The 56784-nt window shown below is 56.2% G+C and carries 54 protein-coding genes and 1 pseudogene (1 of these 55 only partly in view); 30 read left to right on the top strand and 25 right to left on the bottom strand.

The window, feature by feature from the left end; translation table 11 throughout:
* Nucleotides 1-435, bottom strand: partial view of a malate dehydrogenase gene (locus HWX34_RS03060; RefSeq protein WP_178970934.1) — the beginning only. 546 nt of this gene lie to the left of the window's left edge; only the first 435 of its 981 coding nucleotides appear in the window; its start codon is at nt 433-435; its stop codon lies off the left edge, out of view.
* Nucleotides 436-639: 204 nt separating this feature from the next.
* Between HWX34_RS03060 and HWX34_RS03055 the strand changes: the two genes are divergently transcribed.
* The 14 genes from HWX34_RS03055 to HWX34_RS02990 all read left to right on the top strand — a co-directional run bounded on the left by HWX34_RS03055 (nt 640) and on the right by HWX34_RS02990 (nt 15353).
* Nucleotides 640-1374 (top strand): GntR family transcriptional regulator, encoded by a 735-nt coding sequence (locus HWX34_RS03055; RefSeq protein ID WP_178970933.1) that lies wholly within the window; start codon nt 640-642, stop codon nt 1372-1374.
* Between the two features lie 224 nt (nt 1375-1598).
* Nucleotides 1599-1973: a succinate dehydrogenase, cytochrome b556 subunit gene (gene sdhC / locus HWX34_RS03050; RefSeq protein WP_178970932.1), complete on the top strand. Its 375-nt coding sequence runs from the start codon at nt 1599-1601 to the stop codon at nt 1971-1973.
* On the top strand, nt 1967-2311 hold the full coding sequence (gene sdhD / locus HWX34_RS03045; RefSeq protein ID WP_045845608.1) for a succinate dehydrogenase, hydrophobic membrane anchor protein: 345 nt from the start codon (nt 1967-1969) through the stop codon (nt 2309-2311). The genes sdhC and sdhD overlap by 7 nt, the downstream gene beginning before the upstream one ends.
* A complete protein-coding gene (sdhA, locus tag HWX34_RS03040; protein ID WP_178970931.1) occupies nt 2311-4083 on the top strand; it encodes a succinate dehydrogenase flavoprotein subunit in 1773 nt (590 codons plus the stop codon). The genes sdhD and sdhA overlap by 1 nt, the downstream gene beginning before the upstream one ends.
* A 13-nt stretch (nt 4084-4096) precedes the next feature.
* A complete protein-coding gene (locus tag HWX34_RS03035; RefSeq protein ID WP_045845610.1) occupies nt 4097-4807 on the top strand; it encodes a succinate dehydrogenase iron-sulfur subunit in 711 nt (236 codons plus the stop codon).
* Nucleotides 4804-5052, top strand: coding sequence for a succinate dehydrogenase assembly factor 2 (locus HWX34_RS03030; RefSeq protein ID WP_089085068.1), 249 nt, complete (start codon nt 4804-4806; stop codon nt 5050-5052). Before HWX34_RS03035 ends, HWX34_RS03030 begins: the two co-directional genes overlap by 4 nt.
* 61 nt (nt 5053-5113) lie before the next feature.
* Entirely contained in the window at nt 5114-6403 is a 1290-nt protein-coding gene (gene gltA / locus HWX34_RS03025; RefSeq protein WP_062790705.1) for a citrate synthase, read from the top strand.
* A 223-nt stretch (nt 6404-6626) separates the two neighbouring features.
* Complete coding sequence (locus HWX34_RS03020; RefSeq protein ID WP_178970930.1) at nt 6627-9455, top strand: 2-oxoglutarate dehydrogenase E1 component; 2829 nt, start codon at nt 6627-6629, stop codon at nt 9453-9455.
* A 67-nt stretch (nt 9456-9522) separates the two neighbouring features.
* Nucleotides 9523-10764, top strand: a complete 1242-nt coding sequence (gene odhB / locus HWX34_RS03015; protein WP_178970929.1) for a 2-oxoglutarate dehydrogenase complex dihydrolipoyllysine-residue succinyltransferase — start codon at nt 9523-9525, stop codon at nt 10762-10764.
* 68 nt (nt 10765-10832) lie between these two features.
* Nucleotides 10833-11021 (top strand): hypothetical protein, encoded by a 189-nt coding sequence (locus HWX34_RS03010; RefSeq protein ID WP_178970928.1) that lies wholly within the window; start codon nt 10833-10835, stop codon nt 11019-11021.
* A gap of 13 nt (nt 11022-11034) precedes the next feature.
* Nucleotides 11035-12468 carry a dihydrolipoyl dehydrogenase gene (lpdA, locus tag HWX34_RS03005; protein WP_131355454.1) on the top strand — a complete coding sequence of 478 codons (1434 nt, stop codon included), beginning with the start codon at nt 11035-11037 and terminating at the stop codon, nt 12466-12468.
* Nucleotides 12469-12668: 200 nt separating this feature from the next.
* Nucleotides 12669-13838 (top strand): ADP-forming succinate--CoA ligase subunit beta, encoded by a 1170-nt coding sequence (gene sucC, locus HWX34_RS03000; RefSeq protein WP_178970927.1) that lies wholly within the window; start codon nt 12669-12671, stop codon nt 13836-13838.
* A 27-nt stretch (nt 13839-13865) separates the two neighbouring features.
* Nucleotides 13866-14750 (top strand): succinate--CoA ligase subunit alpha, encoded by an 885-nt coding sequence (gene sucD / locus HWX34_RS02995; protein WP_103524282.1) that lies wholly within the window; start codon nt 13866-13868, stop codon nt 14748-14750.
* Between the two features lie 168 nt (nt 14751-14918).
* Complete coding sequence (locus HWX34_RS02990; protein ID WP_178970926.1) at nt 14919-15353, top strand: hypothetical protein; 435 nt, start codon at nt 14919-14921, stop codon at nt 15351-15353.
* A gap of 5 nt (nt 15354-15358) precedes the next feature.
* Here the strand turns inward: HWX34_RS02990 and HWX34_RS02985 are convergent, their stop codons facing one another.
* Together HWX34_RS02985 and HWX34_RS02980 are read right to left on the bottom strand one after the other, a co-directional pair.
* Nucleotides 15359-15811 carry an LEA type 2 family protein gene (locus HWX34_RS02985; RefSeq protein ID WP_255496554.1) on the bottom strand — a complete coding sequence of 151 codons (453 nt, stop codon included), beginning with the start codon at nt 15809-15811 and terminating at the stop codon, nt 15359-15361.
* The gene (locus HWX34_RS02980; protein ID WP_178970925.1) at nt 15808-16698 is read right to left on the bottom strand and encodes a LysR family transcriptional regulator; all 891 of its coding nucleotides are present in this window, start codon (nt 16696-16698) and stop codon (nt 15808-15810) included. The genes HWX34_RS02985 and HWX34_RS02980 overlap by 4 nt, the downstream gene beginning before the upstream one ends.
* A 105-nt stretch (nt 16699-16803) precedes the next feature.
* Between HWX34_RS02980 and HWX34_RS02975 the strand changes: the two genes are divergently transcribed.
* Nucleotides 16804-17223, top strand: a complete 420-nt coding sequence (locus tag HWX34_RS02975) for a CidA/LrgA family protein (protein ID WP_178970924.1) — start codon at nt 16804-16806, stop codon at nt 17221-17223.
* 1 nt (nt 17224) lies between these two features.
* Nucleotides 17225-17908, top strand: a complete 684-nt coding sequence (locus HWX34_RS02970) for an LrgB family protein (protein WP_233160536.1) — start codon at nt 17225-17227, stop codon at nt 17906-17908.
* Between the two features lie 153 nt (nt 17909-18061).
* Here the strand turns inward: HWX34_RS02970 and HWX34_RS02965 are convergent, their stop codons facing one another.
* Nucleotides 18062-18691, bottom strand: a complete 630-nt coding sequence (locus HWX34_RS02965) for a putative metalloprotease CJM1_0395 family protein (RefSeq protein ID WP_178970922.1) — start codon at nt 18689-18691, stop codon at nt 18062-18064.
* 281 nt (nt 18692-18972) lie between these two features.
* Here HWX34_RS02965 and HWX34_RS02960 point away from each other — a divergent pair, with 281 nt between their 5' ends.
* Nucleotides 18973-19458 (top strand): acyl-CoA thioesterase, encoded by a 486-nt coding sequence (locus HWX34_RS02960; protein ID WP_218645034.1) that lies wholly within the window; start codon nt 18973-18975, stop codon nt 19456-19458.
* A gap of 44 nt (nt 19459-19502) precedes the next feature.
* Nucleotides 19503-20180 (top strand): TIGR01621 family pseudouridine synthase, encoded by a 678-nt coding sequence (locus HWX34_RS02955; protein ID WP_178970921.1) that lies wholly within the window; start codon nt 19503-19505, stop codon nt 20178-20180.
* Here HWX34_RS02955 and HWX34_RS02950 read toward each other — a convergent pair.
* From HWX34_RS02950 to HWX34_RS02930, 5 genes are all read right to left on the bottom strand, one after another.
* Entirely contained in the window at nt 20177-20983 is an 807-nt protein-coding gene (locus HWX34_RS02950; RefSeq protein ID WP_178970920.1) for a ChbG/HpnK family deacetylase, read from the bottom strand. The genes HWX34_RS02955 and HWX34_RS02950 overlap by 4 nt on opposite strands.
* Entirely contained in the window at nt 20980-21369 is a 390-nt protein-coding gene (locus tag HWX34_RS02945; protein ID WP_178970919.1) for a GtrA family protein, read from the bottom strand. The genes HWX34_RS02950 and HWX34_RS02945 overlap by 4 nt, the downstream gene beginning before the upstream one ends.
* Complete coding sequence (locus HWX34_RS02940) at nt 21366-22376, bottom strand: glycosyltransferase family 2 protein (protein WP_178970918.1); 1011 nt, start codon at nt 22374-22376, stop codon at nt 21366-21368. Before HWX34_RS02940 ends, HWX34_RS02945 begins: the two co-directional genes overlap by 4 nt.
* A 17-nt stretch (nt 22377-22393) precedes the next feature.
* On the bottom strand, nt 22394-23866 hold the full coding sequence (locus HWX34_RS02935; protein ID WP_178970917.1) for a glycosyltransferase family 39 protein: 1473 nt from the start codon (nt 23864-23866) through the stop codon (nt 22394-22396).
* A 165-nt stretch (nt 23867-24031) separates the two neighbouring features.
* Nucleotides 24032-25408, bottom strand: a complete 1377-nt coding sequence (locus HWX34_RS02930) for a peptide MFS transporter (RefSeq protein WP_178970916.1) — start codon at nt 25406-25408, stop codon at nt 24032-24034.
* Nucleotides 25409-26175: 767 nt separating this feature from the next.
* Here HWX34_RS02930 and HWX34_RS02925 point away from each other — a divergent pair.
* Nucleotides 26176-27567, top strand: a complete 1392-nt coding sequence (locus tag HWX34_RS02925; RefSeq protein WP_178970915.1) for a tryptophanase — start codon at nt 26176-26178, stop codon at nt 27565-27567.
* Between the two features lie 71 nt (nt 27568-27638).
* Here the strand turns inward: HWX34_RS02925 and HWX34_RS02920 are convergent, their stop codons facing one another.
* From HWX34_RS02920 to ccoN, 7 genes are all read right to left on the bottom strand, one after another.
* Nucleotides 27639-28040, bottom strand: a complete 402-nt coding sequence (locus HWX34_RS02920) for a YbaY family lipoprotein (RefSeq protein WP_178970914.1) — start codon at nt 28038-28040, stop codon at nt 27639-27641.
* Nucleotides 28040-28567 carry a FixH family protein gene (locus tag HWX34_RS02915; protein WP_178970913.1) on the bottom strand — a complete coding sequence of 176 codons (528 nt, stop codon included), beginning with the start codon at nt 28565-28567 and terminating at the stop codon, nt 28040-28042. The genes HWX34_RS02920 and HWX34_RS02915 overlap by 1 nt, the downstream gene beginning before the upstream one ends.
* 3 nt (nt 28568-28570) lie before the next feature.
* Nucleotides 28571-30016, bottom strand: a complete 1446-nt coding sequence (ccoG, locus tag HWX34_RS02910; RefSeq protein WP_178970912.1) for a cytochrome c oxidase accessory protein CcoG — start codon at nt 30014-30016, stop codon at nt 28571-28573.
* A 147-nt stretch (nt 30017-30163) separates the two neighbouring features.
* Complete coding sequence (gene ccoP, locus HWX34_RS02905) at nt 30164-31090, bottom strand: cytochrome-c oxidase, cbb3-type subunit III (RefSeq protein ID WP_178970911.1); 927 nt, start codon at nt 31088-31090, stop codon at nt 30164-30166.
* Nucleotides 31087-31281, bottom strand: coding sequence for a CcoQ/FixQ family Cbb3-type cytochrome c oxidase assembly chaperone (locus tag HWX34_RS02900; protein ID WP_045845631.1), 195 nt, complete (start codon nt 31279-31281; stop codon nt 31087-31089). The genes ccoP and HWX34_RS02900 overlap by 4 nt, the downstream gene beginning before the upstream one ends.
* Before the next feature lie 3 nt (nt 31282-31284).
* A complete protein-coding gene (gene ccoO / locus HWX34_RS02895; RefSeq protein WP_045845632.1) occupies nt 31285-31899 on the bottom strand; it encodes a cytochrome-c oxidase, cbb3-type subunit II in 615 nt (204 codons plus the stop codon).
* Nucleotides 31900-31919: 20 nt separating this feature from the next.
* The gene (gene ccoN, locus HWX34_RS02890) at nt 31920-33347 is read right to left on the bottom strand and encodes a cytochrome-c oxidase, cbb3-type subunit I (RefSeq protein WP_045845633.1); all 1428 of its coding nucleotides are present in this window, start codon (nt 33345-33347) and stop codon (nt 31920-31922) included.
* Nucleotides 33348-33802: 455 nt separating this feature from the next.
* Between ccoN and HWX34_RS02885 the strand changes: the two genes are divergently transcribed.
* The 8 genes from HWX34_RS02885 to HWX34_RS02850 all read left to right on the top strand — a co-directional run bounded on the left by HWX34_RS02885 (nt 33803) and on the right by HWX34_RS02850 (nt 44460).
* Entirely contained in the window at nt 33803-35584 is a 1782-nt protein-coding gene (locus HWX34_RS02885; protein ID WP_178970910.1) for a M61 family metallopeptidase, read from the top strand.
* Nucleotides 35585-35705: 121 nt separating this feature from the next.
* On the top strand, nt 35706-38330 hold the full coding sequence (pepN, locus tag HWX34_RS02880) for an aminopeptidase N (RefSeq protein WP_178970909.1): 2625 nt from the start codon (nt 35706-35708) through the stop codon (nt 38328-38330).
* Between the two features lie 143 nt (nt 38331-38473).
* Entirely contained in the window at nt 38474-39397 is a 924-nt protein-coding gene (locus tag HWX34_RS02875; protein WP_178970908.1) for an alpha/beta fold hydrolase, read from the top strand.
* Nucleotides 39398-39461: 64 nt separating this feature from the next.
* Nucleotides 39462-40094: a 2OG-Fe(II) oxygenase gene (locus HWX34_RS02870; RefSeq protein WP_178970907.1), complete on the top strand. Its 633-nt coding sequence runs from the start codon at nt 39462-39464 to the stop codon at nt 40092-40094.
* 75 nt (nt 40095-40169) lie between these two features.
* Complete coding sequence (gene aroC, locus HWX34_RS02865) at nt 40170-41270, top strand: chorismate synthase (RefSeq protein ID WP_178970906.1); 1101 nt, start codon at nt 40170-40172, stop codon at nt 41268-41270.
* Nucleotides 41271-41318: 48 nt separating this feature from the next.
* Complete coding sequence (locus HWX34_RS02860; protein WP_178970905.1) at nt 41319-42743, top strand: EAL and HDOD domain-containing protein; 1425 nt, start codon at nt 41319-41321, stop codon at nt 42741-42743.
* Nucleotides 42744-42931: 188 nt separating this feature from the next.
* Nucleotides 42932-43237, top strand: coding sequence for an acyl carrier protein (locus HWX34_RS02855; RefSeq protein WP_178970904.1), 306 nt, complete (start codon nt 42932-42934; stop codon nt 43235-43237).
* Nucleotides 43234-44460, top strand: a complete 1227-nt coding sequence (locus HWX34_RS02850; protein WP_178970903.1) for a beta-ketoacyl synthase — start codon at nt 43234-43236, stop codon at nt 44458-44460. The genes HWX34_RS02855 and HWX34_RS02850 overlap by 4 nt, the downstream gene beginning before the upstream one ends.
* A gap of 57 nt (nt 44461-44517) precedes the next feature.
* On the opposite strand, the gene alkB is transcribed toward HWX34_RS02850, so the two are convergent.
* The 3 genes from alkB to HWX34_RS02835 all read right to left on the bottom strand — a co-directional run bounded on the left by alkB (nt 44518) and on the right by HWX34_RS02835 (nt 47437).
* Nucleotides 44518-45165 carry a DNA oxidative demethylase AlkB gene (gene alkB, locus HWX34_RS02845; protein WP_178970902.1) on the bottom strand — a complete coding sequence of 216 codons (648 nt, stop codon included), beginning with the start codon at nt 45163-45165 and terminating at the stop codon, nt 44518-44520.
* The gene (gene ada, locus HWX34_RS02840) at nt 45155-46258 is read right to left on the bottom strand and encodes a bifunctional DNA-binding transcriptional regulator/O6-methylguanine-DNA methyltransferase Ada (RefSeq protein WP_178970901.1); all 1104 of its coding nucleotides are present in this window, start codon (nt 46256-46258) and stop codon (nt 45155-45157) included. The genes alkB and ada overlap by 11 nt, the downstream gene beginning before the upstream one ends.
* A gap of 159 nt (nt 46259-46417) precedes the next feature.
* On the bottom strand, nt 46418-47437 hold the full coding sequence (locus HWX34_RS02835; RefSeq protein ID WP_178970900.1) for a porin: 1020 nt from the start codon (nt 47435-47437) through the stop codon (nt 46418-46420).
* A gap of 404 nt (nt 47438-47841) precedes the next feature.
* Here HWX34_RS02835 and HWX34_RS02830 point away from each other — a divergent pair, with 404 nt between their 5' ends.
* Nucleotides 47842-48042 (top strand): hypothetical protein, encoded by a 201-nt coding sequence (locus HWX34_RS02830; RefSeq protein WP_178970899.1) that lies wholly within the window; start codon nt 47842-47844, stop codon nt 48040-48042.
* A gap of 97 nt (nt 48043-48139) precedes the next feature.
* On the opposite strand, the gene maiA is transcribed toward HWX34_RS02830, so the two are convergent.
* The 4 genes from maiA to HWX34_RS02810 all read right to left on the bottom strand — a co-directional run bounded on the left by maiA (nt 48140) and on the right by HWX34_RS02810 (nt 51918).
* Nucleotides 48140-48790: a maleylacetoacetate isomerase gene (maiA, locus tag HWX34_RS02825; protein ID WP_370459662.1), complete on the bottom strand. Its 651-nt coding sequence runs from the start codon at nt 48788-48790 to the stop codon at nt 48140-48142.
* Nucleotides 48791-48849: 59 nt separating this feature from the next.
* Nucleotides 48850-49866, bottom strand: coding sequence for a fumarylacetoacetate hydrolase family protein (locus HWX34_RS02820; protein WP_178970898.1), 1017 nt, complete (start codon nt 49864-49866; stop codon nt 48850-48852).
* 43 nt (nt 49867-49909) lie between these two features.
* The gene (locus HWX34_RS02815) at nt 49910-51259 is read right to left on the bottom strand and encodes an aromatic acid/H+ symport family MFS transporter (protein WP_255496553.1); all 1350 of its coding nucleotides are present in this window, start codon (nt 51257-51259) and stop codon (nt 49910-49912) included.
* 119 nt (nt 51260-51378) lie between these two features.
* Nucleotides 51379-51918, bottom strand: coding sequence for a VOC family protein (locus tag HWX34_RS02810; RefSeq protein WP_178970897.1), 540 nt, complete (start codon nt 51916-51918; stop codon nt 51379-51381).
* 133 nt (nt 51919-52051) lie between these two features.
* Between HWX34_RS02810 and HWX34_RS21205 the strand changes: the two are divergent.
* Nucleotides 52052-52858, top strand: a pseudogene (locus HWX34_RS21205) (LysR family transcriptional regulator).
* 319 nt (nt 52859-53177) lie between these two features.
* Here HWX34_RS21205 and HWX34_RS21540 read toward each other — a convergent pair.
* A complete protein-coding gene (locus HWX34_RS21540) occupies nt 53178-53345 on the bottom strand; it encodes a DUF6538 domain-containing protein (protein ID WP_370459661.1) in 168 nt (55 codons plus the stop codon).
* Between the two features lie 763 nt (nt 53346-54108).
* On the opposite strand from HWX34_RS21540, the gene HWX34_RS02800 reads away from it, so the two are divergent.
* Nucleotides 54109-55038 carry a DUF6602 domain-containing protein gene (locus HWX34_RS02800; protein ID WP_178970896.1) on the top strand — a complete coding sequence of 310 codons (930 nt, stop codon included), beginning with the start codon at nt 54109-54111 and terminating at the stop codon, nt 55036-55038.
* Between the two features lie 184 nt (nt 55039-55222).
* On the opposite strand, the gene HWX34_RS02795 is transcribed toward HWX34_RS02800, so the two are convergent.
* Nucleotides 55223-56263, bottom strand: coding sequence for a two pore domain potassium channel family protein (locus HWX34_RS02795; protein WP_178970895.1), 1041 nt, complete (start codon nt 56261-56263; stop codon nt 55223-55225).
* Between the last annotated feature and the right edge of the window lie 521 nt (nt 56264-56784).

Genomic DNA, 56784 nt, shown 5'->3' with positions numbered 1-56784 from the left:
CGGAGCGCTCTTCATGGCGATCCAGGCATTGGTGTTGGCCGGGTTGCCAACCACCAGTACGCGTACATTGCGGTCTGCGTGGTCGTTCAGAGCTTTGCCCTGAACGGTGAAGATGGCACCGTTGGCTTCCAGCAGGTCCTTGCGTTCCATGCCTTTGCTACGCGGACGAGCACCCACCAGCAGGGCTACTTGAGCGTCCTTGAAAGCGACGTTCGGATCGTCGGTGGCAACCATGCCGGCCAGCAGCGGGAAGGCACAGTCTTCCAGTTCCATCATTACGCCTTTAACGGCGGTCTGGGCTTGCGGCAGGTCGAGCAGTTGCAGGATGACCGGCTGGTCTTTGCCCAGCATTTCACCACTGGCGATACGGAACAGCAGGCTGTAGCCAATCTGGCCAGCAGCGCCGGTAACGGCAACGCGAACGGGAGCTTTCATTGGTGGACTCTCCTTTAGATATCCGAGACTGTCTCAAATAGCAGATGTTGCTCTGCACTATAAGTGTGAAGCGAGTGTATCACGGAGTGTAGACCATGTGGGGCTGGAATCCCCATCAGAAATTCTGATATGCTGCTTTTGCTCTTGTGTCTTATATAAGACATCTCTTTACGCTTGATTTGTTTGATGATACAAAGCCACTACATGATTGCAAATGCCCCACGTCGACAGCCGCTGTATGTGCAGATCAAGCAGTATTTACTGCGTCGTATCGCCGAAGGTGAATGGCTGGAGCATGATGCCCTGCCCAGTGAGTGGGACCTGGCCGGTGAAATGTCGGTTAGCCAGGGAACAGTTCGCAAGGCGCTGAGCGAACTGGTGGCAGATGGCCTGCTTTACCGCCAGCAAGGCAAGGGAACGTTTGTTGCGCCGGTGTTGAGTGATTGGGGTAATGCCTTGTTGCAATCGCCCGGTGTGTTTGACGAGGTGCCGGATCGGCTCAGTTGCGAGTTTCTGGCGATTTCCCGGATGAATGCCAGCGACGACATGGCAGTAGCCCTGCAGTTGCGTCGTCATGCGCCAATGTTTCGAGTGCGCCAGTTGTGGCGCGGTCAGGGCAGGCCGGTGGCGCTGGATGAGGCTTATCTGCCTGCGGAGCGCTTCGATGGCATGGAGGCGCGCTGGTTTCGCTCGGGTGTGGGTGTGTATGCCACCTTGCAGCAGCGCTTCGGGGTGAGGGTGGTGGAAAGTCGTGAGCAATACCGTGCAGTGATGCTGCCGCGAGAGGATGCCAACTTGCTTGGCCTGTCCGGGGCGGCACTGGAAGAGCCGGTGTTGAGTATGCTTCGACTAACCTTTTCGTCAGTTGGAGAGCGGGTTGAATGGCGGCAGCGCTATTGTCTGAGTCGAGACCTGGCGCTACTGCAAAAGGGCTGCTGATGTCGCCTGGCAGCATGCAAATGTCGCTTGTCCGGCAAAAAACGGGCAGTAGCCGGGTGATTTTTGCTAGAATTTCGAGATCATATTGCCCTGCAGCATCGGGCGGTATGATGTTAAGTATTGAAGGGGACCTCCCGGTTTCTACAAGGGCGGACCTTTCAGGCGGGCTTCCAGACAGGGGCCCGGAGATAACCACTTGGTTCAAATACATCCAAGGAAGCCATATGCAGAAGCAACGACCGAAGCACCTGGATCTGGCCACGATCAGACTGCCCATCCCGGGCATCGTCTCGATCTTGCACCGGGTCAGTGGTGTGGCGCTCTTCTTTTCCCTCCCGCTGTTGATCTACCTCCTACATGGTTCGCTCAGTTCAGCAGAGTCCTTTGAAACCTACCGTGCCGTAGTCGCGCACCCGCTGATGAAGATTGTCCTCATCGGCTTGCTGTGGGCCTACATGCATCACTTCTGTGCCGGTATCCGTTTCCTGTTCCTGGATATCCATAAGGGTCTGGAACTGCAAACCGCTCGCGCTACCGCCAAGACTGTTGTGGTGGTGAGCCTGGCTCTGACTCTGATTCTGGGGGTAGCACTATGGTAAACCGCTCTGTCATCGGCGCTCACTACGGTTTGCGCGACTGGGTCATGCAGCGCGTGACGGCCACCATCATGGTGATCTATACCGTAGCTCTGGCACTGTTCCTGCTGACCATGCCGTCCAGCTATGCCGGCTGGAAAGACTTCTTCGCGCAAACCTGGGTGCAGGTACTGACCCAGACCACCTTGCTGGCAGTATTCCTGCACGTATGGGTTGGTATCCGCGATGTGTGGATGGACTACATCAAGCCGACCGGCCTGCGCCTGGCGCTGCATGCCTTCACCATCGTGTGGCTGGTGTCCTGTTTCATCTATTCCGTTAAAGTTGTCTGGGGGCTGTAATGGGCGTACCTGTTCGTCATTTTGATGCAGTAATCGTTGGCGCAGGTGGTGCCGGCATGCGTGCCGCCCTGCAGCTGTCCGAAGCTGGCCTGAAGACTGCCGTTCTGTCCAAGGTATTTCCCACCCGCTCGCATACCGTAGCGGCGCAGGGCGGTGTGTCCGCCTCGCTGGGTAACTCCGAGGAAGATCACTGGACCTGGCACATGTACGACACCGTAAAGGGTTCGGACTGGCTGGGCGACCAGGATGCCATCGAATTCATGTGCCGCGAGGCACCGAAGGTGGTGACCGAGCTGGAACACTACGGCATGCCGTTCGACCGTAACGCTGATGGCACCATCTACCAGCGTCCGTTTGGTGGCCACATGTCCAACTTCGGTGAAAAACCGGTGCGTCGCGCCTGTGCTGCCGCCGACCGTACCGGTCATGCCATGCTGCACGCGCTGTACCAGCGCAATGTGCGTGCCAATACCCACTTCTTTGTCGAGTGGATGGCACTGGACCTGATTCGCGATGCCGACGGCAATGTACAAGGCGTGATTGCCATGGAAATGGAAACCTCGGAAATCGTGGTATTCCAGGCCAAAGCCACCCTGTTTGCCACTGGTGGTGCCGGTCGTATCTATGCTTCTTCCACCAATGCCTTCATCAACACTGGCGATGGCCTGGGCATGGCTGCACGTGCCGGCATCCCGCTGGAAGACATGGAATTCTGGCAATTCCACCCCACTGGCGTTGCCGGTGCCGGTGTACTGATTACCGAAGGTGTCCGTGGTGAAGGCGGCATCCTGCGTAACAGCGCGGGTGAACGCTTCATGGAACGCTATGCACCGAATGCCAAGGATCTGGCTTCGCGTGACGTGGTATCCCGTGCCATGGTGACCGAGATCAACGAAGGCCGTGGTTGCGGCCCGAACAAGGATCACGTGCTGCTGGACATCACTCACCTCGACCCCGATGTGATCATGTCCAAGCTGCCGGGCATCCGTGAAATTTCCATCAAGTTTGCCGGTGTGGACCCGATCAAGGCGCCGATTCCGGTGGTGCCGACCTGTCACTACCAGATGGGTGGCATTCCCACCAACTACCACGGTGAAGTGGTGGTTGACGGCAAACCGGTACACGGCTTCTACGCCGCCGGCGAATGCGCTTGCGCCTCGGTGCACGGTGCCAACCGCCTGGGTACCAACTCCCTGCTCGACCTGCTGGTCTTCGGCAAGAGCTCGGCCAACTCGATGATCGACTTCATCAAGCAACAGCCGCTGGAACTGCCGCAACTGGCTACTGCCGACGTAGAACGTTCGGTAGCCCGCGTGGAACGCCTGAACAAGCAAACCAATGGCGTTGCCGTCAACGATGCCCGTACCGCCATGCAGCGCACCATGCAGGCGCACTGCGGCGTGTTCCGCTTCAAGGACATGCTGGCTGAGGGTGTCGAGAAGATTCTGGAAGTGGAAAAGATGGTTCAAAAGACCGAAATTTCCGACAAATCCAGCGTGTTCAACATGGCGCGCATCGAGGCTCTGGAGCTGGAAAACCTGATCGAAGTGGCCAAGGCCACCATGATCTCGGCCAATGCCCGTACCGAATCGCGCGGCGCACACGTGCGTGACGATGCACCGGATACACCGGAAACTCCGAACGGCCGTGACGATGCCAACTGGCTCAAGCACACCCTGTGGAGCCGCGAAGGCAACCGTCTGGAATACAAGCCGGTGAACCTGCAGCCGTTGACAGTCGACACCATTGCTCTGAAGACACGTTCCTACTAAGGGCTTGAACAAGATGACTACAGAAACCGTCAAATTCCGCATCTACCGTTACGATCCGGACAAGGATGCCAAGCCCTACATGCAGGACATCAGCGTCGAGCTGGATTCCACTGACCGCAAGTTGCTGGATGCGCTGACCAAGCTGAAGGTGAAGGACGACACCATCACCTTCCGTCGTTCCTGCCGCGAGGGTGTGTGTGGCTCTGACGCCATGAACATCAACGGCAAGAACGGTCTGGCCTGTCTGACCGACTTCCGCGATCTGAAACAGCCGATCGAGCTGCGTCCGTTGCCGGGCCTGCCGGTGGTACGCGACCTGATCGTCGACATGACTCAGTTCTTCAAGCAATACCACTCGATCAAGCCGTACGTGATCAACGACACGCCGCCGCCGGAACGCGAGCGCCTGCAAAGCCCGGAAGACCGTGAAGAACTCAACGGCTTGTACGAGTGCATTCTGTGCGCCTGCTGCTCCACGTCCTGCCCGTCGTTCTGGTGGAATCCGGACAAATTCGTTGGCCCGGCCGGCCTGCTCGCAGCCTATCGCTTCATTGCCGATACCCGCGACACCGCCATCAACGAGCGTCTGGACAATCTGGAAGATCCGTACCGTCTGTTCCGTTGCCACACCATCATGAACTGTGTCGATGTCTGCCCCAAGGGCCTGAACCCCACCAAGGCAATCGGCAAGATCAAAGACCTGATGGTCAAGCGTGCAGTATGACCGCTTACGATCCGATTGAACTCAAGCGGATCCGTTGGCGGTCCCGCCGGGGCTTGCTGGAGCTGGATCTGGTGCTGGAGCGGTTTTTTGCCCAGCGCTTCGATGCACTCTCCCCGGCGGAGATCGACGCCTACAAGCGTATTCTCGATTTGCCCGACACCGACTTCCTGGATGTGGTGAACGGCAAGGCTGACCTGGACGATCCGGAAGAAGCCGCCATCATCGAGATCCTGCGCTCGGTTTGAGTCGCAGGCTGCAGGGCCCAAAAACGATTACAACACCACAAAACTGACTGGGAGTATTGCTGTGGAAACTAACCGCAAAGTGACGCTCGCTTACAACGAGGGCAAGGACACACTGGAAATGCCGGTACTGTCCGGCACTCTGGGTCCGGATGTCGTCGATATCCGTGCCTTCTCCAAGACCGGCATGTTCACCTTTGACCCGGGCTTCCTGGCCACCGCCAGCTGCGAGTCCGCCATCACCTTCATCGACGGTGATCTGGGTCAGCTCTACTACCGCGGCTATCCGATCGAGCAGCTGGCTGAAAAGAGCGACTATCTGGAAGTGTGCTACCTGCTGCTGAATGGCGACCTGCCGACCGCAGCCCAGCGCAAGGAATTCGAACGTGGCGTGATGCGCCATAACATGCTGCACGACCAGCTGATGAGCCTGTTCAAGGGCTTCCGTCGTGACGCACACCCGATGGCTGTAATGGTGGGTGTGGTTGGCGCGCTGTCCGCCTTCTACCACGACTCGCTGGACATCACCAATCCGGAACACCGTCGCATCTCCGCCCACCGTCTGGTGGCCAAGCTGCCGACCATCGCCGCACAAGCCTACCGCTACAACAAGGGCCTGCCGTTCTCCTACCCGAAAAACGGCCTGACCTATGCGGAAAACTTCCTGCACATGATGTTCTCCACCCCGTGTGAAGAATACAAGGTGAACCCGGTTCTGGCCCGCGCGCTGGACCGCATCTTCACCCTGCACGCCGACCACGAGCAGAACGCTTCCACCTCCACCGTACGTCTGGCTGGCTCCTCCGGTGCCAACCCGTTCGCATGTATCGCTGCCGGTATCGCCTGCCTGTGGGGCCCGTCCCACGGTGGCGCTAACGAAGCCGTACTGAAAATGCTGGACGAAATCGGCAGCGTGGACAACGTGGCCGACTTCATGCAGGGCGTGAAGGACAAGCGCTACAAACTGATGGGCTTTGGCCACCGCGTGTACAAGAACATGGACCCGCGCGCCGCCATCATGAAGCAGACCTGCGACGAAGTGCTGAACGAACTGGGTCTGCACAACGATCCGAAGTTCAAGCTGGCCATGGCACTGGAAAAGATCGCCCTGGAAGACCCGTACTTCATCGAGCGCAAGCTGTACCCGAACGTCGACTTCTACTCCGGCATCGTACTGTCTGCCATTGGCATTCCGGTTTCGATGTTCACCCCGATCTTCGCCCTGGCACGTACCGTGGGCTGGATTGCGCACTGGAGCGAGATGATCGCCGACCCGGCCATGAAGATCGGCCGTCCGCGTCAGCTGTACACCGGCGCCCCGCGCCGCGATATTGTCGATATCGACAAGCGCTAATCAGGCAGTGACGAGTTGGCCGGACACGTTTCGGCCAACTTTTTACCTTGTCTTACAGAATACAGTCAGCAGTTTCACGACAGACGCCGACAGAGCGCTGCGGAAAATACGGAGACGGATTTGCCCTGCCAAAGCCCATCTTGCGTCTTTTCCACAACGCTTTCTCCACGCAGCAATGTAGCCAAACGTAGACACGTACGTAGATAAAACAAAGGGTCGAATAATGATGCAATCCATGTACAGTCATTCCTACCTGTTCGGTGGGAATGCACCGTTCATCGAGGAACTGTACGAACAGTACCTCGCTGATGCGAATTCGGTTCCGACCGAATGGCGCGACTACTTCGACAAGCTGGCACAGGCACCGGGTGCCGCCGAGCGCGATGTACCGCACATGCCCATCCAGGAATCCTTCATTCAACTGGCCAAGAAACCGGCCAGCGGCCCGCGCAACACCACTGGCGGCGAATGGGAAACCATGCAGAAGCAAGTGGGCGTGCTGAAGCTGATTTCGGCCTATCGCGTACTGGGTTCCCGTCAGGCAAATCTCGACCCGCTCAAGCGCATGGACCAGGCTACCCTGCAAGAGCTGGACCCGCACAAGCACGGCCTGACCGATGCCGATATGGCGGTGCAGTTCAATGTGGGTTCGCTGGTGGCACCGCAAAAGCTGCCGCTGTCCGATATCCTGTCGCGTCTGAAACAGACCTACTGCGGCAATATCGGTCTGGAATTCATGCACATCACCAAGTCGGACGAAAAGCACTGGGTACAGAAACGCTTTGAAGGCGATCTGTCCACCCCGCGCTACGATGCCGCCAAGAAAATGCGCATCCTCAAGCAGATCACTGCGGCCGAGACCCTGGAACGCTATCTGCATACCAAATACGTTGGCCAGAAGCGCTTCTCGCTGGAAGGTGGCGAATCCACCATTGCTGCGCTGGACCACCTGATCCACAACGCCACCTCGGTTGGCGTGCAGGAACTGATCATCGGCATGGCCCACCGCGGCCGTCTGAACGTGCTGGTGAACACGCTGGGCAAGCAGCCGCGTGACTTGTTTGCCGAATTCGAAGGCAAGGCCGCCCAGCAAATGGCCTCCGGTGACGTGAAGTACCACATGGGCTTCTCCTCCGACATCCCCACTGCCAGTGGTCCGATGCATGTGTCGCTGGCGTTCAACCCCTCGCACCTGGAAATCGTCAACCCGGTGGTGGAAGGCTCGGTACGCGCCCGTCAGGACCGCCGCAAGGACAGCGAGCGCAAATGCGCCGTGCCGGTACTGATTCACGGTGACTCCGCTTTTGGCGGCCTGGGTGTCAACCAGGGTACCTTCAACCTGTCGCAAACCCGCGGCTACGGTACCGGTGGCACCATCCACATCGTGATCAACAACCAGGTGGGTTTCACCACCTCGGACACGCGCGACATGCGTTCCACCCTGTACTGTACCGACGTGGCCAAAATGGTCGAAGCACCGATCTTCCACGTCAACGGTGATGATCCGGAAGCCGTCTGCTACGTGATGCAGGCTGCGCTGGACTACCGCATGCAGTTCAACAAGGACGTAGTCATCGATCTGGTCTGCTACCGCAAACTGGGTCACAACGAAGGGGATGATCCCTTCCTGACCCAGCCGATGATGTACAAGAAGATCGCCAAGCATCAGGGCGTACGCGCCATGTATGCCGAGCGTCTGGTACAGGAAGGCGTGCTGAAGGCAGAAGAGGCCGAAGCACTGATCCAGGCCTACCGCGACGCGCTGGACAAGGGCGAGCACGTGGAGCAGACCGCGCTCACCAACTACAAGCGCGAACATGCCCTGGACTGGAGCCAGTACCTGGGCACCCACTGGGCTCACCCGACCGACACTTCGCTGCCGCGCGCCGACATCCAGCGCCTGACCGAGAAGTTCACCACCCTGCCGGAAGGCTTCAAGCTGCACCCCACCGTGCAAAAGGTACTGGCTGCACGCAAGGCCATGGCTGCCGGTGAACAGAATGCCGACTGGGGCATGGCCGAGACCCTGGCCTATGCCTCGCTGGTGACCAACGGTTTCGGTGTCCGCCTGTCCGGTGAAGACTCCGGCCGTGGCACCTTCTCCCACCGTCACGCCGTGCTGCACGACCAGAACCGCGAACGCTGGGACCAAGGCTCCTACGTACCGCTGCGCAATATGTCCGATAATCAGGCCGAATTCCTGGTGATCGACTCCATCCTGAACGAAGAAGCGGTACTGGCCTACGAATACGGCTACGCCTGCTCCGCACCGGACCAGCTGGTGATCTGGGAAGCCCAGTTCGGCGACTTCGCCAACGGCGCCCAGGTGGCGATTGACCAGTTCATCTCCTCCGGCGAAACCAAGTGGGGCCGTCTGTGCGGCCTGACCACCATCCTGCCGCACGGCTACGATGGCCAGGGCCCGGAACACTCCTCCGCCCGTCTGGAACGCTGGCTGCAACTGTGCGCCGAGCACAATATGCAGATCGTGATGCCGTCCGAAGCCAGCCAGATGTTCCACATGCTGCGCCGTCAGGTGCTGCGTCCGTACCGCAAGCCGCTGGTGATCTTCCTGTCCAAGCGCCTGCTGCGTTTCAAGGACTCCATGAGCCCGATCGAAGACTTCACCAACGGCAGCCTCCGTCCGGTGATCGGCGATGCCGTGGTGCAGGACCCGAAGAAAGTGAAGCGCGTGGTGCTGTGTGCCGGTCAGGTGTATTACGACCTGGCTGCCGGCCGCAAGGAAAAGGGCCTGGAAGACGAAATCGCCATCGTGCGCATCGAGCAGTTGTATCCCTTCCCGACCGAGCAGGTAGCCGCCGAGCTGGCACGCTTCCCGCAAGCCAAGGAAGTGATGTGGGTGCAGGAAGAGCCGCGTAACCAGGGTGCCTGGTACCAGATCCGCCATCGCCTGGAAGGTCTGTTGATCGGCAAGCAGTTCTTGTCGTTCGCTGGTCGTCCGTCTTCCGCTTCCCCGGCCGTAGGCTATATGAGCAAGCACGTTGCCCAGCTCAAGGCCTTCGTCGAAGAAGCCATGACGATTGCCAAGTAAATACACGCCAACACAACGATTACACTGACGGGGGCGGCAGGATGACCGCCCCGCTCTGGAGAAGAACATGATTATTGAAGTCAAAGTCCCCCAACTGCCCGAGTCCGTTTCCGAAGCCACGCTGATGACCTGGCACAAGAAAGCTGGCGATTTCGTCAATCGTGACGAAAACGTCATCGACCTGGAAACCGACAAGGTTGTGCTGGAACTGCCGGCACCGCAGGCTGGCGTGATTGTTGAAATCATCGAACAAGACGGTGCTACCGTGGTTTCCGGTCAGCTGATCGCCCGCATCGACACCGCCGCCAAGGCTGGCGATGCCCCGGCTGCTGTTGCGGCTGCCCCGGCTGCTGCCGCCCCGGCTCCGGTACAGGCTGCTCCTGCTGCTGCACCGGGTGGCGCTGCCATGCCGTCCGCTGCCAAGCTGGCTGCCGAAACTGGCGTGAACCTGGCCAACGTGACCGGCACCGGCCGTGATGGTCGTGTCCTGAAAGAAGACGTACAGGCTGCTGCTGCTGCGCCGTCGCAAGCCGGTCCGGTACTGGCTTCTGCCGGTGTTGCCTTGTCTGCTACCCCGGCTGCCGTGAACGTGGCTGCCGTACTGGGCGACCGCCCGGAACAAAGCGTGCCGATGTCCCGCCTGCGTCAACGCGTGGCCGAGCGTCTGGTAATGAGCCAGCAGACCAACGCCATCCTCACCACCTTCAACGAAGTGAACATGAAGCCGCTGATGGACCTGCGCGCGCGCTACAAGGACCGCTTCGAGAAGGAACACGGCGTCAAGCTGGGCTTCATGGGCTTCTTCGTCAAGGCCGTGGTTGCCGCACTGAAGAAATACCCCATCGTCAATGCTTCCGTTGATGGCAACAACATCATCTATCACGGTTACTTCGACATCGGCGTGGCTGTTGGCAGCCCGCGTGGTCTGGTGGTTCCGGTCATTCGCAATGCCGACCAACTGAGCCTGGCCGAAATCGAAAAACAGATCGCCGACTTCGGCAAGCGCGCCCAGGAAGGCAAGCTGACCGTGGAAGAACTGACCGGTGGTACTTACACCATCTCCAACGGCGGTACTTTCGGTTCCATGATGTCCACCCCCATCATCAACCCGCCGCAATCCGCCATTCTGGGCATGCACGCCACCAAGGAGCGCGCAGTGGTTGAGAATGGTCAAGTTGTCGTGCGCCCGATGATGTACCTTGCCCAGTCGTACGACCACCGCATCATCGATGGTCGCGAAGCGGTACTGAGCCTGGTGGCCATCAAGGACGCCATTGAAGATCCGGCCCGCCTGATCCTGGACCTGTAATACCGGGTCTGTAATGTCTGTTGGCCGCAGGTTGTCTTGCGGCCACTTTGAATAATGTGAACGGAGAAATGATGATTTTGCCTGACTGGCTGTATGCGGTAGCTTCCATCCTGGCTGGGGTCGCCATTGCGGTACTGACCTGGAAGAAGCAGCAACGCGGCATTCGCGAAGACCGTTACAGCCTGGTGGGCAAACTCATCATTGCCGTGTTCATGATTGCTTTCGGGATTTTGCTGTTCAAGGTCGGCAAATCCTGATCAAGGAAAATCAATGAGCCAACAGTTTGATGTAGTCGTAATCGGTGGCGGCCCAGGCGGTTATGTGGCTGCCATTCGTGCTGCCCAGCTGGGTTTCAACACCGCTTGCGTCGATGCATTCAAGAACCCGGAAGGCAAGCCTTCGCTGGGTGGTACCTGCCTGAACGTAGGTTGCATCCCGTCCAAGGCACTGCTGCAGTCCTCGGAAAACTTCCATGCGGTTCAGCACGACTTTGCCAAGCACGGCATTACCGTGTCCGGTGCCAAGATGGACGTGGCTGCCATGCTGGAACGCAAGACCGGCATCATCACCAAGAACGCCGCCGGTATCAGTTTCCTGTTCAAGAAAAACAAGGTTGCCAATATCCACGGTCTGGCAGCCCTCAAGGGCCGTCAGGGCGACAAGTGGCTGATCGAAGTCACCGACAACGGCGCAGTGGTTGATACGCTGGAAGCGACCAACGTCATCATCGCCACCGGTTCCAGCCCGCGTCAGCTGCCGGGCCTGGCCACCGACAACCACATGGTGCTGGACAACGAAGGCGCCCTGGCGCTGACCGCCGTACCGAAACGCCTGGGCGTGATCGGTGCCGGTGTGATCGGTCTGGAAATGGGTAGCGTGTGGAAGCGTCTGGGCGCGGAAGTGACCATTCTGGAAGCCGCACCGACCTTCCTCGCTGCTGCCGACCAGCAAATCGCCAAGGAAGCCTTCAAGACCCTGACCAAGGACACCGGTCTGGACATCAAGCTGGGCGTGAAGATTGGCGAAATCAAGGCCACCAAGAAGCACGTTACCGTCAACTACGAGCTGAACGGTGAAGCCGTTGCCGCCGAGTTCGACAAGCTGATCGTCTCCATCGGCCGCGTGCCGAACACCGCCGGTCTGGGTGCCGAGGCCGTTGGCCTGCAACTGGACGAGCGTGGCTTTGTTGCCGTGGACGACCACTGCCACACGAATCTGCCGGGCATCTGGGCAATTGGCGACGTGGTGCGTGGCCCGATGCTGGCCCACAAGGCTTCCGAAGAAGGCGTTGCAGTCGCAGAACGTATTGCCGGCCAGAAGCCGCATGTCGATTTCGGCGTGATTCCGTGGGTGATCTACACCTCGCCGGAAATCGCCTGGGTAGGCAAGACCGAAGAACAGCTCAAGGCTGAAGGCATCGAATACAAGAAGGGTACTTCCGGTTTCGCTGCCAACGGTCGTGCGCTGGGTCTGGGTCAGGCACAAGGTACGGTCAAGATCCTGGCTGATGCCAAGACCGACCGCATCCTGGGCCTGCACATGATCGGCCCGATGGTGTCCGAGCTGGTAACCGAAGGCGTGGTGTCGATGGAGTTCAAGGCCGCCAGCGAAGACCTGGCCCGCATTGTCCACGCACACCCCAGCCTGTCGGAAGTGGTACACGAAGCTGCACTGGCTGCTGACAAGCGCGCATTGCACGGCTAAGTGCTGCGGGGCCGTGTACAATTGCACGGCCCCATGAATCTGTCCGGTGACTGTCGGGCAGATTTGCAAAGAGGGTATGGGAGCAGGGGCTGCCGCGAGAACAGTTCCGCCCCGATACATTAGGGTTGAGGAAGCGACCAAGGAATAGAGACGTTGGCCAGACAGGGCCCGCCATCATTTCCACCGAAAGGAAACCATAGATGAACCTGCACGAATACCAAGCGAAAGAGCTGCTGGCCAAATACGGCTTGCCGGTACAAAAGGGCATTCTGGCCACCACGCCGGAAGAAGCCGCTGCCGCTTATGACCAACTGGGCGGCAAGTTTGCCGTCGTCAAGGCCCAGGTGCATGCCGGTGGCCGTGGCAAGGCCGGTGGTGTCAAAGTGGTAAAGACCCGCGAAGAAGCCGCTGAAGTCGCCAAGAGCCTGATCGGCACCAACCTGGTGACCTATCAGACCGACGCAGCCGGCCAGCCGGTCAACAGCGTATTGGTATGCGAAGACATGTACCCGGTACAGCGCGAACTGTACCTGGGCGCCGTAGTGGACCGTGGCAGCCAGCGCGTTGTGTTCATGGTATCCACCGAAGGTGGCGTGGAAATCGAAAAAGTAGCCGAAGAAACCCCGGAAAAGATCATCAAGATCGAAATCAACCCGCTGGTTGGCATGCAGCCGTTCCAGGCGCGTGATGCTGCTTTCGCTCTGGGTCTGTCCGGTGGCCAGATTGCTGCTTTCAGCAAGCTGATGCTGGGCGCTTACCAGGCTTTCGTGGAAAACGACTTCGCCCTGTTCGAAGTAAACCCGCTGGCACTGCGTGAAAACGGCGAACTGGCCTGCGTTGATGGCAAGATCAACCTGGACTCCAACGCTCTGTACCGTCACCCGGCCCTGCTGGCCCAGCGCGACAAGTCGCAGGAAAACGAACGCGAAGTGAAAGCTTCCGAGTTCGACCTGAACTACGTGGCCCTGGAAGGCAATATCGGCTGCATGGTGAACGGCGCTGGTCTGGCCATGGCCACCATGGACATCATCAAGCTGAAGGGTGGCCAGCCGGCCAACTTCCTGGACGTGGGTGGTGGTGCCACCAAGGACCGCGTGATCGAAGCCTTCAAGCTGATCCTGGCCGATGATTCGGTCAAGGGCGTGCTGATCAACATCTTCGGCGGCATCGTACGCTGCGACATGATTGCCGAAGCTATCATCGCCGCGGTGAAAGAAGTGAACGTGACTGTGCCGGTTGTTGTGCGCCTGGAAGGCAACAACGCCGAGCTGGGCGCCAAGATTCTGGACGAATCCGGCCTGAAGCTGGTTTCCGCCCAGGGCCTGAACGACGCAGCCGAGAAGATCGTTGCTGCCGTTGCTGCGCTTTAATCACCTGCACCGCATAAGGATTTCAAAATGAGCGTATTGGTAAACAAAGACACCAAAGTGCTGGTGCAAGGTTTCACCGGCAAGAATGGTACCTTCCACGCCGAACAGGCGCTGAAGGTAGGCACCAAGGTTGTGGGTGGCGTGACCCCGGGCAAGGGCGGTTCCGAGCATCTGGGCCTGCCGGTGTTCAACACCATGAAGGACGCCGTGCGTCAAACCCAGGCTGATGCCTCGGTCATCTACGTACCGGCAGCTTTTGCCAAGGATTCCATCCTGGAAGCCATCGACAGCGGCGTGAAGCTGATTGTCTGCATCACCGAAGGCGTGCCCACCCTGGACATGCTGTACGTGAAAAAGGCTGTGGACGAAGCCGGCATCCGCCTGATCGGCCCGAACTGCCCGGGTATCATCACCCCGGGTGAGTGCAAGATCGGCATCATGCCGTGGCACATCCACAATCCCGGCCGCATCGGTATCGTGTCCCGTTCCGGCACCCTGACCTACGAAGCTGTGGCACAAACCACCGCCCTGGGCCTGGGTCAGTCCACCTGCATCGGTATCGGCGGCGACCCGATCCCGGGTACCAGCCACATCGACGCCCTGAAGCTGTTCCAGGACGATCCGGATACCGACGCCATCGTGATGATCGGTGAAATCGGTGGTACCGCCGAAGAAGAAGCGGCTGAATTTGCCAAGGCCTACGTGACCAAGCCGGTAGTTGGCTACATCGCCGGTGTGACTGCTCCCAAGGGCAAGCGCATGGGCCACGCCGGTGCCATCATCTCTGGCGGCAAGGGTACTGCCGAAGAGAAGTTCAAGGCTTTCGAGCGTGCAGGCATTGCCTACACCCGCAGCCCGGCCGAAATCGGCAAGACCATGTTCGAACTGCTGAAAAGCAAGGGCATGATCTGAGCGCAAGTTTGACTTGCTGCAATCAAGACGCCACCCTCGGGTGGCGTTTTTTTATGACCGGCCAGCTATGGGTTCATGGCTGCCTGGGAGAGGCTGTTTATGGTAGAACTGCAAGGTCGCCTGTCTGTTCCAAGCAATTGACTACAGCTGAATGAGGAAGGAAAAACCATGCGCAACTGGCTTTGTCTGCTGGTGCTTGTCACCAGCGCTTGCAGCAGTTTCCCCACCCGCGAGGGTTATGCGCAAAAGGTGTACTACTGGCAGGGCAAGGATGCCAATGCACTGTTGGCGCAATGGGGCGCACCCAGCAAGAGCATGACCATGCCCAATGGCAACATGCTGTATACCTACAGCAAGTCCTATACTCAGCAGCAGCCATATTTTGACAACCGCCGCTTCGAGCCGGGCAGTCGTTTCACCGTGACGGAAAACGGCCAGAGCAGGGTGATCGAAACGCCAGGGCGCTGGGTTTACGATGGCAGCATCGGAGGTGGCGTGATGCACTACAGCTGTACCACCAATTTCGTGGTGAATGCCCAGACCCAGTTGATCGAATCAGTCAGTTTCGATGGCAACGACTGCGTGGCGGTCCCGCGTCAGTAATTTGCTTACGGCAGCTTCCATTCACCACTGCTGCTGAACGGTAAATCGGCCAGACCTTGCACGCCAAGCAGTTGGCCTTCCAGTTGATAAGCCAGCCTGCCATCACCCTGTACGACCTTACCCAACTGCTTTAACCAGCTGACCAGCGAGGTATGGAGTTGCAGCTGGATTTGTGTATCTCCCAGGGCCGGAACATTGATCGCCTGATTGCTTGCCCCGCTCGCCAGCTGTTGACCGGCTACCTGAAGCGTGAAGTTGAGCCCTGACGCCTTGATGGGCAGGCGGTTCGGGTTCTGGATGCGCAGTGTCAGCGTGAAATTCTGCTCCAGCAGGGTGGAGGCTGCCGGACGGATATCCACCAGGCTGACTTGTGGCTTTTGCAAGCCCAGCGTGCTGCAAGCCCCCAGCCACAGGCAAAGGCTGAGGACAATCAGCGCACGTATGGGATGGTTCATCATTGCAGTCCTCCCAATACATCTTGTGTGACAGCGATCCAGGCTTTGGCTGCATGGGACAGATAGCCCCCTTGCTGCCAGATCAGAGCCAGATGCCAGATCAGCCATGGGTTGGATACCGGGATGACGTCATACTCGGAACGGTCCAGTCGTTCCACTACCGAACGGGGTAGCAGGGTGACGCCCAGGCGCGCATTCACCAGCTCGACAATGAAATCCCAGTGCGCGCTGCGTCCGACAATGTTCAGCGGCTTGCCCATTTCGCGGAAGGCATGGCTGATGCGGCTGGACAAGGTGAAATCTTCCGGATACAGCACAAAGTTCTGATCGGCAATCTCGGGCAGGGTGACTGTGGAACGGCCATGCCAGGGCGAGCCGGCCGGTGCAATCAGGCATAGCGGGTCACGTACCACGGCAAACTGCTGGAAGAAACTGTTGTCTACCGGCAGCACGGCGACACCGATTTCCAGTTCGCCACTGCGTACGCTGTTTTCAATGGCCAGCGCACCGTCTTCCACCATTTTCAACTCGATGCCGGGGTAGCGTTCACGAAAAGCACCCACTACCGGCGCAAAGAAGGCCACCCCCACCATGGGCGGCAGCCCGACCACCAGCTCGCCTCGGGTAAGGCCTGCCAGATCATTCAATTCGTTCTTCAGCTGGTTCATGGCGGACAGCACATCCATGCCGCGTTCGAACGCGACCTTGCCGGCATCACTCAACCGGAAGCTACGTCCTTCCCGGATGATCAGCGGCGTGCCCAGTTCCTCTTCCAGCTGTTTCACCATTTTGCTGATGGTGGGCTGGGTGACAAACAGTGCATCAGCAGCCTTGGTAAAGCTGTGACGTTTCACCACTTCCACAAAGTAACGCAAGGCACGAATGTCCATGATCAATTCCATTTGAGAATGAGTCAGATAATTTTAATTCATTTTTTGAATGAAATGGGCACGACTATACTCGGTACTCGTTGCTGCTGATGGAGCGAGCGCACCATGAAACGCCTGTCCGACCCTGCCGTAAAGCAAAGCCTGGCTACTGTATTGCAAGTGCTGATGCTTAGTCTGGTATGGCTGCTGGCCAGTCGCCTCAGTCACGCTTATGTGCCGGAAATTCCGGCTGGTGTACTGGGCATGTTCCTGGTGCTGGCTGCACTGGCCCTGGGCTGGTTGCCACTGGCCTGGTGCAAGAGCGGTGCCCGCTGGCTGTTGGCGGAGATGCTGCTGTTCTTCATTCCGGCCACCGTTGCCGTGGTGCAGTACCCGCAACTCATGGGCAGCATCGGCCTGCGCATTGTGCTGGTGATCCTGTTGTCTACCGTACTGGTGATGACCGTGACCTCACTGGTGGTGGATGCCGGCTACAAATTTGAAATCATGCTGAAACGTCGCAAGCGACAGCATGGAGCGTTGTGAGATGGAAAACCTGCTGGCATTTGGCTGTCTGGTGTTGACGCTGGTGTTGTACTGGCTGGCAAAGAAGCTGTATCGCCGCACTGGTAACTGGTGGACCGCACCGTTGTTGGCGGTTCCCTTGCTGGTGATCGGCGCGGTGGTGGTGGGACATATTCCTTACCACACTTATTTTCAGGATACGCACTGGCTGAGCTGGTTGCTTGGCCCGGCAACGGTAGCATTTGCCATTCCGATCTACGAACAGCGCCAGGTAATACGCAAGCATGCGCTGTCACTGAGCTGCGGGGTGCTGGTTGCCATGCCGGTGGCAGTGATGAGTTCTGTATGGCTGGCGCGGGCTTTCGGCTTGTCCGAACTGTTGCAGAAAAGCCTGGCACCACGGTCCATCAGTACGCCGTTTGCCATGGCCACGGCATCCAGCATTGGCGCGCCGCCAGATTTGACCGCCGTGTTTGTGGTGATTACCGGTGTGGCCGGCATGTTGCTGGGTGAACTGATGCTGATGTTGTTGCCCTTGCGTTCACGGCTGGCCAAGGGGGCTTTGCTGGGTGCTGCCGCACATGGTGCCGGTACTGCCAAGGCCAACGAGCTAGGTGCGGAAGAAGGTGTTGTGGCCAGTCTCACCATGATGCTGGGTGGTATTGCCACCGTGTTTGCCGCACCGCTGATTGCCTGGTTCGTCTAAGACGGGCCAGACCAAAGATTTCTCTGTAGTAAGCCCATGCCATCGGGAGTGGTGTGTGGTGTCTCTCCTCTTGTTGTACTCCCAAAACGAGCGTTGTTCGGGCTGACCCTATCCGGTCAGCCCATTTTTTTTGTCTATCGGGCATGGAGCGAATCAGGCAAAGGTATCGATGCTGCTGCCCTTGTTGCTGTCCGGTTTGCCGCTCAGGGCAGCAAAAATGGCCTTGGTGGTGGCGATGGCCGGGTTGTTCTGCGCGGCCTGTAGCTGCTGCTGTTGCTGTTTATCGATCTGGCTTTGTGCTTCTCGCGCCATCTGTTCTGCCTCGGCTGCGACGGAGCGGTCTTGTCCGGAAGGGTCTGCCGGAGCGAGGGCGGCAGCGGCCACCTGTTTGGCATTAGCTAGCGTTTCCTGCGGAGTTTGCCCGCTGGCCAGCCGGATGCTGACTTCCCCGCCGATGGCATATTGCTTGCCATCCGGCCCTTCCTGATAACTGTAATTGGCTCCACCGCTAACCAGTGCACCACCTGCTGCCATATGGGCCTGTTCGTGCCGGCGTACATCGGTATCCCGTGTGCGCAGTTCATCCAGTTGCTTTTGTTGGTCCGGGGTGAGGGTACTGCCCTGGTAAATGGCAGAAGGGGAGGGCGTAGATACGCCCGGCACCGGTGTGGCAATCGACGCCATGCGCGCAGCAGTACAAGCCGCACAGGTGCAATTGGGCCCGTGTTGCGACAGTGTGCTGATGCCATAGCCTGAGCTGGCATTGATGGACGATAGACTCATGATGCGCATGATCCGGATTCACTTCATTCTAGTGCAGTGCTTGCCTTAATGCATTGAATACAAACAGATATTCTTGCAGTTGCACCTGCCGTGGCTAGCAGAAACGCACTGTGGGCAAGTGCTGCGGCAAGCGCTGTTGCCGGATCGTCCGCGACAGCCTGCGAGGACTGCGGCAGAATGAGGCCTATTCGCGTTCCCCGGTGGATATTCGCAGGGAGAACATTCTTGCAGCGCGACCCCGCCCACGGCGCTGCCATGATGAAATTCAGGAAATCAACAGCATGCAACAACAGGTAAATCAGGAAAACCAGCGCGAACTGGTGATGTCGGTATTGATGATGCCGGATATGGCCAACTTTTCCGGCAATGTTCATGGTGGCGTGCTGCTGAAACTGTTGGACCAGGTGGCCTATGCCTGTGCCAGCCGCTATGCCGGCTGCTATGTGGTGACCTTGTCGGTGGACCAGGTGTTGTTCAAGCAGCCCATCCATGTGGGTGAGCTGGTGACCTTTATGGCCAGCGTAAACCATGTGGGACGCACCTCGATGGAAATCGGCATCAAGGTGGTGGCCGAAGACATCCAGCAGCGCTCGGTGCGCCATACCAATAGCTGCTATTTCACTATGGTGGCGTTTGAAAAAGGCAAGGCCGTGGCCGTGCCGCCCTTGAGCCTGGAAACTGATGAACAGAAAAAGCGCTTCCGCGATGCGGAAATCCGCAAGAAATTGCGCATGGAAGCACAGCAAAAAACCAGTGATCCGTGCTGAGCGGGTAGAATCGCCGCCTTGCTCATCCTTCCAGGTGCCACCCCATGTTTAGCCTGCTGTACAGCGACCCGCGCTTTTATCTGATCAACAAGCATGCTGGTGTGAGTTTTCACCGGGAAGGGGAGGACGACGGTTTGCTGGACGCGGTACGTGCAGGTTTGCAGGATGAGTCCATGTGGCCGGTACACCGCCTGGACCGGGTGACCTCCGGCCTGATTCTGCTGGCTCGTTCCAGCCAGGTGGCCAGCCAGTTTGGCAGCGCCTTTGCCGGGCACATGGTGGAGAAATACTATCTGGCACTGTCCGATCGCAAGCCGCAAAAGAAGCAGGGCCTGATCAAGGGCGATATGGAAAAGGGCCGGGGCGGCGCATGGCGCTTGCTTCCCGGGGTGCAGAATCCGGCCATCACCCAGTTCTTCAGTTTTTCGGTGCAGCCGGGCTTGCGACTATTCCTGTTGCGGCCACGCAGCGGCAAGACGCACCAGCTGCGGGTGGCGATGAAGTCGCAATCCGCCCCGATTCTGGGTGATGCCCTGTATGGCGGCAGCCCGGCAGACCGGGCCTATCTGCACGCCTATGCCTTGCGCTTCACGCTGGATGGCGAGGCTTTCCGCTTTGTTTGCCCACCGGATCAGGGGGCGCTGTTTGTCAGTACTGCCCTGCAAGAGTGTTTGCAGCGCGAGGCCAGCGCGCCTTGGGACTTGGCCTGGCCCAAAATCTAATGCCGGAACCCGCCCAGTTCCACGCCTGCCTGCAGGCAATCAGCAGCAAAGGCCTGACTGTCCAGATGCTGGTATTCCACCGCACGGGCGGCGGCAATCGGGTCGCTGGCATCATCCGCCGGCAGGCCGGGGTGACACATCATCAGCGCGCCGTCCGGACTGCTGTTCAGCCATTGCTGCATCAGCCCGGCAAAACCGGCTTCCGGCTGTAAGGCATACAGGCCGGCAAACCACTGATTGCAGCGCAGGCCTTTTTGCTCGGCGCTAGCGGCAAAGCCACGGCATACCTGTTGTAGCACCATTGCTTTCAGACGGCTATCACCCGGATGGCCCAGGCGATCTGGTGCGCGAACATAGGGCTTGTCTTTTCCAGTCCAGCACTGGGCAATGGCATCGAACAGCGCGTCGCGGATGACAGGAAAGGCGTGGACATGCTGATGTCCGTCTATAAAGTCCGGCAGACGTCCAAAGTGTTGGCTGAACAGGTCGATTTGTTGCAGCAGGCTGTCGCGCAGGGCGGTGCGAGACAGACAGCGCAACTGGCTGAGCAGCAGCCAATGCGACAAGGGCTTGATCAGCTGCGGTCCATTGGCAAAGTCGTGAGTGAGATTGAAATGCAGGCCGATGTCGGCTTGTTGTGCCAGCTCGCGCAAAGGCGCTGCCAGATGAGGCCAGTGCGGGGACTGTGTCATCACGCTGGTGGCGGACAGCCGACCTGTCTGCAGCAGCGCGAGAATTCCCTGGCTGATGGCAGGCGATTGGGCATAGTCATCGGCACACAAGGTCAGGCGGCGTGGTGTCATGCAGCCTGCTCCTTGTCGGCAAAGGCCCACAGCTTGCTGCAAACAAAGGTGAACACCGCCACCGCGGCCAGGACGATCAGCAGGGACAGACGGTAATCCAGCGTGGTGAAGCGCAGCAGTACGAAATACATGGCTTCATTCAGGGCAAAGCTCAGGCAGGCGACCATGAAAAAGCGTGGCAGCGCCTGACGGTGCGGTACGTGGGCTGCCTCGAATGTCTTGTGCCTATGCCCCCAGTAGCTCACCTGGAATGCCAGCAGGAAAGCCAGGATATTGGCCAGCAAGGGCGGCAGGCCCACTGGCACCAGAACCACGGCCACCAACAGAAAATGCACCAGCATGGCACTGACGCCGATGATGCCGAACCACAGCAGCTCACGGTTCATTGTGGGTCCTGCGTGCTGCGGCTGACGCGGCTGATCAGGTAAATCGGGCGCTGTTTCACTTCGCTGAAAATCCGGCCGATGTATTCCCCCAGAATGCCGATGGACAGCAGCTGTACCCCACCCAGAAAGGACACGGCCACCGCCAGCGTCGGCCAGCCAGGCTGATCGTTGCCAAACAGCAAGGTGTGCAGCAACTCCCACGAGGCATACAGGATGGATGCCAGTGAGATGGCACTGCCTATCAGCGTCCACATGCGCAAGGGCACATTGGAAAACGCGGTCAGGCCGGTCAGCCCCAGGTTCAGCAGGCTGAAGAAATTGAAGCTGCTTTTGCCTGCCCGGCGCTCTTCGGTATGGGTTTCCACCGGCAGCTGGGTAAAGCCCACCCAGTTGTACAGGCCTTTCATGAAGCGGTTGCGCTCCGGCATCTGGCGCAGCGCATCCAGCACGCAGCGGTCCATCACGCGGAAATCCTGGGTGTTTTCCGGAATCTTGTGGCGTGCACCGCTGTTGAGCAGGGTATAGAACACGCGGGTGAACACGCGTTTGCCCAGACTTTCCGTGTCACGGCTGGAGCGCACGCTGTACACCATGTCATAACCGGCACGCCATTGGCGCAGGAATTCCGGCACCATGGCAGGCGGGTGCTGAAAGTCACTGTCGATCAGCACGGCCACATCACCCTGAGCGTGGTCGATACCGGCGGTCAGTGCCAGTTCCTTGCCGAAATTGCGCGACAGTTGGATCAGCGTCACCGGGAGCAAGTCGATCTGGCTGATAACCTGTTCCACCGTGTTATCGCGGCTGCCGTCATCCACCACGATCAGCTCATGGCGAAATCCTGCTTCAGTCAGCAAACCATGCAGGGTTTGCAGCATGGGAACAATGTTTTCGCTCTCGTTGTAGGCCGGCAAAATACAGCTCACCAGCGGGTCGGCCGGTCGTGCAGCCGCCCGTTGTTGCAGCAGAAACGGGGGGACGAAGGCGCTGGGTGGCTTAGTGGTCATCGGCGTCTCCTTGTTATTCATGGTTTTGCTGTACCGGCTGCTTCGCGCAGCAGCAGCATCTGGTCCTTCATCACCGTAAAGCGGGCAATCGGCTTGAAGCGCTGCTTGATATCGGCAGGCAGGCTGGGCAGGTCGCGCTGCTCGGTGACAATGAAATGACTATGGCCTTCTGCCAGCAACTGGCGCAGTGCCTGCGGCTGCTGCGTGGTCTTGACCTTGCCCTCGCTGTAGAACTCGGCGGAAAACTCGCGACGGCTGTCCCAGAAAACCAGCGTGCTGCCTGCAGCTGGTTGCTGTTGTTGCCAGGCAGCAATCACCAGCTGTTGCGTGCGGAAGTAACGCTGCCCCTGCGTCCATTGCAGCGCCACCGCCAGCAGCAACAGTACACCGGACGCCATGGCAAGCAAAGGCAGGCTGCTGCCTTGCTGCGGCTGACGGCAGCCGTACCACAGGGTGGCAAACAGCAGAGCGCAACCCGGCAGCATGGGCAGGGGGTAGGGGAAGATAATGTTGCCGGAAATGGTGAAGAACAGCAGCGTCATCAGGCTCCATAGCAAGACATACAAGCGCCAGCCATCGCTGTCGGCTGTGCGCTTCAGCATGGTTTTGCCATGACGCGCCAGCCAGACCAGCATGGCCAACGACCAGGGAAAAATGGCCCCCAGCCAGTACAGCCAGATCATGCCGCGCGGGGTGGCATGGGCATAGCCGTATTTGTCACCCTTCCAGCCTGGGTCGAGGAAGCGGCTGACATGCTCGCCCATGATGAAATAGTTGAGGAAGCCCGGCGTGCGGTATTCCGCCAGCAGATACCAGGGCAGGGCGATGGCCAGCATCAACAGGCTCCCGCTTATCCATGGCAGGCGTTGCCATATGGCTTTCCAGCCATTGCGCAGCAGCACCCAGAAGAAAATCGGCATGCCAACCAAAACGATGGCCAGCGGCCCCTTGGCCAGCAGGCCCAGACCCAGGCCGGCAAAAAACAGATAGCCCCAGCGCTTGCCGCGGGCTTGCATGGCATGCCAGAAGGCTAGCTGGGACAGCGCAACACAGAACATCAGTGCCGGATCGGTCATGACCGTGCCGGCCGCACCGAAGAACAGCAGGCTGCCCGCCAGGATGAGGGCTGATGCCAGCGCAGCTTCATGCCCCAGGCGCTGTCGGGCAGCATCTGCTACCAGCCACAGCACGGCCAGCGACAGCAGCAATGCCGGCAGGCGGGCGGCTAGCGGATTCACACCGAACAGCCCCATGCTGGCGGCGGAAGTCCAGGTGGACAGTGGCGGCTTGGCCCAGAACGGTACGCCATAATCGTGCCACAGCGTGACCCAGTTACCCGTTTCCAGCATCTTGCGGGCGATTTCGGCATAGCGCGCTTCGGTGGTATCCGTCAGCGGAATGGCCCACATGGCTAGCAGGCGGATCAGCAGCAGGGCAAACAATGCATAGGTGGCAAGTCGTTGCCAGCGGGTATCGGAGGACGGTCTCATGTAGTCCAGTCAGCACGCCGCAGGGCGGCCGGAAAAGTCGGAAAAAACCCGCACAGCTTACCATGCCAGCCTTGTTTTAGTCTTAAGCGCTACCGCCCGCACATGTAAAAACGCCGCCCTGAGGCGGCGTTCCAAGATGGCAGGCCACATTGGCCCGGCATGGTTTTACTGCAGGCCGTGCGTCATTTTTTTCAGCTTGCTGGACAGCAAGAACAGGATCAGCGCGCCAATACCGGCCATAACCACAAACACCATGAAGAAGTCATGCAGGTTGTTGATGCTATAACCCAGCAACTGCGGAGCGGGCTTGGCCGGGTCCGGATACAGCTCGGACAGCGTGCCAGCCAGCTTGTTGGCTGCGGCATTGGACAGGAACCAGATGCCCATCATCAGGCTGGTAAAGCGGGCCGGGGATAGTTTGACTACCAGCGACAGGCCGATGGGCGACAGGCACAGCTCACCAAAGGTGTGCAGTACATATAGGCTGACCAACCACAGCATGCTGACCTTGACCCCGGGCTCCAGTCCATCCACCCCGAATGCGATGACCAGATAGCCAATGGCCAGGAATAGCAGGCCGAATGCCATTTTGACCGGCGAGGCCGGTTCTCGTCCCTGCTTGCCAAGCCAGCTCCACAGCATGGCAAACAGCGGGGCAAAGATAACCACGGAAATCGGATTGATGGACTGGAAGTAGGATGCTGGAACAGTAAAGCCCAGCAGATTGCGATTGGTCTGCTCCTCGGCAAAGAAGGTCAGCGAGGCTCCGGCCTGCTCGAAAGCCGACCAGAAGAAAATCACAAAGGCCGAGACAATCAGGATGACGGCGAGGCGTTCCTTTTCCACTCGGGTCAGCGGCGCATGGACGACCTTTTCGCCACTGGCATGGTGACGTTGCGGTGCCAGGCCAATGGGCTTGCCTTCCGGGGTGACCAAGTATTTGTGCTTGAACAGGCTGAATACCAGCAGGCTGAACAGCATGCCGCAGCCAGCCGCCAGGAAGCCCCATTTGAAGTCATCCGGATTGCCGGTATCGCCCAGGGTGCCGCAAATGAGCGGGGCCATCAGCGAACCGGCATTGATACCCATGTAGAAAATGGTAAACGCGGCATCCACCCGTTTGTCGTCCGGTGCATACAGCTGGCCCACCATGGACGAAATATTGGGTTTGAACAGGCCATTACCGGCAATCAGCAGGCCCAGGCCGGCATACAGCAAGCTGGAGGCCAATGGCACATTGCTGGCATGCAGGCTGCCGGAGCAGAACAGCAGGAACTGGCCACAAGCCATCAGCACACCGCCGGTCAGAATGGAGCGGCGGTTCCCCCAGTAGCGGTCAGCAATATAGCCGCCAATCAAGGGCGTGAGATAAACCAGGCCGGTATAGCTGCCATAGATGTCAGCGGCGTGTGCCTTGTCAAACATCAGGGCCTTGATCATGAACAGGACAAAAATGGCGCGCATGCCGTAGTAGCTGAAGCGCTCCCACATCTCGGTGACAAAGAGCAGATACAGCCCTTTGGGGTGGGATTGGGTGGTCATAGGTATTTCCTTGTGCAGCTTGGGATGCCATCAGCCTGATGGCTTGTTGTGATATTTTATTGCTTACAATTTCAAGCAGGCGGCGATAGTAGCGACTTAATCACTCTCTGTGGAGTGTTTGTGCTGCATATTTTGCATGTTGTGCAGTATAAGATAAAGTTAATATTCTTTGTTTGACATACGGCAAGTATTTCAATGGAAAGGGAAATTTCCCTGAATGTTGCCAGCTTGAACACGATGGTGACGACAGCCTGGCTGTGGTAAATCGTGCAAAACGTACAGACTCCCGCCGGTGGTGGGTGCGGGCCTGTCAGACTAAAGCAGAGTGGCCGCTGCTGCGCTGACCCAAGGGAGTGCTGGAGAGCTTAGGTGTGTGCCATGAGTGCGTGGTATCCCGGTCACACCGGATGGACTGTCTGGACGGATGGTTGACAATTTTCTTGCGATGGAATCATCCAGGAGGTAATCTGGCCGCGCCATCCGGCAATGATTTTTACTAAGGTGTTTCTCATGAACACGTTGGCATGCTTGACCCGGACGGCTGCCAACCAAGGTAGCCTGCCCGAAAACTGGTTTACCCTCGATATCGTGCTCGCCTACGACTTTCCGCGTCGTTGATCTCCCCTTGTAGCCGAATCACGGCTGCATTCCGTTGCATTCATTTTCTTATCTGAATCACACCTCTGGCTTTGTCGCGCCTGGCTAACTTGCGCCTGCGATGGCTGCTGCACGCCTGCCCGATGGCCAGAGCAAAGGGAGTATTACGCATGGCACGACGCATTCCTGAACCGTTCCGCATCAAAATGGTGGAACCCATCAAGCAAACCACCCCGGAATATCGCCAACAGGCTTTGGCGGAAGCGGGTTGGAACCCGTTTTTGCTACGTGGTGAAGATGTCTATATCGACCTGCTGACCGACAGTGGCACAGGTGCCATGTCTGACCGCCAGTGGGCCGGCCTGATGATGGGCGATGAAGCCTATGCCGGTAGCCGCAACTACTTTCACCTGGCGGATACAGTCAAGCAGCTGTTTGCCTATGAACACACCATCCCCACCCATCAGGGGCGTGGCGCAGAGCAGATCCTGTTTCCGGAACTGGTAAAACGCTGTCGTGGTGATCAGCCGGTATTCATTTCCAACTATCACTTTGATACCACCAAGGCACACGTCGAAATTGCAGGTGCGCGCGCCATCAATGTGCTCACGCCCAAGGCGCTGGATACCGAGGCAGCCTACGACTGGAAGGGTGACTTTGATCTGGCCAGACTGGCTGATGTCATTGCCAGTGCCGGGGCCGAAAACGTGGCCGGCCTCATCATCACCATCACGTGCAACAGCGCTGGCGGGCAGCCGGTTTCCCTGCCGAATATGCGTGCTGCCAGCCAATTGGCGCGCCAGCATGGCATTCCGGTGATTATTGATGCAGCCCGTTTTGCCGAGAATGCCTGGTTCATCCAGCAGCGCGACCCGGACTACGCCAAGCACAGCATTGAAGAAATCGTGCTGGAAATGTTCAGCCACGGTGACATGCTGACCATGTCGGCCAAGAAAGACGGCCTGGTGAATATTGGCGGCCTGTGCTGCTTCAAGGATGATGTCGACCTCTTCCGTGCCGTGCAGGTGCGCTGTGTGCCGATGGAAGGCTTTGTCACCTATGGCGGTCTGGCCGGGCGCGATATGGAGGCCTTGGCCATTGGCCTGAAGGAAGGGCTGGATCCGGCTTATCTGACCTACCGCATCAGCCAGGTTGAGTATCTGGGTGAGCGTTTGCGCGCGGGTGGCGTACCCATCCAGTATCCGACTGGCGGACATGCGGTGTTTGTCGATGCCAAGCGCTTGTTGCCGCATCTTCCTGCCGAGCAGTTCCCGGCACATGCGTTGGCTTGCGCGCTCTATCTGGAAGGCGGCATCCGTGGGGTGGAAATCGGCTCCTTGCTGCTGGGGCGTAACCCGCAAACCGGCGAACAGGAACCGTCACCGCTGGAGCTGCTGCGGCTGACCATTCCGCGCCGGGTCTATACCAACGACCACATGGACTACATCGCCGATTGCCTGATCGAAGTGAAGACACGGGCAGCCAGTATCACCGGCCTTGGCTTTGAATACGAGCCGCCCATCCTGCGACACTTCACGGCACGACTCAAGCCCTTGGCTTGAGGCTGGTTGTAATGAAAATGGCTGCCATCTGGCAGCCATTTTTTTGGTCTGGTAATGAACTGGACGTGGTGTTACTTGATCAGCTCGACCGGAATCAGGGCCGCTTCCGTACCAAAAGCATTAATGTGGCTGGTGTTCTGCAGACGCAGTTCACCATCGACATAAACCTGGGCCTGCACGCTGTAACTGCCATTGGTCTGAATGGCCTGCTTGTCATAGCACAGCGAATAGCTCACCGGGAAAGACCTGGGCTTTTCCAGTGTCTGTTCCGCCAGCAGGCGCGCTGGCGCATCCGCTTGCTGGCGTTCATCCAGCAGACGAACGCGTACCAGCGTGGTGGCCAGCGGCAGGTTGGCCGGGGTGGCCAACGTCACCTTGCCATTCAGGTACTGTGGCTGGTAGGCCTTGCTGGCACAGCCAGTCATGGCGAGGGCCAGGGCAAAGAGGGCAGTGCTACGCAGGTACCGGTGCATCAGTCCACGGCCTCCAGCTTGGGTTGGCCCAGCATGATCACCGGGCCTTGCTCCGGCTTCCACTCCGCCTGCACACGCCACTGGTTGCCTTTGTCTTCCAGCTGCACATACCAGTGATTGGCTTTCACCAGCTCCTTGTTCAAGCTGCCGCTGTATTGATTGGCGGCTAGCTTGTGCAGGTCGGCCGTGGCGTCGTAGTCGTCCTGTGCCGGGTGAATCAGCTTCAGGCTCAGGGTGTCGGGCAAAGGCTGCTTGCTGGTGGTGTTGACGGTGATGCTGTGACCATCGCTGCTGAGCATGACCTGAGCCGTAATGCCCAGAGCTGCTGCCGCAGTGTTGCGGCGCAATTCCATATTGATGGCCTTGCCCTTGTTGTAATAGTCGTCCGTAACCAGGCCATCATCCGTCTTGAGCGCGGTGGTGATGTAACAGCTGCCGACGATGACCGCGGCGAGCGGAAAACTGATCAAAAACCACACCCACGGTTCTTTATACCAAGGGCGTGATACGGGGGTGTCCAGTTGCATGACTTACTCTCCGATGAAGCTGGATTTTTCTTCCACATGCAGTACCGGGGTGCTGACGGTTTCCACCTTGAAGTGAATCTCGTGGCTGCCCTTGGTCGCTACTTGCGGGTCGGCTTGAACGCGCACGCCAAAACTTTCGGTTTCGGTTGCCTTGACCTTGATCTTTTTGCTATCGCTTTCCAGTTTCAGATCCGGCATGCCGTCCACCGAGATTTTAAACTCCTGGTCGCGTTCTGTCGTGTTGATGATCTTGATGGTGTAGGCATTTTCCAGCAGGCCCGCATCGGTTTCCTTCACCAGCGAGGCGCGATCGCGCAGGATATCCACCTTGAACGGTTTGCGCATGGCCAGCGAGCCGAGTGCGGCACCCAGTACAATCAGCAGCACCACCGTATACATGATCACCCGCGGGCGGCGCAGATGCTTGATGATTTCGCTTTCCGGATATTTGCCTTCCAGCGCATTTTCCGTGGTGTAGCGGATCAGGCCACGCGGATAACCTACTTTGTCCATGACTTCGTCACAGGCGTCGATACAGGCAGCACAGCCGATACATTCGTATTGCAGGCCGTTACGGATATCAATCCCTACCGGGCAAACTTGTACACAGATACCGCAATTTACACAGGAACCCAGGCCCTGTTCCTTGAAGTCCACCCCTTTTTTGCGTGCGCCGCGCGGTTCGCCACGGGCTTCGTCATAAGAAATGATCAGGGTGTCGGCATCAAACATCACGCTCTGGAAGCGGGCATACGGGCACATGTATTTGCATACCTGCTCGCGCATGAAGCCAGCCAGCAGATAGGTAAAACCTGCGTAGAAGAAAATCCAGAAGCTTTCCCACGGGCCATAGTCGAAGGTTGGCATGGCTTTGACCAGATCACGGATAGGCGTGAAATAGCCAACCAGCGAGAAGCCGGTCCACAAACAGAACACGATCATCAGGCCGTGCGTGGTCAGTTTCAGTCGTGCTTTACGCAAGCTCATCGGCTCTTTGTCCAGCTTGATGCGCTTGTTGCGATCGCCTTCCACCAGCTGTTCGATCCACAGCATGACTTCGGTGTAGACCGTTTGCGGACAGGCATAGCCACACCACAGGCGCCCGGCAATGGTAGTCCAGACAAACAGACCAAATGCACAGCTCATCAGCAGTGCCGCCAGATAGACAAAGTCTTGCGGCCAGATGGTCAGGCCGAAAATGAAGAACTTGCGGTTGACCATGTCGAAAAACACCGCTTGCCGGCCATTCCAGGTCAGCCAGGGCAGGCCCAGGAAAACCAGCTGAGTACCCAGGACAAACAGAATACGCCAGTTATTGAAGATGCCCTTGACGCTACGCGGGTAGATCTTCTTTTGTGCCTCGTACAAGGACACGGTTTCGGAACCGGCTTTGGGAGAGGGGGGGGTGTGTTCTACTTTGACCGGGATATCTTTTAACGAATCAGACATGGTGTTTTCCTGAAGAGGATTTCGCAAAGTACACTTTGGTGATGGACTTTACGCAAGCATCTTGCAAGTCATTATATTATATAAATAAGTATAGTATTTGATGTAAAGCATACTGCCCGCTTGCGCGGGCAGTATGTTGGCTAAGGCTTACTGCGCCTTGGCGTTATTGGACAGGCCCCACACGTAGGCCGCCAGCAGATGAACCTTGGCATCGCCCAGGAAGTCCTTCCAGGCCGGCATCTGGTTGTTGCGACCATTGGTGATGGTCTCGATGATGGTCTTTTCAGTACCACCATACAGCCAGCTTCCGCTCGGGTGTGTCAGGTTCGGTGCGCCCAGTTGCTGGTTACCCTTGCCGTCCGGGCCGTGGCAGGCTGCGCAGATGGTGGTAAAGGTTTCCTTGCCACGTGCAGCGCGTTCGGCATCGAATTTCTTCTTCTGAACCGACAGCGACAACACGTAGTTGGCTACGTCCTTGACCTTCTCTTCACCCAGCACCGTACCCCATGCCGGCATTTGACCGTGACGACCATTCAGAATGGTGGTCTCGATGGTTTTCGGATCACCACCCCATTGCCAATCATGATTGACCAGGTTGGGGAAACCCTTGGCACCACGTGCATCAGAACCGTGGCACTGCACGCAGTAGGTCTGGAACAGGCGTTTGCCCATTTCCTGTGCCTTGGGGTCTGCGGCAATGGTTTTCAGGTCCTGCTTCAGGTAGCTGTCATACAGCGGCTGGTATTTGGCTTCCGCCTGGGCACGTTCTTCCTTGTACTGACCTACGGAAGTCCAGCCACGGATACCTTGCCACTTGCCAAGGCCGGGGTAGAGCACCAGATAGCAGGCACCGAAAATCAGCGTGATGTAGAACATCAGCATCCACCAGCGCGGCAGCGGGTGGTTGTACTCTTCGAGGTCGCCATCCCAGACATGGCCCATGGTTTCAACCTGCTCACCCTTCTTGACCGTGGTCTTGGATTGGGTGAACAACAGCAGGGACAGGCCAACAAAACCTGCAACCACGATGGCCGTGATCCAGATGCCCCAGAAATCGCTTACGAAATCACTCATTGTTTTGCTCCGTTAGAAGCCGACTCATGGTTGTCGGCCTCCTGCACCTTGTCGTCGTCGAGAAAGGGCACATTGGCCGCTTCATCGTACCGGTTCTTTGAGCGTCTGCTGTAGGCGATGAACAACACCAGAATGAAGAAGGTGAAGCACATCACGGTGAAGGCAGAACGTCCAATCGTTACCCAGTCCATGACTTAGCGAACATTCTTCAGTGCGAGACCCAAGCCCTGCAGATATGCAATCAGGGCATCCATTTCCGACTTGCCTTCAACCTGAGCCTTGGCTTCGGCGATATCCTTGTCGGTATAGGGAACACCTACAGCGCGCAGGGCTTCCATTTTCTTCGGCATGATTTCGGCATCGGCCAGGTTCTTCGACAGCCACGGGAAAGCAGGCATGTTGGATTCCGGAACCACGTCACGCGGATTGGTCAGGTGGACACGGTGCCATTCGTCAGAATAACGACCGCCTACACGGGCCAGGTCCGGACCGGTACGCTTGGAACCCCACTGGAAGGGATGGTCGTAAACCGACTCACCCGCAACGGAGTAGTGACCATAACGCTCTGTTTCGGCGCGGAACGGACGAATCATCTGGGAGTGGCAGTTGTAGCAGCCTTCACGGATGTAAATGTCGCGACCAGCCAGTTGCAGCGCGGTATAGGGCTTGACGCCGGCAACAGGCTGCGTGGTGGACTTCTGGAATGCCAGCGGCAGGATTTCCACCAGGCCGGCAAAGCTGATCACGATCAGGGTGAACACGATGAGGTAACCCACGTGCTCTTCAATCAGTTTCTGGATCTTTTCCATGTTCTTCTACCTTTATCCGCTTAAGCGTGAGCCGATGCGTTGACAGCCGGGATCTTGGCGTCAACAGCCTTGCCACTGGCAACGGTGCGGAAGGTGTTGTAGGCCATCAGCAGCATACCGGTCAGGTACAGCGTACCACCCAGGAAACGCACGAAGTGGTAGGGGTAGGTTGCTTTCACGGCTTCCACAAAGGCATAAGTCAGGGTGCCGTCGGCATTCAGGGCACGCCACATCAGGCCCTGGGTCACACCGGAGATCCACAGTGCGGCGATGTACAGAACCACACCGACAGTAGCCAGCCAGAAGTGCGCTTCGATCAGCTTGGTGCTGTGCATGGACTCACGGCCGAACAGGCGCGGCAGCAGGTAGTACATGGAACCGATGGTGATGAAGCCAACCCAGCCCAGAGCGCCGGAGTGCACGTGACCGATGGTCCAGTCAGTGTAGTGCGACAGGGCATTCACGGACTTGATGGACATCATCGGGCCTTCGAAGGTGGACATACCGTAGAAGGACAGGGAAACCACCAGGAACTTCAGAACCGGGTCGGTACGCAGTTTGTGCCATGCACCGGACAGGGTCATGATGCCGTTGATCATGCCGCCCCAGCTCGGAGCCAGCAGCACCAGGGAGAACACCATACCCAGCGACTGAGTCCAGTCAGGCAGGGCAGTGTAGTGCAGGTGGTGAGGACCAGCCCACATATAGGTAAAGATCAGGGCCCAGAAGTGAACCACCGACAGGCGATAGGAGTAAACCGGACGACCAGCTTGCTTCGGCACGAAGTAGTACATCATGCCCAGGAAGGCGGCGGTCAGGAAGAAACCCACGGCATTGTGGCCATACCACCATTGCACCATGGCATCCACTGCACCGGCGTACACGGAGTAGGACTTGGTCAGGGAAACCGGTACAAAGGCGCTGTTGACGATGTGCAGCAGGGCAACTGCCAGGATGAACGCACCGTAGAACCAGTTGGCTACATAGATGTGTTTAACCTTGCGGATGGCGATGGTGCCGAAGAATACGATGGCATACACCACCCAGGTCACGGCGATCATCAGCTTGATCGGCCATTCCAGTTCGGCGTATTCCTTGCCGAAGGTGATACCCAGCGGCAGGGTGATGGCAGCGAGGACAATGATCAGCTGCCACATCCAGAAGGTGAAGGCTGCCAGTTTGTCCGAGATCAGACGTACGTTACAGGTTCGCTGCACGACGTAGTAGGAAGTTGCAAACAGGCCGCAACCGCCAAAGGCGAAAATTACGGCGTTGGTGTGCAGCGGGCGCAAACGGCCAAAGTGGAACCAGGGCCCAAAATTGAGCTCCGGCCACACCAATTGGGCCGCAATGATGACGCCCACCAGCATGCCTACAATGCCCCATACTACGGTCATGATGGCAAACTGGCGCACCACCTTATAGTTATAAGTGGATTGCGTTTCCATTTAGGGTTTTCTCCAAGGTTGCTAACTTAGAACGTGACAAACCGTGGCGACTTGATTTCCTGCTCGCTGCCCCAAACTGAAATGAGCAGGAAAAGCCGCTGAGGAACCTGAGCAATTTCAGACTAGCAAAGTGTTTGACCCGTGCTGACAATGTTCTGCCAGAAACCTGGCAAAGCGTAGTCAGACACACACTTTTTCCCCATTTATTCAGCAGGGATTCTAATGCAAATACCCATGACGGGCCAGTTGATTAGTATGCCTGCGGGATTTTTACGTCCACCATTTTCTTGATTTCAAGCGAGCTGGCAGCAAGCTATTAACCTGATGCCGCTTACTGGGGATTATATTGTCATGCCTGTCCAAGCCCTTGACTTAAGTCAAATCGTGATCGGCAGCCCCCCTGTTGCGACGCGGGTGCTAGAATCTGCCGTTTTCTATCCTTTCCAGGGCAGATCATGACCACCGCCGTCCATTACTCCATTCGTCCGTGCCCAGCGGAACCCCATTGTTTTGAAATTACGCTTAAGGTTGACAAGCCTGCGAGGGACGGACAGGTGTTTTCCTTGCCAGCCTGGATTCCGGGTAGTTATCTGATCCGAGAGTTTTCCCGCCATATTGTCAGTATTCAAGCCAGTAGTGCTGGCAAAAGTGTGGGGCTTCGCAAGCTGGACAAACACAGCTGGCAGGCTGACCCGGTTAGCGGCAGCCTGACCCTGGTCTATCAGGTGTATGCCTATGACCTGTCTGTGCGTGGCGCATACCTGGATGACTCCCGCGGTTTTTTCAACGCCAGCAGCGTGTTTCTGTCCGTTGCCGGTTATGAGAATGATGCTTGCGAGGTGGAAATCCGCCCTGCCAAGGGCAAGGCCCATGCGGACTGGAAGGTAGCGACTGCCTTGCCCGCGGTGAAGGTGAAGAAAAGCGGCTTCGGGCTGTACCGTGCCGGGAACTACGACGAATTGCTGGACCATCCGGTGGAGCTGGGCGATTTCCATACGGTCAGCTTCAAGGCTTGCGGCGTGCCGCATCAGTTTGTGGTGTCAGGGCGTTTTCGTGGCGATTTGAAGCGGCTGGCTCGAGATACCAAGAAAATCTGCGAATACCAGATTCGCCTGTTCGGCACGCCGGCACCGTTCGAGCGTTATGTATTCATGCTTTATGTTGGCAAGGACATCTACGGCGGGCTGGAGCACCGGGCATCCACGGCGCTGGTGGCTAACCGGGATGACTTGCCCGCCGTCGACCAGACCGAGATTTCCGACGGTTATCTGAAACTGTTGGGCCTGATCAGCCATGAGTACTTCCACAGCTGGAATGTGAAGCGCATCAAGCCGGCGGCGTTCAGCCCTTATGATTTGCGCAGCGAAGGCTATACCCGGTTGTTGTGGGCGTTCGAGGGTATCACTTCCTATTACGATGACCTGACCCTGCTGCGCTGCGGGCTGATCGACAGCAAGCGCTATCTTGGCCTCTTGGCTCAGACAATCAGCGGCGTGCAGCGTGGAGCCGGCCGCTTGAAACAAACGCTGGAGGAGTCCAGCTTCGATGCCTGGATCAAATACTACCGGCAAGATGAAAACAGCCCGAACAGCATTGTCAGCTATTACACCAAGGGTGCGCTGGCTGCCCTGGCACTGGACTTGACCCTGCGCCAACGTAGCAAGGGGGCCGTGACGCTGGATGACATCATGCGTGCGCTGTGGGCAAAGTGGCTGGCAGACGGCAAGGGGCTGGCCGAGCAGGAATGGGAAGAAATCGCCCAGCAGGTGGCTGGTTTCTCCTTGCAAGACTTCTTCGATCAGGCGCTACGCTCCACTACGGATCTGCCCTTGCCGCAGCTGTTATTGTCCCAGGGGGTAGACATGGGCTGGGACTACGCGGATCATGCCGGCGATGCCGGTGGCATTGGTCTGCCGGCAGCACAGCGTAAACCCAAAGCAAGTCTGGGCGTGAAGACACAAGCCGACCCGGCTGGTTTGCGCCTGACGCACGTTTATGATGGTGGCGCAGCGCAAGAGGCCGGGCTGGCTGGCGGGGATGTCCTGCTGGCCGTGGATGGGCTGAAGGCGGCGGACCTGGACAAGATGCTGAGCCGGTATCGTGTGGGAGAGCGCATCACAATGCATGTATTCCGGCGCGATGAACTTCTGGTCCGCGAAGTCAGTCTGCAAGCACAGCCGCAAACAACTTGCCGTTTGCAATTGCAGAACAAGACCGGGCCATGGCCCATGGCGTAAGTGTCATGGCGTCATGGCCATGATGGATCAAACCGTAAAGCGAACCAGGGTGGTGATCCTGCCCGGTTCATGACTCAGACCGGCACCAACCGGCAATGACCTGAAAATTAGAGAGAAGAACATGGCGCAGCAGCCTCAAGTGAACTATCTGAAAGACTATGCCGTCCCGGCCTATCTGGTGGACCGGGTGGATTTGAAGTTCGATATCGAGGAAGCGCAGACGCGAGTCCATTCACGACTGGTGATCAAGCGTAACCCGCAGTCTGCTGCGCCAGCCAATCTGTGGCTGGATGGAACGGCCACCTTGCGTGTGCTCACCCTGGATGGGGAGCGCCTGTCTGCCGACGCCTATCAGCTGAACGAAGAAGGCTTGCTGATTCCCGGTGTGCCTGACAGCTTCATCCTGGAGGTGGAAACCGAACTTGACCCGGCCTCCAATACCAGCCTGATGGGCCTGTATGCGTCCAATGGCAATCTGTTTACCCAGTGCGAGCCGGAAGGTTTCCGCAAGATCACCTTCTATATGGACCGGCCGGATGTGATGGCCAAGTTCACCACCACCATTGTGGCCGACAAGCAGAAATACCCGGTGTTGCTGTCCAATGGCAACAAGGTGGGCGAGGGTGTGCTGGATAAAAAGCGCCACTGGGTGAAGTGGGTGGATCCGTACCGCAAACCTTCCTACCTGTTTGCCCTGGTTGCCGGCAAGCTGGTGGCCGCACGTGACAAGTTCACCACCGTGCGCGGCCGGGAAGTGACACTGGAAATCTGGACAGAACCTGCGGATCAGGACAAGGTGGCCTTCGGCATGGGTGCCGTCAAACGCGCAATGAAGTGGGATGAGCAGCGTTTCGGGCTGGAATACGACCTGGACATCTACATGATCGTGGCGGTCAGCGACTTCAACATGGGGGCCATGGAAAACAAGGGCCTCAATATTTTCAATACCTCGGCCGTGCTGGCGCGCAAGGACACCCGGACCGACGCCGAATTCCAGCGCGTGGAAGCCATCATCGCGCACGAGTATTTCCATAACTGGACCGGCAACCGCGTGACCTGCCGCGACTGGTTCCAGCTGTCGCTCAAGGAAGGGCTCACCGTATTCCGCGATCAGGAGTTCAGTTCTGATCTGGGCAGCCGGGCGGTCAAGCGCATTGACGATGTCAAAAGCCTGCGTGCCTTGCAGTTCCCGGAAGATGCCGGCCCGACCGCGCACCCGATTCGCCCCGACTCCTATATCGAGATGAACAATTTCTACACCATGACGGTGTATGAAAAAGGGGCAGAAGTCGTCCGCATGTACCATACCCTGCTGGGTGAGGAAGGCTTCCGCAAGGGCATGGACCTTTACTTCAAGCGCCACGATGGCCAGGCCGTGACTTGCGATGATTTCCGTGCCGCCATGGCGGACGCCAATGGGGTGGATCTGGCGCAATTTGCCTTGTGGTATAGCCAGGCCGGTACGCCGCTGCTGCAAGTCAGCAGTGCTTATGATGCCGCCGCGCAGCGCTATGCCCTTACGGTCAAGCAGTCCTGCCGCATTGTCGCTGGCCAGCCCGCACCGCAAGCCTTGCATATCCCGCTGGCCATGGGGCTGGTGGGCGCGAATGGCCAGGATCTGCCGCTACAGCTGGCAGGTGAGGATGAGGCACGACCGGGAACACGCGTGCTGGATGTCAAACAGGATGAACAAACCTTTGTTTTCCTCAATGTCGCGGAAGAGCCTGTGCCGTCCTTGCTGCGCGGCTTCTCCGCCCCGGTGAAGCTCGAGTACGACTGGCGTGACGATCAGCTTGCCTTCCTGATGGCCAATGACAGCGATAGCTTCTGCCGCTGGGAAGCAGGCCAGACCTTGGCTGAACGATTGTTCCGCCAGTTGATTACCGCCCAACTGGAAGGACGTGCGCTGGTATTGCCGGAAACCTTCGTGGCCGCTTTCCGTGCGGTGTTGAAGGATCATGCCGCCGACCCGGCGCTGCGTGCGCTGATGCTGGGCTTGCCCTCCGAAGCGGAAATCCTGGAAATGGTGGAGGTCGCTAATCCAGCCATCATCCATCAGGTTCGTGACTTTGTGCTGGATCAGTTGGCAGAGGCATTGCGCGGCGAATGGCACGAGGCCTACCAGTTGCACCAGACTCGTGAGTACAAGCCGGAAGATGCCGGTAAACGTGACCTGAAAAACCGTGCCTTGCAGATGCTGACCCGGCTCAGCGTTGCCTGGCCGGCGGAAGCAGCGCGCAAGCAGGCACTGGAGGCGGACAATATGTCTGACCAGATGGGTGCCATGCTGGCATTGCGTGATCATGACGGCGAGGAAAGGGACGAGTGCTACACCGCCTTTGCCGCGCGCTGGCAGCGCGATGCCCTGGTGATGGACAAATTCTTCATGCTGGTGGCCTCCAGCCAGCTGGAAGGTACGCTCAGTCATGTCCGTGCCGCCATGGAACATCCGGCATTCAGCCTGAAAAACCCCAACAAGGCGCGTGCATTGATTGGTACGTTTGGCAACAATATGGCGCATTTCCATGCCGAGGACGGCAGTGGTTATCGTTTCCTGGCGGATCAGGTACTGTCACTGGATGCCATCAATCCGCAAGTGGCCAGCCGCATCGTGCGTGCGTTCAATCGCTGGAAGAAGCTGGAGCCGGTGCGTCAGGCACTGATGAAGGCCGAGCTGGAGCGCATGCTGGCCAGCCCGCTGTCCAAGGATGTCTATGAGATTGTCTACAAGAACCTGAATGCCTGAATCGGCTGATGGTTGTTGGCAGACATGCTGCAAAAGGGTCGCGCAAGCGGCCCTTTTGCATTTTCAGCAGACAGGGATATTGACCTGTGGGAGGCTTGTTTGGATCATACGACTGTTTGACTTTATTCTGGTCAGGATGGGCGATGACAGAAATCACACAGCAAGACCACTACCTGACGCTGGACGATGGTGAGCAACTGTATATACGGCGCATTTCCCGGGCAGGCCAGGGAGAGCCGGTGTTGCTGGTGCATGGTGTCATGGCCAATGGGCGTATTTTCTATAGCGACAAGGGCAAGGGCCTGGCCCCGTTTCTGGCGGCGGCGGGCTATGACGTGTTTGTCGCTGACCTGCGCGGTCGTGGCCGCAGCACACCCAAAATCAATGCGGCCAGCCGGCATGGTCAAACAGAAATCATCTGCCGCGACCTGCCAGCCTTGCAGGCCGCCATCCGCCGCATCAAGGGCGACGTCGCCGTGCACTGGATGGCGCACTCCTGGGGTGGGGTGCACATGAGCAGCTGCCTGTTGCGCCATCCACGCTTGTGTTCTCAAGTAGCTTCGCTGGTGTATTTCGGCAGCAAGCGCAGTATTGCCGTACGCAACTGGCGCAAATGGCTGGAAGTAGACCTGATGTGGAATGTGCTGGCGCGCTGGATCATCCGCGCGGTGGGCTATCTGCCAGCGGCCCGTCTGCGACTTGGGGCTGACGACGAAACGGAAAAGAGCCACCGGCAAAGCAAGCGCTGGGCACAGCTGCGTCCCTGGGTTGATAGTGACGATGGTTTTGATTATGGCGCGGCAGCACGTCATGTTTCCTTGCCACCGGCCCTGTATTTTGCGGCGCGTAACGATCCTTGCCGGGGCCATCCCGATGATGTACGCCGGTTTCGTGCCGAGTCCGGCCCGCATTTGTCGCGCTTCAGGTTGCTGGCACGTTCCACCGGACATTGGCATGACTACAATCATGTGTCCTTGCTCACCCACCCTGACGCCCCTGCCGACCACTTCCCCTTGGTGCTGGAATGGCTGGCAGGACACCATGATCAGGTAATCGACCATAACTGATGAAGATCATTCCACTTGTCAAGACGCTGTGGTAGAACAGCGCGCTCTAGTGGAGAATGTGTGCATGAATCAAGAATCAGTTATCGATCCGGCCAAGCTGGATGCCATCATCGATCAGTTGGCAGAACATGGCTGGGTGGTGGATCACTCCCTGTTCAGCCTCGAGGCTATCAAACAGTTACAACAGTGCTGCCTGGAGCAATGGCAAGCCGGTCGCTTTCATGAAGCCGCGGTGGGGCGGGGGGATCAACAAGGACGTCGCAGCGAGATCCGCTCGGATTCGGTATTGTGGCTGGAGCCGGATGCCCCGGCCGATGCCATCCGTTATTACTTTTCCACGCTGGACCACGTCCGGCAGGCCGTCAACCAGGCCTTTTACATGGGGCTGGAAGATCTTGAGTCCCATTTCGCCGTTTATCCGCCCGGAAGTTTTTACAAGAAACATCTGGATCGATTCCGTGACGACGATGCCCGTGCCCTGACCGCTGTGCTGTATCTGAACGAAGACTGGCCGGATGATGCCGGTGGGCAGATCCGGCTTTATCTGGATGATGCATGCAGCCAGTCGCTGGACATTGCGCCCACTGCCGGCACGCTGGTGTTGTTCCTGTCCGACCGTTTCTGGCACGAAGTCCTGCCGGCCACGCAGCAGCGCTTGTCCGTGACCGGATGGTTCCGCCGCAGGCCGCAGATATAAGCCTGACCATCTTGGTGCGGTATTGCCGTGCTAGAATCAGCCAAAACCGGATGAAATGACAAGGGACGAATCAAGATGTCAGGCAACACCATGGGGCTGCTGTTTACTGTTACTTCTTTTGGCGAAAGCCACGGACCGGCCATTGGCTGTGTGGTGGACGGCTGCCCGCCCGGCCTGGCCATCAGTGCCGAGGAAATCCAGCTGGAGCTGGATCGCCGCAAACCGGGTACCAGCCGTCATGTCACCCAGCGACGCGAGCCCGATACCGTAGAAATCCTCTCTGGTGTGTACGAAGGCAAGACAACAGGTACACCCATCGCCTTGCTGATTCGCAATACCGACCAGCGCTCCAAGGATTACGGCAATATCGCGGAAACCTTCCGCCCCGGTCATGCGGACTATACTTACTGGCATAAATACGGAGTGCGCGACCCGCGTGGTGGTGGCCGTTCCAGCGCCCGGGAAACTGCGGTACGCGTGGCCGCTGGTGCCATTGCCAAAAAATGGTTGCATGAGCGTTATGGCGTGCTGATTCGCGGTCACATGACGCAGATTGGCGAAGTAAACATCCCTTTCCAAAGCTGGGATGTGGTCAATGCCAACCCCTTCTTTGCGGCGGATGAAAGCGTAGTTCCGCAGCTGGAAGAATATATGGACAGCATACGCAAGAGCCTGGATTCCGTCGGTGCCCGCTTGCGGGTGGTGGCCGAGAATGTTCCTGTTGGCTGGGGTGAGCCGGTATTTGACAGACTGGATGCTGATATTGCCTACGCCATGATGAACATCAATGCCGTCAAGGGCGTGGAAATCGGCGCTGGCTTCAACTCTGTCAGCCAGCGTGGTAGCGAACACGGTGATGAATTGACCCCACAGGGTTTTGCCAGCAATCACGCAGGTGGCATTCTGGGTGGCATTTCCACTGGGCAGGATATCGAAGTATCCATTGCCATCAAGCCAACGTCATCCATTGCCCAGCCGCGCCGTTCCATCGACAAACAAGGCAATCCGATACTGATGGAAACCCATGGCCGCCATGACCCCTGCGTTGGCATTCGTGCCACGCCCATCGCCGAAGCCATGCTGGCCCTGGTGTTGATGGATCATGCCTTGCGCCATCGTGCCCAATGTGGCGATGTGGTAGTGGATACCCCGAAAATTCCGGGGCGAATCAGCTAAACTGGGACGAAGCCTGTCTGAGAGCCCGGCACCAAGAGAGAGCACACCATGTTGAAGAACCTGATTGGCGGTTTGGCCGGTCGACTGAAAAAAAATGAAGACAGTCCCGACGACGAGATTGCTGCTGTAGAAAAAGAGCTGGAAGCCTCGCCGGTTAAGCCCAGCGCCGAGCCGGAACTGATCGAGCAGCTGCCTCCCACTCTTGGCTTTGTCACTCACCAGCCGGTCATGGATAGACAGCATCGCGTGGTGGCGTACGAGTTTTTCGTCAAGTCCGGGGCTGCGGCCAAAGGCGGCAAGCAGCAGGATTTCGACCGCTTGATGCTGACCACCCTGCAGAATATGGAAGTATTCCGCCTGCTGGCCTATCGTCGTGCTCTGGTACACATTTCTATCAGCTCGCTGACCGAGCCACTGTTGTTGCAGATGCCAGCCAAAAGCGTGATTTTTGTGCTGGAACCCGATCCGGATCAGCCGGTGATGGTCGAGGTGATGCCGATTCTGGATGAGCTCCGCAGCAAAGGTCTGCGTTTTGCGGTGGAGCCAGCCGCCTTCGACAACCAGGTACTGGCCGAGCGTTTGCAGCCCGAGCTGTTCAATCGCATGGATTTCATGCTGCTGGATTTCGCGGCACCGTCCACCAGGGTATTGGCACCTATTCTTGACCAGCTGCCGCGTCGCTACCCCAATGCCCGCTGGATGGCCCGCAATGTCGGTACGGCTGAAGATCTGGATATTTGCTTGCGCGCACCGGGCAGTAACCGCTTCGCCCTGTTCCATGGCCCTTTCATTGCCACCGTACGCAGCTTGGAGAGCGGCAAGGTAGACAGCAACCAAAGCCGCGTGCTGCAAATCATGCGCATGTTGCGTGCCAATGCCGAACCACGCGAACTGGAAGCCCAGTTCAAGCTGGACTCCGTGTTGTTGTTCAAGCTGTTGCGCTTTATCAACTCCCCGGTGAATGGCCTGGCCCGCAAAGTACAAACCATTGAGGAAACCCTGTTGCTACTGGGCAGGGAGACCCTGTTCAAATGGTTGTCCATGCTGTTGTTCACCGCCAAGAAGGAAGACGGAACAGCACTGGCCTTGCTGGAAAAATCGCTGATCCGTGCCCGTTTTCTGGAGCGCCTGGGTGCCTATCGTGGCAACAAGCTGGAGGCCGAACACCTTTTCCTGACCGGGATGTTCTCCTTGCTGGACGTACTGCTGAACCAACCCTTCCCGGACGTGCTGGATCCTCTGGAACTCCCTCCCACGGTACGGGATGCAGTGGTTGAGAACAAAGGCATGTTCAGCCCCTATCTGGCCTTGGCCCTGGCGTGCGAACAAGGTGACGACCAGCGCATCAATGCCCTGTGCAAAGTGCTTAATTTCGAGGTGGAACATACCTGCCGCTACTATATCGACTCGGTGGTATGGGCGCAGGAGGTACTGCGCGAAAGTGATGTGCACAATGATGTGGAAGCCGTCTGAGCCTGTTATCATTACGCTTGCTAAGCCAGCATGCGTTGCTGGCTTTTTTCATGGTCGTGTAAATTTGTGTAATTCGCTTATAGTAGCGTCTTGTGATGACGGGAAGCCTGCGGCACATGGTTCTTGTCAACAACTGGCATAAAACTAGACAATAAACACCATAAATTTCCATCGGACAGCGGCATACAATGGCGTTCGACAGAAAAGATAACCCCAAGTACAGCCCAGATGCCGGGCAGTGCGGGCAAGGCAATGTGATGAACACTATTGAGCAGATCAAGCAGTTGATTGTGGAAAAGTTCGGTGTGAAAGCCGAAGAAATTCAGGCCGAACGTGCGCTGAGTGAATACGGACTGGACTCCCTCGGGCAAATCGAATTGCTGTTTGCAATTGAAGAACATTTCTCGGTCTCCATTCCCGAAGAAGAGGCGCATGTAGCCAATCTGCAGGAACTTGCTGACTTGGTAGACCGCTACAAGAGTACCGCCCAATGACGCAGGTGGTAGCCATCACCGGCATTGGCCTGATTTCGCCGTTGGGCAATCAGCTTGATCTGGTTTTTGACAAGCTGATGTCCGGCACCTCAGGCATTCGTCGATGGGAAGCTGAACAAACCGGGTGCAAGCCTGCGGTGGTTGGTGCTGTCGATTTTGATCCGGCCAACTGGTTTACGCGGCTGCAGCTCTCCGGTGTGGACCGTGTCAGCCAGATGGCAGTGGCTGCTGCCACCCAGGCGCTGGATGATGCCGCCTTGCAATTGCCGGAAGACAAGGAGCAGGTTGGTGTCTATGTCGGTTGTGCCATGGGTGGCAGTACCGCGCTGGACAAAGGCTTCCAGAATTTCTACCAGACCCATACCCGTGTATCTCCCCTGTCGGTGATTGCCAGCATGGCCAATGCGCCTGCCGGGCACATCAGCATGCGTTTTGGCATTACCGGCCCTGCGGTCAACTATTCGGTCGCTTGCGCTTCTTCTGCCATTGCGCTGGGTGAAGCCATGCGTGCCATCCGTCATGGTGAAATCCGCCAGGCCATTGCCGGTGGTGCCGAAGCCATGCTGCTGCCAGGCATTATCAATGGCTGGCAGTCCATGCAGGTGCTGGCCAATCCGGATGGAGAACAGCCGGAGCAGGCCTGCCGTCCTTATGACAAGACGCGTAGTGGTCTGGTACTGGCGGAAGGTGCTGCCTTTCTGGTTCTGGAACGACTGGACGATGCCGTGGCACGTGGTGCACGCATCTATGCCACGCTGGATGGCTATGCTTGCCGCAGTGATGCAACGCACATTACCAAGCCGGATGTCGCCGGACAGGTACGCACCATGCGCGCTGCGCTGGCTGATGCCGGTCTTGCGCCGGAAGCCATTGGCTACTGCAATAGTCACGGCACTGCCACGCAAGTCGGAGATGTGGTGGAGTGTGAAGCCTTGCAGTCAATTTGGGGCGAGGATACCCCCGGCCTGCGTGTGAGTGCCACCAAGTCCATGCATGGACATTTGCTGGGTGCCACCGGCGGGCTGGAAACCGCCATCACGGCGCTGGCCTTGTACCATCGCCAGATTCCTCCGACAGCGCATTGTCAGCAACTGGATGAAAACTGCCGGGTACAACATGTACTTGGCCAGGGTGTGGCCGCACCCGAGCTAGCGGCTGCCATCAGCAACTCGTTTGCTTTTGGTGGTAGTAATGCCAGCCTGGTATTGCGTCGCCATCAGTAATGCGGCAGCTGTCTTGTTCAAGCCCGCTTCGGCGGGCTTTTTCATGCCTGCCGCAGCTCAGGCGCGGCGAAAGGTCAGGCTGATGCGTCTTTTGCCCAGCAAGGCATGTTCTCCATCGGCCACAGGCATAATGCCGTGGAAGCGCAAACGTGCAGGGCCACCAAAAACCAGTACATCCCCATGTTGCAGCAACAATTTGCAGCAGGGGTCTTGCCGTAGCAGGCCGCCCAGCATGAAGCGGGCCGGCAAGCCAAGTGACAAGGTGACGATGGGATGTGTGTAATCGCGTTCATCCCGGTCCTGATGCAAAGACATCTTGCTGCCAGCCTGATAGCAATTGATCAGACATGCATTGCTGACAAAGTTGTCAAAGCCCGCTTGTGCTGCCCAAGTGCGGGCCAGCTCTTTTAACACCGCCGGCATGGCGGGCCAGGGCTGGCCGGTTTGCGGGTCCTTCCTGCTGTAGCGATAACCATGGCGGTCGCTGATCCACCCTAAGTCGCCGCAATTACTCATTGATACCGACATGGTGTGTCCACCCGCTGTTTGCATCTGACGCAAGGGTGCTTGCTGCAATACGTCTGAGACAGCCTGCCAGATTGCGGGCATGCTTGACTCTGCCTGCCCGGAAAGCAGACAAACTCCTTCCGCCAACTGCTGTTGCAATGGAAACAGACCAGCATCGCCAAACAGATCAGTCTGCATCGCTCCCTCCTTCTGTGTTGGCATCCCGTTCGCGCTGCAATAGCGACTGCTTACGCTCCAGGCCCCAGCGATAGCCGGACAAGCTACCATCCTGGCGAATCACCCGGTGGCATGGAATAGCCACTGCCAGTGTATTTGCCGCACAAGCCCGCGCCACAGCACGTACCGCGGATGGCTGACCAATTTTGGCAGCCAGCTCGGCGTAGCTCATGGTCTGGCCGGGTGGAATATCCCGTAGTGCCTGCCACACCCGCTGCTGGAATGCGGTACCGCGAATGTCCAGGGGCAAGGTGAGGCCTAGTTGCGGCTTGTCGATCAGGCTGATCACGGCCGCCATCTGTTGCTCGAAAGCCTGTTCACCTCCGCGCAAGTCTGCTTTGGGAAACTGATCCTGCAATTGCTTAAGCAATAAGGCCGGATCATCCCCCAGCAAAATGGCGCAGATGCCCTTCTGGCTTTGGGCTAGCAGAATAGCCCCCAGGCTGCACTGGGCAATGGCAAAGTAAATGACACTGCGCGGCGCTCCGGCACGACGTTCACTGGCAGTCATGCCCAGTCGTTGACTGGCTTGTGCATAAAAGCGGCTGCTGGACTGATAACCGGCATCGAGAATGGCATGGGTGATGGTGGGGGCAACCGGCAGCTGTTGTTGCAGCCGCTGATGACGCAATGCCATGGCGTAAGCATGGGGCGTCAGGCCGGTAATACGCTTGAACAGGCGATGAAAATGAAAGGGACTGATGCTGGCTTTGGCTGCCAGCTGCTGCAAGGTGGGTATCTCCTCGGCCTGCGCGAGGTAGTGGCAAGCAGATGTAATGATGTCCGCCTGGCGTTGGGACAAGCTGGGCTCATCTGGCGTACAGCGCAGGCAGGGGCGATAACCCGCTGCTTTTGCATCTTGTCCATTGGCAAAAAACTGCACGTTTTCCCGTTTGGGCAGGCGGGATGGGCAGCTGGCCCGGCAATAAATACCGGTGGTGCGCACCGCATAGACAAATTGCTCATCGGCCTGCGGGTTGCGTGTCATGACATCTTGCCAACGTGCGTCCGCCAGCGCGTCCGACGACTGTAATGTGGAAGTGGTTGTGGCCATGGTCGCTGACTCCGGGTGTGGAACGAGAAAACAATAAGCTCAATCCATGGTGCTGACACCCGCTTACTTGCGCTCAAATTCTAGCAGACCCCGCTTGGCGCAAAAAAATAAGCCTGCACGATGGCAGGCTTGAGAAGGATCAACTGACTTGCGAAGGGCTTAGAAACTCTTGGACAGACCGATCAGTTCGCCATTGCGGGCGCTGCCACCGGCTTGCGGCTTGTCATGCGACAGCTCGATATAAGCCATGGTGTGCTTGCTCAGGTTGTAATGTACCAGCAGGTTGACGTATTTCTCTGTGCCTTGAGCCAGTGCGGGGGAGTTGTCTTTGCGTACCCCGGTTTGCAGACCCAACTGGGTATTGCCAATGGTGTAATAGGCATACAGCGAGGTTGCGTTGATCACGCTGTCATCGGCCAGCTTGTTACGTTGGTATTCCACTGCCAGTTCCAGCGCATCAATCGGCTTGTAGTTGGCGGTCAGGTGCAACTGGCGATTGCTGCCCAGCTGGCTGGTGTTGTTGGCATTGCTGTTGGTGGTGTTGCTGGAGGCACCATAGTTGGCGGAAACCGTCCAGTTGCTACCGCTGAAACCAGCGAGAACAGAGTAGCGGTTGGTACCGCTGTTGCTGGAGGTCTTGTTTTCATCGGTGGAGAACTGCACGCCACCATAGAAACCGCCCAGATTGCCCGGCAGGTCGTAACGGACCATATTGTTGCCGGTTACACCGCCATACCAGCCCAGGTGGTTATCCGGGCCAGCCCATACGCTGTAATCGAACTTACCGTCTTCCACGTTGCCGGTGCCCTTACCGGCACGAATCATACCGAAGCTACCCTTCAGGCCAACAAAGCTGTCATCGCTGGCAAAGGTATTAGCCTGTTTACCCATTTCATCGTAACCGCTACCGGTCGGCGAGAATCGGTTGTTGACCTGGAAGATGGCGCTCAGGCCATTGCCCAGGTTTTCTTCACCATTGAAGTTGATCTGGCCACGACCGGCCACGTTGGTGGTAGAAACGGCTGCCGGATTAGTGGTGTAACCCCAGGCGCTGTTGGCCGCACCGTTGTACTGCAACACGCCAGCACGGACAAAACCGGAAATGGTTACGCCTTCATCAGCATGGGCATAACCGGCGCAGGCAGCCAGTACGGCCAGAGCAATGTATTTGTTTTGCATCTTGTCTATCTCCAATTGTCTCGCTTTGTTGTTTTGCTACTTAAGTTTGCGTTGGCAACCGGCGTTTTGCCTGACTTGTCCACCGCAAAAGCAGGGACATTGTTAATTTCTGTGACATTTACGGTCAAACGCATTTTATGTAGCGCTTCCACTACATATTGACGCTGTTGTATGTAGTAATTTAACTACAATAATTTGCGATGCCTTATGTCTCCATATTCGTATTTGTTACTAGTAAATTTCACAAATTAAACTGTTTGTGCACTTATCCATCTTCGTTGGTAATCTGCAACAACTTAGCATGATGTGTCACATTTATAGTTTTTATTGGCTTTATGCTGCACATGCACATTTTATGATGCAATTTAAGTGTGATTTTTGTTTATGAATAAGTAGTACTTCTGATGACTTATTTTGAAAATGAAAGGCGTGCACAAACCAAGCTGGCGCGTTTTATGGCAGCCATTCACCAGTTTGGCTCGTTTTGGGTTGATGACTATTCTTTATGCACGGTGCTGGTGCGTGAGGACAATCGGTGCCGCAGAAAGAGTAGAGGTGAAACTTGCGCAATAAAATTGCGCAATCTGGTGAAGGGCGGCTATTAGGCGTAACTGGAGCCTATTGCGTAGAGGCCGGCCTGGAGTGACCAGTCGACTCTGCTGATTGATTCGGCAGGTACCGGTTGAGATGGGCGGGCTTATCCTATTCCGTATCTGGTTGCATTTCTGGTGCCGCGGCCTGGAATGCGGGGAGCGTGACACAAGCTTGGTAAATGCGACGGATGGTTGGCATTTGCGCAAGTGAACAATCGAAGCGCAAGGCATTGAATACCTGGGGTACAAGGCAGCAGTCTGCCAAGCCTGGTGTGTCGCCATGGCAAAAGTGACCCGTGCGGGCTTCGTCGGCCAGCATGGATTCCACAGCCATCAAGCCCTGAGTTACCCAGTGGCGATACCACTGTGCTTTGTTCTCTGCGCTAAGCCCGAACTGTTGGGTTAAAAAAACCAGCACACGCAGATTGTTGAGTGGATGAATGTCGCAGGCAATCGTTAGGGCCAGTGCCCGTACCCGTGCACGATCTGCTGCATGGTGGGGAAGTAGCGGAAGGGCGGGGTAGGTTTCTTCCAGGTATTCGATGATTGCCAGGGACTGCGTCAAATCGTTTCCCTGCTCGGTCTCCAGGCAAGGGACAAGCCCAAGCGGGCTCTTGGCGCGATAACCGGCCGAATGTTGTTGGCCGCCATCCTTCAGCAAATGAACGGCTACCGTGTCATAAGGCAGTCTTTTGAGGTTGAGGGCAATACGCACCCGGTATGCGGCGGAACTTCTGAAGTAGGTATATAGCTTCATCATGCGTTTTCTGCAGGCTGTAGGCCGGTTGGCTGATGGATTCAGCCACCGGCCAGACAGGTTTAGCTCATGTAAGGTTGGACAGATTGCTCAATGCAGCCGAACAGGCTTTGGCCGTCGCGACCAAACATCTCGATACGCACGCGATCGCCAAACTTCAGAAATGGCGTTTGTGCTTGGCCTGTTTCTATCGTTTCATACATGCGCAGCTCGGCCAAACAGCAATATCCGACACCGCCATTGTCAATCGACGAGCCATGCAAATTGCCTTGCTTGTTAGAGACCGTCCCCGAGCCGATGATGGAACCTGCTACAAGCTCTCGCGTCTTGGCCGCATGGGCCACCAGTTGCGGGAAGCTGAAGGTCATGTCCTGGCCGGCATCGGGCTGCCCGAATAGCGTGCCGTTGACATGCACGATCAGCGGACGATGTGCCTTGCCATCTTGCCAGTCATCGCCCAGCTCATCAGGCGTGATGGCTACCGGACTAAACGCAGAGGCTGGCTTGGACTGGAAAAAACCAAAGCCCTTGGTCAGCTCCGCCGGAATAAGATGACGCAACGAAACATCATTCACCAGCATCAGCAGCCGGATACTGGCGGCGGCCTGCGCCACATCACAGCCCATGCGGACATCGCCGGTGATGACGGCGACTTCGGCTTCGAGGTCGACTCCCCATGCTTCGTCCAGTACGGCAATGGGGTCACGCGGCCCGATAAAAGAATCCGAACCGCCTTGGTACATCAGAGGATCCGTCCAGAACTCCGCCGGCAAGACCGCGCCGCGAGCCCGGCGTACCAGCTCGACGTGATTGACGTAAGCCGAGCCATCAGCCCACTGATACGCGCGTGGCAAGGGAGAATGACACTGCGCCGGGTCGAAGGGTTCTGCCGCCTGTAACTGCCCTTGATTCAGTGCATCGTAAACGGCGCGCAGCTGACTTTCGCTGTGTTCCCAATGATCCAGAGCCTGTTGCAGCGTAGCTGCAATGCCGGGAACGGCTTGGTAATGTGTCAGGGTGCGATTCACCACAACCAACATACCGTCACGGTGCTTGCTTTTTAAGGTGGCGAGTTTCATGGATTAGTACTCCGGATTGGACAAGGAAGAGAGGGCTGCATGTTCAACTACGTTGTGCTGCCGCACGCTGATTACGGACCGCTTGCGCACGGCTACCCAGCAACAGGATCAGGACAATCAACACCGAGGGGAGGGCGACGAGATGAAACAGCGTGCTTTGGCTCCAGTTGAGCGCAATCAATTGGCCGCCAAGGACCGGGCCGATCAGCGAGCCGATACGGCCGATGCCCAGACTCCAGCCCACACTGGTGGTGCGTAGTGCGGTGGGGTAATTATTGGCCGCCATGGCATTGATGGCCGGCTGGCCGCCAACGACTGCAAATCCGGTCAGGAACACCGCACCAAATAGCAACAGCACGGTATCTGCCGTATGACCGATCAGCGCAATGAAAATGGCTGCGCTGATAAAGCAAGGTATCAGCACCCGCCGGAAGCCAATGCGGTCGATCAGCCTGCCCATGGCTACCGTGCCAAAGGTCCCGCCCAGTTGCAGTGCAGCGCCTACCAGCACCGCTTGTTGCAGGCTCAGGCCCGCCAGTTTGGTAATGGTGTGCAGCCAATTGGACAAGAAATAAAGGGCAATCATATTGAGAAAGCTGATGCACCAGATCATCAGTGTGCTGCGGGCACGACCCTCCTTGAACAGCGCCATGACCGGCATGCCTTTGGCGGGCTCTTCGGCAACAATCAGCTGCGCCGTGTGTGGCCGTTTCTCGTTAGGCAGAGCTTGCTGCAGCACGGCGAGTGCCTGGCTTTGCTTCTTGCCGCTCAATACCTGGAATTGAATGGATTCGGGCAAATGCACCAGCATCAGCAGCCCAAGCAGGATGGGCAGGATTACCCCCAGATAAAACACGGATTGCCAGCCGAATTGCGGAATCAGCGCAGCGGCCACAACGCCGCCCAGCATGGCCCCTATGGTAAAGCCACAGGAAACCAGCATCATGATAGATATGCGCTTGCGCCTGGGGCTGAATTCGCCGCATAGCGCCATCGCATTCGGCATGATGGCCCCCAGACCAAAGCCGGTAATGAACCGCATGATGAACAGTTCCTCGATGGATCTGGCCAGCGGCGTGGCCAACATGCACAGGCCGAAAAAGAAGGTGGACGCCAGCAGTACCGGCCGACGGCCCAGCTTGTCCGCAGCAATGCTTAAGAGCAATGAACCAATCAGCAGTCCGAACAAACCCGCCCCGAATACCGGACCGAGCGCTGCCTTGTCGACCTGCCAGTCCTGCAGCAATGCCGGGGCGACATAGCCCATGGCCTGGACATCAAAGCCATCCAGTACCATGCAGACACCACAGAGAATGTAAATCCACCACTGGAATCGGCTGATGGGGTTTGCGTCAATGCGCTTGACGACATCAATCTTGATCATCGAAGTCATGATTTGTCTCCTGGCCACCTTGTTTTGCAACATGCAAAGGCAGCGCGGCCAGCCCTGACGCGGGCCGGGCAAGTGCTAAGCACTCGTGATGGGAAAGGAAGGCTGTCTCGCTTGGTGCTTTAATCCGCGTAGCTGCCATCGTGCATCCAGCGGGCATGCGCCGGTGCGCGCTTGGTGATGGCCCATTCCTCCAGCATGTCCCACTTCACGGCATCCAGCTTGTCCGCCATTTGCGCGGTGCCGGTATTCACTGCTAACTCCAGGCGGTGGCCGTTTGGATCAAAGAAATAAATAGACTTGAAAATAGTGTGATCGGTCGGCCCGATAACGGCGATGCCATCCGCCTCTAGCTGTTGCTTGGTTTGCAGCAGCGCATCCATGCATTCCACCTCCAGCGCCAGATGCTGGGTCCAGGACTGGGTATTGGGATCGCGCCCCATTTCCGGCAGGGTCGGGAGCTCAAAAAAAGCCAGGATGTTGCCACTCCCTGCATCCAGAAATACATGCATGTAGGGGTGTGGTTCCTGGGTCGAGGGCACTTGATCTTCCGCGATCGCCAGAATGAAGTTCATCTTCAGGTATTTCTGATACCACGCGACCGTTTCTTTGGCGTCCTTGCAGCGATAAGCTACTTGGTGGATTTTCTTGATCAGTTGCATCCTGCTGTTCTCCGAATCCGTTTGTTGATGAAGGCAGTGATTTAATATTTATGGCTACGGATTGGCGGTCATTAGACGCATTTGTTTTTTATGATTCCAACCGTTTTTTATGATTGATTAATCAGTTGATCTTATGAATGTGACGCTGCGCCAGCTCCGGGCATTCCTTGCCCTTGCCCTTGCCCGTACCGGAAGCTTTACGTTGGCGGCCGAGCGCCTCTACATCACCCAGTCGGCCCTCTCCGGGCTAATCAAGGAATTCGAACAGACCCTGGGGATACGGCTGGTCGACCGTAGTACACGGCGTATTTCTTTGACGGGAATGGGGCAGGAGCTTTTTCCACTGGTTGAAAAAATCCTGCACGACCTAGATTGCCTGCTGGTAAATGTTGCCGAGCGCAAATCGCTGAAGACAGGCCTGGTCCGTGTTGCCGCCCCACAGCTGATGGCATCGACCTTACTGCCAGAAATGATTGCGTCTTATCACGCAGAACACCCGGATGTTCACATCAAGCTGGTCGACTCGGCAGTGGAAAGCATTGTGTCGCGCGTTTTTTCCGGGGAGGTCGATTTTGGTATCGGCCCGTAGCGGGAACCGCACTCCGATATCTGTGCCGAAGTGTTGTTTGAGGGCCACTTTCTGGCGGTTTATCCCAAACAACATCCACTCAGCTACTTGCGTGAGGTCAGCTGGGCGGACCTAGCTGCCTACCCCTTTATTTCTTTACAAGGGCAGTTTACCGAACGTCTGATGGTGGATCTGCGTGAGGCCTCGGGGGAGATAAAAATTACGCCGACAAACGAAGTTGCCTTCATGTCCACGGCACTCGCCATGGTCAATGCCGGCCTAGGTGTAACCGCTTGCATCACCTACGCGTCCTCCCTTATTCAGCTATACCGGCTTGAAAGTTGCCCTTTGGTGCAACCAACGGTGCATTGATGCTTTTATGCCTTCACGCAAAACAATCGTACCCTCAGCCCAGCGGCAGACAGCTTTAAAGCCTTTGTCACCCGCTACCTCAGCCGATAACACTAGCTTGTCGCGGATGCTGATCAGGGGCGGCACAACGTCGATTGGTAAATTCACACCCTTCACGCTTCCCCTATGGGGCGTCCATGAGACGGGCGATACTGGCGTGACAGACATTTCAGCATTTTGAACTGCTGAAAATGGGTTTGACGGGAAGAGCAGTTGTTAGGCCGCACTCTGGCACTTGGCCGCAGTGTCGGTACAAGATCTGACGCTATCGCTTGTCAATTCATTTGCTGGTCAGACGTGTTGTTTCGGCGCGATCGTTTTTGGTGCGTAGCGAAAACGTGATTTCTTTTTTGCCGAGATAGCAAACAAGAACGTCAGTAGGGATACGACGACGAAGATAGTAAGTGCCGGATTGGGGGGGGGGGCGTTGCAGGCCTGTGGGTAACATTGGCGTGGTTCATGGTGTTCCGATCCAGAGTATAGGGAACCAGGAAGAAAACTGAACTTATTACCGCCAATGTGTAGGAGTGTTGTGTGGAACTCAGGGCCTGAAAAGCCTTGCGTAGCCTGGATTTACTGCAGAATCAACACTTTAGATGGGTCTGGCGGAGAGGGAGGGATTCCGAAATTTATCGCGTAACCCTCTGTTTTCCTGGCACTTTTCAGTACTTCTACACACGTAGACGATAGCTGTTGTGTAGGGCTGATGTTGCAATTGTAGATGATGTATTCACACCATGTAAGCTCATTTGGTTGTTTTGGTATTTGAGTGGGAGGGGAGTGTGAGGTGGCTGTTCAGCAGATTGTCGGCTTCATGACGTTCGACCGAGTTCAAGGAAGCGGCTGTTGTTGCGAGTAATAGCACTTAAGGTGGTTCAAAATTCGTGATAATTCACTCAAAGTTGTTGGTTTGCTAGTCTCAAAGAGTACACATCAGTTCTTTCCAGTAGAATATGGTGAATGTGAATATGTTCTAGAGTAGCACATCGCTCTGAGGGGTGACTATACTTATAGTCAAGTAATACTCTGAATATGATAGTAGTCTACTTTGATAATCTGGTTCTAATTGTTTGGTGTAATTTTTATTTGTGATTTTATTTTTATATTCAGTATAAAGAAGTTATATTTTACTTTGGAGAGTGTGTGCTGTGTATTATAGCCCAAATCCTTCACGGCCATTAAAGACCGTTGATTCTGATGAAGATACTGAAGTGTCTGATGCTTATCTCCAGTTGCTTGAGCAGTGTCGGGTAAAAGAAAACGCGTTGATTGATCAGCGTAATATGATAAAAAGAACGTCTGGTATTCATCCGGATCAAGCGGGGGAGCAAACTGAGCATATTTTTGCTGAGTTATTAGCTAAATTAATTCCAAGTGAATTTAAGATTGTTCAGCGTGCTAGGATTTCTATTAATAATGAGCTGCGCTCCCCGCAGATTGATATCTTAGTGCTTAAGCCTGGTGGTGATAAAATATTAAATGGAATAAACTATTATCCACGTGAAAATGTACTTGCAGCGTTTGAATGTAAACTTACTTTACGCAAAGCAGACCTGGCTAAAATCGCATTAACGGCAAATACAATAAAAGGTGACTACGCGGTTGGTAATATAAATACTGCTACATTCTCTAATGTATACCCAACCTGCACCCCATACTTTGGAGTCCTTGCTCTAAGTTGGGAAGGGGGGGATTCTTTGGAGGGGATTAGAAAATTGATAGATGAAGTAGGTTTTTCTCTTCAAAGGAGTGCTGTCGGCAGAATGGTGGATTGTTTTTTTGCTTTGCCTATTTCATTTATTTCGGTATTTCAAGAGCAGGATATTTTTGATAAAAATAAAACAGAACTTGTTGTGAAATATGAATCAATTCTTGAGTATTATGAAGATAGTGAAGGTGTAATGAGATTGCATCTGCCAAATCATGCGGTCAGAGATGGAGAGTGTTCTAAGCAAAAAAAGTATTCAAAGAATACAGTCCACAATTCCTTAGTTGGGCTTGGCGATTTTTTGAGTAAGATTGTTAATGAATATGATTCTAAGTATGATTTTATGGTGAATAATTACGTTTTCTACAATAATGGATTGTGGGCAAAATATTTTCTATATGAAGGTCCAGTTTGCAATTTTAAACTATCATAGTTTGTGGTTTTTACTGGCTTTGTTTCACAAATCAGGACTTGCTCATGCGGTTATTTTACCGGACGGATACAAGCCCTTATTTGTGAAACAAAGCCAATGGATATTTGAAGAAAGTGTATAAATAAGTGTGAGGTAAAGAACATTAATTTTTACTTTGTTCTTTACCTTTCTCAGAGTATGTTTTTCAAATTTTAGTTTCTCTTATATTTTCATTTGTTTTTTCATCTAATGTTATATCAAACATCTCTACGTTGAGTTGACTGTAAAATAAATGCATTAGTGACAGTTGGTGCTTTATTTCATTAATAACAATATTATTCGAATTTGACTGATCAATTATTTTGGTGTGCAGCAAGCTAAAAATCATTTCACTTGATTTTATAATTTGTCTTACTGAAGTAAGTGTTTCGTCATTGTGTATGATTTTTCTTATATTTTCATTTATTTTTTCATCTAATATTATATTTAACATGTCTGCGTTGAGTTGACTGTGAGATAAATGCATTAGTGACAGTTCGTGCGTTATTTTATTAATAACAATATTATTCTCATTTGACTGATCTATTATTTTGGTGTGCAGCAAGCTAACAATCATTTCGCTTGATTTTATAATTTGTCTTACTGAAGTAAGTGTTTCGTCATTGTGTATGATTTTTCTTATATCGATGCTGTTTTTTTTTGGTTTATCTTGGTCTTTGTGAAGTGATTTCCGGAATTCAAATTTCATTCGAAACAATTTTTTGCGTAGCTTGTTTTTTTCAAATGCAATATGATTAAAGACAGTTTTGGCTAGATCGCTTGCATTTCCATCAAATGTTTTGCAAATAAGGCTTATGATAATTCCAAGAAGGAAAACACCCATGAATGAGTCGATAAGCGAAATCGTTCTGGCAGAGTAATTAACTGGTGCGATATCTGCAGCGCCAATGGTTGAGATCATCGCTGTATTGTAATAAAGCGCGGTCGCTAGATTGATGGAATTGTCAATGGTTTGTTCTACAGTAATATGTCCTCCATTTGAGCTTGAATTGGATACGGCGTGTAATATTGCAAACTGGCCAATGCCTCCGAAGGACATCATAATGCTAGCTATTGAAACCCATGCTGCTAATAAATAGAAAAAGAATCGACTCCTCCAAACGTTAATTGCCATGTCGACGGCATGTTCAGGCTCTGGAATGTCAATCGCCATTTTAGATATTTTTTTGGGGTCAAAATCTATCATAATAAATCCGAAATAAAATGCTTGTCTGATAATTCATATTATTTTATTAAAGTTCCTTGCGGACGGGATAATATTTTAATCTGTATGAATCAATGCATCACAAGCTAAATAGTAAGAAGTTTTACTTGTCAATGCCAAGTGAATATCCGTATTATTGTGCATATTTTATGCATAGTCAATAATAGAATGTTTTGGCTTTGTTAATGGTATGAACGTTCCCCACTTGGCCGGCTTGCCCCGTTAAGATCGCAGGTGTGCTACTTTCACAGGAGCTCACCATGCGTTGTCCCGCACTCACTGAATCTTGCTTAAGATGGACATGCTGACACCAGCCCATAGTGTCTATTAAGAGCTGTCCGCCAAACACCCACAGACAAGGAAGACCGGGCATCGAGCACGATGCCCGGTCTTGAGAGAGAACAATTTCCTTACCAACATTACCTTATCCCGCTCACTGATCCGCCAAGACCAGTTGTCGTGTCCCCCGCCGCCAAGCAGAGAACACGGCACATCACTGCAAA

This window comes from Aquitalea sp. LB_tupeE, from assembly GCF_013391415.1.
Taxonomy (GTDB): domain Bacteria; phylum Pseudomonadota; class Gammaproteobacteria; order Burkholderiales; family Chromobacteriaceae; genus Aquitalea.
This window is presented reverse-complemented; position numbering and strand designations above follow the sequence as displayed.

What these genes read in the sequence shown, in the direction of transcription:
- HWX34_RS03055 (WP_178970933.1), top strand. Translation starts at nt 640, where the DNA reads ATGATTGCAAATGCCCCACGTCGACAGCCGCTGTATGTGCAGATCAAG.
- sdhC (WP_178970932.1), top strand. Translation starts at nt 1,599, where the DNA reads ATGCAGAAGCAACGACCGAAGCACCTGGATCTGGCCACGATCAGACTG.
- sdhD (WP_045845608.1), top strand. Translation starts at nt 1,967, where the DNA reads ATGGTAAACCGCTCTGTCATCGGCGCTCACTACGGTTTGCGCGACTGG.
- sdhA (WP_178970931.1), top strand. Translation starts at nt 2,311, where the DNA reads ATGGGCGTACCTGTTCGTCATTTTGATGCAGTAATCGTTGGCGCAGGT.
- HWX34_RS03035 (WP_045845610.1), top strand. Translation starts at nt 4,097, where the DNA reads ATGACTACAGAAACCGTCAAATTCCGCATCTACCGTTACGATCCGGAC.
- HWX34_RS03030 (WP_089085068.1), top strand. Translation starts at nt 4,804, where the DNA reads ATGACCGCTTACGATCCGATTGAACTCAAGCGGATCCGTTGGCGGTCC.
- HWX34_RS03020 (WP_178970930.1), top strand. Translation starts at nt 6,627, where the DNA reads ATGATGCAATCCATGTACAGTCATTCCTACCTGTTCGGTGGGAATGCA.
- odhB (WP_178970929.1), top strand. Translation starts at nt 9,523, where the DNA reads ATGATTATTGAAGTCAAAGTCCCCCAACTGCCCGAGTCCGTTTCCGAA.
- HWX34_RS03010 (WP_178970928.1), top strand. Translation starts at nt 10,833, where the DNA reads ATGATGATTTTGCCTGACTGGCTGTATGCGGTAGCTTCCATCCTGGCT.
- lpdA (WP_131355454.1), top strand. Translation starts at nt 11,035, where the DNA reads ATGAGCCAACAGTTTGATGTAGTCGTAATCGGTGGCGGCCCAGGCGGT.
- sucC (WP_178970927.1), top strand. Translation starts at nt 12,669, where the DNA reads ATGAACCTGCACGAATACCAAGCGAAAGAGCTGCTGGCCAAATACGGC.
- sucD (WP_103524282.1), top strand. Translation starts at nt 13,866, where the DNA reads ATGAGCGTATTGGTAAACAAAGACACCAAAGTGCTGGTGCAAGGTTTC.
- HWX34_RS02990 (WP_178970926.1), top strand. Translation starts at nt 14,919, where the DNA reads ATGCGCAACTGGCTTTGTCTGCTGGTGCTTGTCACCAGCGCTTGCAGC.
- HWX34_RS02985 (WP_255496554.1), bottom strand. Translation starts at nt 15,811, where the DNA reads ATGATGAACCATCCCATACGTGCGCTGATTGTCCTCAGCCTTTGCCTG.
- HWX34_RS02980 (WP_178970925.1), bottom strand. Translation starts at nt 16,698, where the DNA reads ATGGACATTCGTGCCTTGCGTTACTTTGTGGAAGTGGTGAAACGTCAC.
- HWX34_RS02975 (WP_178970924.1), top strand. Translation starts at nt 16,804, where the DNA reads ATGAAACGCCTGTCCGACCCTGCCGTAAAGCAAAGCCTGGCTACTGTA.
- HWX34_RS02970 (WP_233160536.1), top strand. Translation starts at nt 17,225, where the DNA reads ATGGAAAACCTGCTGGCATTTGGCTGTCTGGTGTTGACGCTGGTGTTG.
- HWX34_RS02965 (WP_178970922.1), bottom strand. Translation starts at nt 18,691, where the DNA reads ATGAGTCTATCGTCCATCAATGCCAGCTCAGGCTATGGCATCAGCACA.
- HWX34_RS02960 (WP_218645034.1), top strand. Translation starts at nt 18,973, where the DNA reads ATGCAACAACAGGTAAATCAGGAAAACCAGCGCGAACTGGTGATGTCG.
- HWX34_RS02955 (WP_178970921.1), top strand. Translation starts at nt 19,503, where the DNA reads ATGTTTAGCCTGCTGTACAGCGACCCGCGCTTTTATCTGATCAACAAG.
- HWX34_RS02950 (WP_178970920.1), bottom strand. Translation starts at nt 20,983, where the DNA reads ATGACACCACGCCGCCTGACCTTGTGTGCCGATGACTATGCCCAATCG.
- HWX34_RS02945 (WP_178970919.1), bottom strand. Translation starts at nt 21,369, where the DNA reads ATGAACCGTGAGCTGCTGTGGTTCGGCATCATCGGCGTCAGTGCCATG.
- HWX34_RS02940 (WP_178970918.1), bottom strand. Translation starts at nt 22,376, where the DNA reads ATGACCACTAAGCCACCCAGCGCCTTCGTCCCCCCGTTTCTGCTGCAA.
- HWX34_RS02935 (WP_178970917.1), bottom strand. Translation starts at nt 23,866, where the DNA reads ATGAGACCGTCCTCCGATACCCGCTGGCAACGACTTGCCACCTATGCA.
- HWX34_RS02930 (WP_178970916.1), bottom strand. Translation starts at nt 25,408, where the DNA reads ATGACCACCCAATCCCACCCCAAAGGGCTGTATCTGCTCTTTGTCACC.
- HWX34_RS02925 (WP_178970915.1), top strand. Translation starts at nt 26,176, where the DNA reads ATGGCACGACGCATTCCTGAACCGTTCCGCATCAAAATGGTGGAACCC.
- HWX34_RS02920 (WP_178970914.1), bottom strand. Translation starts at nt 28,040, where the DNA reads ATGCACCGGTACCTGCGTAGCACTGCCCTCTTTGCCCTGGCCCTCGCC.
- HWX34_RS02915 (WP_178970913.1), bottom strand. Translation starts at nt 28,567, where the DNA reads ATGCAACTGGACACCCCCGTATCACGCCCTTGGTATAAAGAACCGTGG.
- ccoG (WP_178970912.1), bottom strand. Translation starts at nt 30,016, where the DNA reads ATGTCTGATTCGTTAAAAGATATCCCGGTCAAAGTAGAACACACCCCC.
- ccoP (WP_178970911.1), bottom strand. Translation starts at nt 31,090, where the DNA reads ATGAGTGATTTCGTAAGCGATTTCTGGGGCATCTGGATCACGGCCATC.
- HWX34_RS02900 (WP_045845631.1), bottom strand. Translation starts at nt 31,281, where the DNA reads ATGGACTGGGTAACGATTGGACGTTCTGCCTTCACCGTGATGTGCTTC.
- ccoO (WP_045845632.1), bottom strand. Translation starts at nt 31,899, where the DNA reads ATGGAAAAGATCCAGAAACTGATTGAAGAGCACGTGGGTTACCTCATC.
- ccoN (WP_045845633.1), bottom strand. Translation starts at nt 33,347, where the DNA reads ATGGAAACGCAATCCACTTATAACTATAAGGTGGTGCGCCAGTTTGCC.
- HWX34_RS02885 (WP_178970910.1), top strand. Translation starts at nt 33,803, where the DNA reads ATGACCACCGCCGTCCATTACTCCATTCGTCCGTGCCCAGCGGAACCC.
- pepN (WP_178970909.1), top strand. Translation starts at nt 35,706, where the DNA reads ATGGCGCAGCAGCCTCAAGTGAACTATCTGAAAGACTATGCCGTCCCG.
- HWX34_RS02875 (WP_178970908.1), top strand. Translation starts at nt 38,474, where the DNA reads ATGACAGAAATCACACAGCAAGACCACTACCTGACGCTGGACGATGGT.
- HWX34_RS02870 (WP_178970907.1), top strand. Translation starts at nt 39,462, where the DNA reads ATGAATCAAGAATCAGTTATCGATCCGGCCAAGCTGGATGCCATCATC.
- aroC (WP_178970906.1), top strand. Translation starts at nt 40,170, where the DNA reads ATGTCAGGCAACACCATGGGGCTGCTGTTTACTGTTACTTCTTTTGGC.
- HWX34_RS02860 (WP_178970905.1), top strand. Translation starts at nt 41,319, where the DNA reads ATGTTGAAGAACCTGATTGGCGGTTTGGCCGGTCGACTGAAAAAAAAT.
- HWX34_RS02855 (WP_178970904.1), top strand. Translation starts at nt 42,932, where the DNA reads ATGGCGTTCGACAGAAAAGATAACCCCAAGTACAGCCCAGATGCCGGG.
- HWX34_RS02850 (WP_178970903.1), top strand. Translation starts at nt 43,234, where the DNA reads ATGACGCAGGTGGTAGCCATCACCGGCATTGGCCTGATTTCGCCGTTG.
- alkB (WP_178970902.1), bottom strand. Translation starts at nt 45,165, where the DNA reads ATGCAGACTGATCTGTTTGGCGATGCTGGTCTGTTTCCATTGCAACAG.
- ada (WP_178970901.1), bottom strand. Translation starts at nt 46,258, where the DNA reads ATGGCCACAACCACTTCCACATTACAGTCGTCGGACGCGCTGGCGGAC.
- HWX34_RS02835 (WP_178970900.1), bottom strand. Translation starts at nt 47,437, where the DNA reads ATGCAAAACAAATACATTGCTCTGGCCGTACTGGCTGCCTGCGCCGGT.
- HWX34_RS02830 (WP_178970899.1), top strand. Translation starts at nt 47,842, where the DNA reads ATGACTTATTTTGAAAATGAAAGGCGTGCACAAACCAAGCTGGCGCGT.
- maiA (WP_370459662.1), bottom strand. Translation starts at nt 48,790, where the DNA reads ATGATGAAGCTATATACCTACTTCAGAAGTTCCGCCGCATACCGGGTG.
- HWX34_RS02820 (WP_178970898.1), bottom strand. Translation starts at nt 49,866, where the DNA reads ATGAAACTCGCCACCTTAAAAAGCAAGCACCGTGACGGTATGTTGGTT.
- HWX34_RS02815 (WP_255496553.1), bottom strand. Translation starts at nt 51,259, where the DNA reads ATGACTTCGATGATCAAGATTGATGTCGTCAAGCGCATTGACGCAAAC.
- HWX34_RS02810 (WP_178970897.1), bottom strand. Translation starts at nt 51,918, where the DNA reads ATGCAACTGATCAAGAAAATCCACCAAGTAGCTTATCGCTGCAAGGAC.
- HWX34_RS21540 (WP_370459661.1), bottom strand. Translation starts at nt 53,345, where the DNA reads ATGTTACCCACAGGCCTGCAACGCCCCCCCCCCCAATCCGGCACTTAC.
- HWX34_RS02795 (WP_178970895.1), bottom strand. Translation starts at nt 56,263, where the DNA reads ATGATAGATTTTGACCCCAAAAAAATATCTAAAATGGCGATTGACATT.